Here is a 43,795-nt window from a genome sequence, read left to right as displayed (position 1 = left end):
CGCCGACGCCCGGTCCTGGCCGCCTCGCCGTGACCCTGCGGGCGGACGCGGTGGCGGCGGCGGAGGACACGCCGGTACCGGCCGGCGCCCCGGATCTGGGCGCGGGGGCGGGCGCCCCGGCCGTGGGTTCGGCGGGGAGAGGGGACGGACGGTGAGGTGGTGCGCCCGGCGACGGGACCGGAAGCAGGACCCGGGGGGTGATCAGGGGATGGCGACCGTGTGGGCGGTGGTGACCACGGCGACGCTGTGCGCTGTGTTCGCGGTGGTCCTGACGCTGGGGCAGCTGGTGGCAGCCCGGCACCGAGCGGGGGGCGCGGCCGACCTGGCAGCACTGGCGGCGGCCGACCGGGCCTTGCAGGGCGAGGCCGCGGCGTGCGCGGTGGCTGAGGAGGTGGCCGGCGCGCAAGGGGCGGAGCTGGTGCGGTGCGCGGTTGTGGGGGAGGTCGCCGATGTGACGGCCGGTGCGCGGTTCGGGCTGTACGTGCCGGAGGTCAGGTCTCGGGCGGGGCCTGCGTCGGTGGCTCCTCCGCCGCCGTCGGCCTCGTCTCCCCCGCCGCCGAGCCCGGGCCCGGCTCGTCCGGTGCGCAGCGGAGGAGTTCCGTGAGCAGGCGGACGGCGCCTCGCTTGTGCAGGGGGTCGTTGCCGTTGCCGCACTTGGGTGACTGGATGCACGACGGGCACCCCGCGTCGCACTCGCAGGACGCGATGGCCTCCCGCGTGGCGGAGAGCCACTGGCGGGCGGTGTGGAACGCGCGCTCGGCGAACCCGGCGCCGCCCGGATGCCCGTCGTACACGAAGACGGTCGGCAGCAGGGTGTCCGGGTGCAGCGGGATGGACACACCGCCGATGTCCCAGCGGTCGCAGGTGGCGAAGAGCGGAAGCATGCCGATCGAGGCGTGCTCGGCGGCGTGGAGCGCACCGCCGAGGATCTCCGGGTTGATGCGGGCGGCGTCGAGCTGGTCCTCGGTGACCGTCCACCACACGGCGCGGGTACGCAGGGTGCGGGGCGGCAGGTCCAGCTTGCTCTCGCCGAGCACCTCGCCGGTGATCAGCTTGCGGCGGAGGAAGGAGACGACCTGGTTGGTGACCTCGACGGACCCGTAGCAGAGGCGCCCGTCCCCCCAGGGGATCGAGGTGTCGGTGTCCAGGACGGCGATGGAGGTGGTGTCGCGGGCGGTGGTCGAGTACGGCGGGTCGGCCTGCTCGACGAGGGCCACGGAGTCCTCCAGGTCCAGCTTCCGGACCAGGTAGGAGCGGCCCTGGTGGAGGTGGACGGCGCCTTCGTGGACGGTGCTGTGGGCGGCGGACTCGTCCACGGTGCCCAGGAGCGTCCCGGTGCCCTCCTCGACGATCTGGACGGGTCGGCCGCCCTCGCCCCGGATGTCGGTGAGGTCGGCGGCCCGCTCGCGCCGGGTCCAGTGCCATCCGGAGGTCCGCTTGCGGAGCAGCCGGGCCGTCTCGAGCTGGGGCAGCAGGCCGGCCGCAGCCGGTCCGAACAGCCGGAGGTCGCTGTCGGTGAGGGGCAGCTCGGCGGCAGCCGCACAGAGGTGGGGAGCGAGGACGTACGGGTTGTCCGGGTCCAGGACGGTCGACTCCACGGGCTGCTGGAACAGCGCCTCCGGGTGGTGGACCAGAAAGGTGTCCAGCGGGTCGTCGCGGGCGACCAGGATGGCGAGGGCGCCCTGGCCGGCCCGCCCGGCCCGGCCCGCCTGCTGCCAGAGGGAAGCTCTGGTGCCCGGATACCCGGATATGACGACGGCGTCCAGGCCGGACACGTCGATGCCGAGTTCGAGGGCGGTGGTGGCGGCGAGGCCCAGGAGCCGGCCGGAGTGGAGGGCGCGTTCCAGGGCGCGGCGCTCCTCGGGGAGGTACCCGCCCCGGTAGGCGGCGATCCGGGGCGGCAGGGAGCGGTCGATCTCGGCGAGGCGCTCCTTGGCGATGACGGAGATCAGTTCGGCGCCGCGCCGGGAGCGTACGAAGGCGACCGAACGCACGCCCTGGAGGGTGAGGTCGGTGAGCAGGTCGGCGGTCTCGGCCGTGGCGGTGCGGCGTACCGGGGCGCCCTTCTCGCCGTGCAGCTCGGTCAGCGGGGGCTCCCACAGGGCGAAGACCAGTTCGCCGCGCGGGGAGGCGTCGTCGGCCACCTCGGTGACGGGGAGGCCGGTGAGGCGGCCCGCCGCGAGGGCGGGCTCGGCGGAGGTAGCGGAGGCGAGGAGGAAGACGGGGTCGGAGCCGTAACGGGCGCAGAGACGGCGCAGCCGGCGCACCACCTGGGCGACGTGGGAGCCGAAGACACCCCGGTAGGTGTGGCACTCGTCGATGACGACGTAGCGCAGGGAGCGGAGGAAGGAGGACCAGCGGGGGTGGGACGGGAGGACACCGCGGTGCAGCATGTCGGGATTGGTGAGGACGTAGTTGGCGTACTGCCGCACCCACTCGCGTTCCTCGAAGGGGGTGTCGCCGTCGAAGACGGCGGGCCGGATGCCGTTGCCCAGGGGAGCCGCGAGGGCGGCGACGGAACGGCGCTGGTCGGCCGCCAGGGCCTTCGTCGGCGCGAGGTAGAGCGCGGTGGCGCCGCGCCCGTTGGGGGCCTCGGAGCCGTCGAGGAGGGCACTGAGGACCGGGGCGAGGTAGGCCAGCGACTTGCCGGAGGCCGTACCGGTGGCGATCACGACGGACGTGCCGTCCAAGGCGTGCTCGGCGGCGGCCGCCTGATGGGCCCAGGGGTGCTCGATGCCGGCCTGCTGGATCGCGGCGATCACTTCCGGACGGATGCGATCGGGCCAGACGGCATGGGTTCCCGCGCGCGGGGGCAAGTGCTCCGTATGAGTGATGCGCGCGGACCGGCCCGCCCCGGCGGCGAGCCGGTCGAGGACCATGTCCGGAGAAGGGCGGGAGCCCCCACTCTCCGGGGGTCGACTGGGGCAATGATTCTTGGCCATCGGCACCGAGTGTGTCACTGGCAGGGCGGACAATGGTCCCAAGGCGTCGTGCATGGCTGCCGGTAAGTGATTGAATGCCATCGCGGCTGGCGATCCGTCCCCCGGCTCCGTCGGGGAGACCGAGGGGCGACCGCTCGATAGCAAGGTGCTGGAGGATCCGTGGACCTGTCCTTGTCGACTCGCAATGTGTCCGGCCCTGGTGGCGACCGTACGGTCGTCGAGGTCGGTGGCGAGATTGATGTGTATACCGCGCCCAAGCTGCGCGAGCAGTTGGTCGAGTTGGTGAATGACGGCAGCTACCACCTGGTTGTCGACATGGAAGGCGTCGACTTCCTCGACTCCACCGGCCTCGGCGTGCTCGTGGGCGGCCTGAAGCGGGTGCGGGCCCATGAGGGCTCGCTGCGCCTGGTGTGCAACCAGGAGCGCATTCTCAAGATTTTCCGGATCACCGGGCTGACCAAGGTCTTCCCGATCCACACCACGGTCGACGAGGCCGTCGCGGCCACCGACTGACGTCCGGCCCGGCGCCGGCCCGGTCATGTGCCGGTCCGGCGCCGGTGTTCGCGGGCCGTCGGGTCACCCGGTCGGTGGCTCGTGGCCGATTTATTCGCCGGTTCTCCACTTCGCCCGGCAGAGCCCGCCCCGTCGGAGAGTGCCAGGGGCTCGTCAGACAGAGCCAGGGGCCCCTGGGTCATGGGGCCCGACCCTGGCATGCACATTCGTACGTTCGAGGGGGATCGCATGGCCACCGTTGAACTCCGCTTCAGCGCCCAGCCCGAACACGTCAGGACCGCCCGACTCGTGGCGGCGGCCGTGGCGCGCAGGGCCGGGGTGGACGAGGCCGTGCTCGACGAGGTCAGGCTCGCCGTGGGTGAGGCGTGCAGCCGCGCGGTCGGTCTGCACCGCAGCCATGGCATCACGGCTCCTGTCGCGGTCTTCCTGATCGAGGAGGAGAAGACCTTCGCCATTGAGGTCGGGGACGAGGTGCCGGGCCCCGGCGCGGACGGCTCGGTTCCGGGCGGTGTCCCGGGGCGGCGTTCCTCGCACGGCGGCGGGCTCGACGACCCCGAGCCGGGGGCGGACGACGAGGACGAGATGGGCCTCGCGGTCATCAGCGGCCTTGTGGACGACGTGGAGGTCAGGTCCGGTGCGGACGGCGGCGTGATCCGCATGAGCTGGCCCAAGGCGCCGGTCGCCGTTCTCCCCTGAGCGAGGCGCGTCCCTTCGGGGCCGTGCCTGTCTCTTCGGGGTGCCTGTCTCTTCGGGGTGCCTGTCGGGGTGGTGCGCGTCTCCCCTCGGCGGTGTACGTCCCTCTTCGGTGGTGCGCGCGACACGCCCGGGGAGTGACGGGATCTCAGCTGCCTTGCGGACTCGCGAGCTGATGCTGCGTGAGGCCGAGCGGGCGGGCATGGGTGCATGGACGAGGAACCTCTCCGTACGCGTGGGGAGTCGGTCATGTGTTCCCCTCGGTGTGGGCCGTCCGGGTGAGTTGCGTATGCCTCATTTCCCTTGGTGCAAATGGCTGCAAAAGCCCGTGCACCGGACGCCCGGCACCCGGATGGACGGCGCTCGACGTGTAAGTTCCGGGGCCGAGAGCCTTGGAAGGGACCAAACCGGTGAACAAGAAGCTTGCAGCCGCGCTGTCCGGCGGTGCGGTACTCGTACTGGCCCTGTCGGGCTGCAGTGACGACAGCGGCGACAAGGTGAACGACTGGGCCAAGGAGGTCTGCGACCAGGTCCAGCCCCAGCTGCAGAAGATCGCGAACGCCAACGCGGCGATCCAGCAGCAGGCCTCCGACAACAGCAAGCCCGCCGAGGTCCAGGAGACCGACTCGGCCGCCTTCCAGCAGATCTCGCAGGCGTACAAGGCGCTGGGCGCAGCCGTGAAATCGGCGGGTCCGCCGCCGGTCGACGACGGCGAGACCACGCAGAAGGAAGCGGTGAAGGAGCTCAACGCCTCCTCCGCGGCCTATGCGGAGCTGAAGGAGAAGGTGGAGGCCCTGGAGACGAAGGACCAGGGGAAGTTCTCGGACGGCCTCAGGGGCATCGCGGACGAGCTGAACAAGATCGGCGCCAGCGGCGACCAGGCACTGAAGAAGCTCCAGTCGGGCGAGGTCGGCGCCGCGATGGCCAAGCAGAAGGGCTGCCAGAAGCCGACTGCGTCGGCATCCCCCAAGAGCGGTTCCCCGGACGACTCCTCGGACGGCTCCTCGGACGGCTCCGAGCCCTCCACCGAGTCCTCGACCAAGCCGTCGAAGGAAGCGTCCCCGTCCGACAAGAAGGCGTGACCGGGCGGCCGGATCCACAGCCTGCGGACACGTCGGGTGAGCGGCCCGGCCCCTCCACGGATGCATCGGAGGGGCCGGGCCGCTGCCGTTGTCCGTGGCAGCCGTCACAATGGGGCACGTGAGTAAGACCAGCCTTTTCGCATCCGACCTTCCCTCGGCGGACCGCGCCCCCCGGCTCCGCGAGGCCCTGCTCGCGTCCGAGTTCACGGCCGACGGGCTCCTCGACCTGCTCGGCGCGTCCGCGTACGCCGCGCTGGCGCGCAGTGAGACGGTGCCGGCGCTGCGCGCGACGCGGGGCGACGCGCCGCTCGACACGCTGGTGCGCCTGTTCCTGCTCCAGCGGCCCGTGCCCGCCGCCCGGGCGGCGGCTGTGCTTCCGCTGGCGGAGTGCGTGGCGGACGGCTGGCTGACCGAGACGGACGGCGAGGTGCGGGCGACCGTCGATGTGCGTCCCTACGGCGGCCCGGACGGCGAGGACTGGTTCATCGTCTCCGACCTGGGCTGCGCGGTGGGCGGGGCGGGCGGCATCGGCTCGCGGGAGAAGGGCGTCGTCCTCGGCATCGGCGGCGCCTCCACCACCCTCGCTGGGATCACCGTGCGCAAGCCCGTCGGTTCCGCCCTCGACGTCGGTACGGGCTCCGGCATCCAGGCGCTGCACGCCGCGCAGCACGCCACCAGGGTCACCGCCACCGACCTCAACCCGCGCGCCCTCGCCTTCACCCGGCTCACCCTCGCCCTGTCCGGCGCCGCCCCCGCAGACCTGCGCGAGGGCTCGCTGTACGAACCGGTCGGCGCCGAGACGTTCGACCTCATCGTCTCCAACCCGCCGTTCGTCATCTCGCCCGGCGCCCGGCTCACCTACCGCGACGGCGGCATGGCCGGGGACGACCTGTGCCGGACGCTGGTCCAGCAGACCGGCGAACGGCTCAACGACGGCGGCTTCGCGCACTTCCTGGCCAACTGGGAGCACACCGAGGACGAGGAGTGGCAGGACCGGGTACGCGCCTGGGTGCCGGCGGGCTGCGACGCCTGGATCGTGCAGCGCGAGGTGCAGGACGTCACGCAGTACGCCGAGTTGTGGCTGCGCGACAGCGGCGACCACCGGACGGACCCGGCGGAGTACGAGGCGCGTTACGACGCATGGCTGGACGAGTTCGAGGCGCGGCGCACCAAGGGCGTCGGCTTCGGCTGGATCACTCTGCGGAAGTCCGCCGCGGCCGCCGCCGGGAAGCCCTCGGTCGTGATCGAGGAGTGGCTGCACGCCGTGGAACAGCCGCTCGGTCCCGCCGTCGAGGCGCACTTCGCCCGCCAGGACTACCTGCGAGAGCAGGACGACGCGGCGCTGCTGGCGGCCCACTTCACCCTGGCCGCCGAGGTGGTGCAGGAGCAGGTCGGGCTGCCCGGGGCTGAGGACCCCGAGCATGTGGTGCTCCGTCAGAACCGGGGCATGCGCCGGGCCACCAAGGTGGACGCGGTCGGTGCCGGGTTCGCCGGGGTGTGTGACGGCTCGCTGCCGGCCGGCCGCATCCTGGACGCCATCGCGCAGCTGATGAATGAGGACCCGGTGCTCCTGCGGGACCGCACTCCGCAGGCCATCCGGCTGTTGGTGGAGGAGGGCTTCCTGGAGCCGCTGCCGCCGGGCGGGCGCCCGGCCGGCTGATCCGGAGGCGTGGGGCCGGGGGCCCCGCGATCTGCGGCGTACCGTCACCGAGTTGCGCGTGGTCGGTACCACCAGCGTGCTGTTGACTCCGTATTACTCGGTGGAGGCCGACGAGCCGCGCGCAGGGCCCCCACCCCGGGACCGGTTCACGTCACGTGGGGGCTCCGCGTGGCGCACGTGGTGCATGAGGCGGTCTCGTTGACACAGATTCCGGTTCCGGTTCCGCATGCGGCCGCTGCCGACGGATCGTTTCCGCCACACGGCTCGTGGGGGTCGGGGGCGCCCTGTCCCGCCGGGTGTTCCTCAGCCGGGCGACACCCCGATGTCCAACCGTGCCCCGGCTCGCCGGAGCGCCGCCGCGACTCCTCCTCTTCGTCGTCCACGGCTGTCGGCCGTTCCTCGCCGACGGCCGGTCCCATCCGCTCGGCAGCGCGGTGACTGCGATATCCACAGCCTGTGGGTACAGGGCGCGACAGCCGTCGCCGACGTGCTCGCCGCCGCCCGTCCACCGCTCGGTCCGCTCATTCCGGTTGAGGCGCTGCGGGGCCCCGGCGCGGTACTGCACGTGGCGGTTGCCGGCTGCTTCGCCTTGGGGCTGCGGTTCCGCGACGCCGTCCCCGTATCGACGTGTCGAACGTGGCCGGTTCCGTACTCCCGCCGCAGGCCGTGTTCGAACAGCGGAGCCGGCCGCGGACGGCGTTCGACGCTCCGCGTGAGGTGACGGGGCTGCTGTTCACCCCGTGTTGGCGTCCGCGACGTTCTGCGATGGGAGCCTCCCTGCGTTGTCCCAGGACGGTGGCAGGGGAAGAGGGAGGCGTACGGAATGGAGAGCGGGCCCGCTGTCTTCGCCGGAACGACGTTCGCGCTGTTCGGTGCGGCGCTGCTGCTGTGGACGGGGGCGCGCGTGATGCACCGCGCGCCGGTCGCGTACCGGGTGAGCCCCGCCGTCTCCACCGCACTCGCGACTGTGTTCGGCGTACTTTTCCTCGTCCTCGGGGTCTGGTGCCTCGGTCGCGTCTGAGTGCGCCTGCGCATCACACGTACGAGTCCGGTCGCTGCCGGTTGGCACGGCGCGGCGTGGGGAACACGCCCGGACCGTCCGCCGCCCGCGCCCGGTCCCCGGAAGGCGGTCGGGGCCCCGGTGGAACGCGCGGGCGGGGACCGCGCCCGGAGCGGACCGAGCGGGCCGGGCGGCAGGAATGACGGAAGTCGGGTTACCGTTCGAGTGGCCGTTGCGGGCTTTTGCCGTTTGACACGGGGGCGGGTTGTACCGTCACACTCCGCAGCGACAGCACTGTCGGCAGCGCCCTCGCGCTGCCCCGGATGCCCACCGAGCGTCGACCGGAGAGAAGAGCGAAGTTGTCCCCGACCAGCGAGACCGCACAGGGCGGCCGCCGACTCGTCATCGTCGAGTCGCCTGCCAAGGCGAAGACGATCAAGGGCTACCTGGGCCCCGGATACGTCGTCGAGGCGAGCGTCGGGCACATCCGCGACCTCCCGAACGGCGCCGCCGAGGTACCGGACGAGTACACCGGCGAGGTGCGCCGGCTCGGCGTGGACGTCGAACACGACTTCCAGCCGATCTATGTCGTCAACGCCGACAAGAAGGCCCAGGTCAGGAAGCTGAAGCAGCTGCTGGCCGAGTCCGACGAACTCTTCCTCGCCACCGATGAGGACCGCGAGGGCGAGGCCATCGCGTGGCACCTGCAGGAAGTGCTCAGGCCCAAGGTCCCGGTCCACCGGATGGTCTTCCACGAGATCACCAAGGACGCCATCCGGGCCGCGGTCGCCAACCCGCGCGAGCTGAACCAGCGCATGGTCGACGCCCAGGAGACCCGCCGCATCCTCGACCGTCTGTACGGCTACGAGGTGTCGCCGGTCCTGTGGAAGAAGGTCATGCCGAAGCTCTCGGCGGGCCGCGTCCAGTCCGTGGCCACCCGGCTCGTCGTCGAACGGGAGCGCGAGCGCATCGCCTTCCGCTCCGCCGAGTACTGGGACCTGACCGGCACCTTCGCCACCGGGCGCGGCGGCGACGCCTCCGACCCGTCCACGTTCACGGCCCGGCTCAGCGCCGTCGACGGGCGCCGCATCGCCCAGGGCCGTGACTTCGGTCCGGACGGCAGGCTCAAGTCCGCCTCCGGCCAGACGCTGCACCTGGACGAGGCGAACGCCCGCGCCCTGGCCGCCGCGCTCGCCGACTCCGCGTTCGCCGTACGGTCCGTCGAGTCGAAGCCGTACCGGCGCTCCCCGTACGCCCCCTTCCGGACGACGACCCTCCAGCAGGAGGCGAGCCGGAAGCTGGGCCTGGGTGCCAAGGCCACCATGCAGGTCGCGCAGAAGCTGTACGAGAACGGCTTCATCACCTACATGCGTACGGACTCCACGACCCTTTCGGACACCGCTGTCGCCGCGGCCCGTGCGCAGGTCACGCAGTTGTACGGGGCCGACTACCTGCCCGAGAAGCCGCGCACGTACGCCGGGAAGGTCAAGAACGCGCAGGAGGCGCACGAGGCGATCCGCCCCTCGGGCGACCGCTTCCGCACCCCGGCCGAGACGGGTCTCACCGGCGACCAGTTCCGGCTCTACGAGCTGATCTGGAAGCGGACCGTCGCCTCCCAGATGAAGGACGCGACCGGTAACTCCGTCACCGTCAAGATCGGCGGCCGGGCGAGCGACGGCCGGGACGCCGAGTTCTCCGCGTCCGGCAAGACGATCACCTTCCACGGCTTCATGAAGGCGTACGTCGAGGGCGCCGACGACCCGAACGCCGAGCTGGACGATCGCGAGCGGCGGCTGCCGCAGGTCACCGAGGGCGACGCGCTGTCCGCCGACGAGATCACGGCGGACGGGCACGCGACGAAGCCGCCGGCCCGCTACACCGAGGCGTCGCTGGTCAAGGAGCTGGAAGAGCGCGAGATCGGCCGCCCGTCGACGTACGCGTCGATCATCGGGACGATTCTCGACCGCGGCTACGTGTTCAAGAAGGGCACGGCCCTCGTGCCGTCGTTCCTGTCGTTCGCCGTGGTCAACCTGCTGGAGAAGCACTTCGGCCGGCTCGTCGACTACGACTTCACGGCCCGCATGGAGGACGACCTCGACCGCATCGCACGCGGCGAGGCCCAGTCCGTGCCGTGGCTGAAGCGGTTCTACTTCGGTACGCAGGCGGGCGACGCGGCCGGTGCGGGCGCGGCCTCCGACGCGGGCAACGGCGACGGCGACCACCTCGGCGGCCTCAAGGAACTCGTCACCGACCTCGGCGCGATCGACGCGCGGGAGATCTCGTCGTTCCCCGTCGGCAACGACATCAAACTGCGCGTCGGGAAGTACGGGCCGTACATCGAGCGGGGCGAGAAGGACGCGGAGGGCTACCAGAAGGGGGACATCCCCGACGACCTGGCGCCCGACGAGCTGACCGTCGAGTACGCGGAGGAGCTGCTCGCCAAGCCGAGCGGTGACTTCGAACTCGGCACGGACCCGGTGAGCGGGAACCAGATCGTCGCCAAGAACGGGCGGTACGGGCCGTACGTCACCGAGGTGCTGCCCGAGGGCACGCCGAAGACCGGCAAGAACGCGGTGAAGCCGCGGACGGCCTCGCTCTTCAAGTCGATGTCCCTCGACACGGTGACGCTGGCCGACGCGCTCAAGCTGATGTCGCTGCCCCGCGTGGTCGGCGAGGACGCCGAGGGCGTCGAGATCACCGCGCAGAACGGCCGCTACGGGCCGTACCTGAAGAAGGGCACGGACTCGCGGTCGCTGACCTCCGAGGACCAGATCTTCGACATCACGCTCGAAGAGGCGCTGGCGATCTACGCCCAGCCGAAGCAGCGCGGGCGGGCCGCCGCCAAGCCGCCGCTGAAGGAACTGGGCACGGACCCGGTGAGCGGGGCGCCGGTCGTCGTGAAGGACGGCCGCTTCGGTCCCTACGTCACGGACGGCGAGACGAACGCGACGCTGCGCACGGGCGACAGCGTCGAGGAGATCACGCCGGAGCGCGGCTACGAGCTGCTCGCCGAGAAGCGGGCCAAGGGCCCCGCGAAGAAGAAGACTGCGAAGAAGACCGCCGCGAAGAAGGCGCCCGCCAAGAAGACGGCGGCCAAGAAGACCGCCGCGAAGAAGACGACGGCCAAGAAGGCACCCGCGAAGAAGACCGCGGCAGCGGCTTCGACGGCGGCGAAGAAGGCCGCCGCTTCGGGGACCGAGGACTGAGCTTCGGGGACCGGGGACCGAGGGCCGCGGGGGAGGGACGGGGCACCGCCTGCGGCGGGCCTCTTCCCCTTCCCACCCCTCCCCGAAACCGGGGCCCTGCCTCGGATCTTCGCGCCTCGAACGGCGGCTTGGCCGCAGCGGGCCGGGCCGCTGTTCGACGGGTGGGGCCACGGGAGATCGTGGCGTCCCGTTAGGCTGGGCGGATGACGCGAGCCGAGCAGCCAACGGTCGTGAGCCCCACCTCCGACACACTTGCCGCAGACTCACGCGAGCGCGCCGTACGAGCCCTGTTGCGCATCCCCCCGCTCAAGCGGCTGTGGAGCGCCCAGCTCATCGGCAGTACCGGCGATGCACTCGCCCTTCTCGTGCTGGTGTTGCTGTCGCTGCAAGCAGCGGTCCTCGAGGGCTCATTCGGGTCCGGGTACCGGGGGGCGGCCTTCGCCGTCGCCGCGGTATTCGGGGCCCGCATCATCTCCACCCTGCTTTTCGGGGCCGTACTCCTGGGGCCGCTGACCGCCCTCACCGCGCCCGGCGGGCCGGTCGACCGGCGGTGGCTGATGATCGGGACGGACGGGCTGCGGCTCGCGCTGCTGGTCGTCGCCCCCCTGTGGATCGACTGGACACCCGCCCACGCGCTGACGACGCTCCTGGTCACCGTGTTCGTGGCCGGGGCGGCCGAACGGCTCTGGACGATCGCCAAGGAGAGCGCGGCCCCGGCGCTGCTGCCCCCGCCGCCGATCGAGGGCGCTGCTGTGCGCCCGCTGCCGGACCACCTCGACCCCCTGCGCAGGCTGTCCCTGCGTACGGACTTCGCCGCCGTTCCGCTGGCCGCGGCCGTTCTGCTGGTCGCCACGTTCGTGGGCAGGCTGCTGGGCTCCGGCCTCGACTGGTTCTCCTTCCACCAGGCGGCCCTCGGCTCGTACGTCGCGGCCGGGCTGTTCTCCGCCTCCATCTCCACCCTGTACTTCCTGACGCTGCCCGCCACGCAGACGCCCCGGCCGCGCTCGCCGCTGGAGGGGTTGCGCCGGCCGTCGAAGGGGAACGGGCCCGAGAAGGGCCGTACCGGCGCCATCCCGCTGGTCGTCGCCACCTGCGCGGCGGTCGCCGGAGCCATCGCCACGGCGGCCGCCGTCGCCGTGCTGCACGGCAGTGACCTGGCCGGCGGCCCGGTCACCCTCGCCCTGCTGATCCTGGCGCTCACAGGCGGTACGGGTGTGGGCATCCGTACGGCGGAGAAGGTGCTGCCCACGCTGTCGCGGCGGCGGATGCTCTCCCTCGCCACCGCCGTCACCGGCCTCGCCCTGCTGGCCATGGGCCTCGTACCGGACACCACCACCGTCGTCCTGCTCGCCGTACTCGCCGGGTACGCGGCCGGGGTCGCCGCCAACACCGGTCACATCCTCATCGACCAGGAGACCGAGGAATCCCGCCGGACCAGGATGGCCGAGCACCTCCAGGCCGTCGTCCGGGTCCTCATCGCGCTCGGCGCGGTCGGCGGCCCCCTGGTCGCCGCCGCCATCGGCACCCACCGGCTGACCGTCGGCGACTCCGTCTTCGCCCACGGCGGCGCCGCGTTCACGCTGATGCTGGTCGGCGCGCTGCTGCTGCCCGTCGCCGTCATCGTCCTCGCGAAGACGGACGACCGCTCCGGCGTCCCGCTGCGGCGCGACCTGCGCGAGGCGCTGCGCGGCGGCGACCCGGCCGTCGCCCCCGCCGCGAGCGGATTCTTCATCGCTCTGGAGGGCGGCGACGGAGCCGGCAAGTCCACCCAGGTCGACGCGCTCGCCTCGTGGATCCGGGCCAAGGGCCACGAGGTCGTCGTCACCCGTGAGCCGGGGGCGACCCCCATCGGCAAGCGGCTGCGTTCCATCCTGCTCGACGTGTCGTCGGCCGGGCTCTCCAACCGGGCCGAGGCCCTGCTGTACGCCGCCGACCGTGCCGAGCACGTCGACTCGGTGGTCCGCCCGGCGCTGGAGCGCGGCGCGGTCGTCATCTCCGACCGCTACATCGACTCGTCCGTCGCCTACCAGGGCGCGGGCCGCGATCTGGCGCCCACCGAGATCGCCCGCATCTCGCGCTGGGCGACGGGCGGACTCGTACCGCATCTGACCGTGCTCCTGGACGTCGCTCCGGAGACCGCGAGGGAACGGTTCACCGAGGCGCCCGACCGGCTGGAGTCCGAGCCGCCCGAGTTCCACGCCCGCGTGCGCGCCGGCTTCCTGACGCTGGCGGCCGCCGACCCGACGCGCTACCTCGTGGTGGACGCCGGCCAGGAGCCGGAAGCCGTCACCACCGTCGTACGCCACCGCCTCGACCAGGTCCTGCCCCTCTCCGAGGCCGAGATCAAGGCCCGCGAGGAGGCCCGCAAGGCCGCCGAGGAGGAGGCCAGGCGCCGCGCCGAGGAAGAGGCCGCGCGCAAGGCGGAGGAGGAGCGCCTGGAGCGGGAGCGCCAGGAACAGCTCGCCAAGCTGCGCGCCGAGGAGGAGGAGCGCAAGCGCCGCGAGGAGGAGGAAGCACGCCGCCGCGAGGCCGAGCGCCAGGCCGAGGAGGCCAGGCAGCGCGCCGAGGAGGAAGCCCGGAAGCGCGCGGAGGAAGAGCGCAAGCGTGCCGAGGAGGAGCGGCAGCGTGCCGAGGAGGCCCGCCGCGTCGCCGAGGCCGAGCGGGCCCGCCGTGAGGCAGAGGAAGCCGCCTACGAAGCCGAGCAGGCCCGGCTGCGCCGTCAGGCGGAGGAAGAGGCCCGGCAGCGCAAGGAGGCCGAGGCGCAGCGGCTGGAGAAGCAGCGCAAGGCCGAGGAGGCACTGCTGAGGGCCGAGGCCGCCCGTCGCAAGGCGGAAGCGGAGGCCCAGGCGCAGGCCGAGGCGGAGGCGCGTGCGCGGGCCGCGCGCGAGGAGGAGGCCCGTGCGCGGGCCGCGCGGGAGCAGGAGAGCGGGCTGCGGCAGGAGGCCGACGACCGCCGGGGCGGGGCGTCCTCGCCGGGTGGGTCCGGGGCGACCGGGGCCACTGGTGCGGCTGGTGCGTCCGGGGCTGCGGGTGCGTCCGGCGCCTCCGGGACCGGTAGCGGGGCGTCCTCTTCCGGTTCCTCCCGTGCCTCCGGGTCCTCACCTGCCTCCGGGTCCTCCCGTTCGGCGAAGCCGTCCTCGCCCTCCTGGGCGCGCGACGAGCCCACCGGGCCGGACAACGAGCTGACGGTGCCCACCCCGATCGTCGACCCGAACGAGATCACCCAGCCGGTTCCCGCGCCCGTGGATCCGGAGGACTCCGGGTCGCGCGGCGGATCGTCGCGGTGGTCGTCCGACGACGAGACGACCGTGATCCCGAAGATCTCGGACGCGCCCGAGCCCCCCGGCGCGGCGGACGAGACGACGGTGCTGCCCGCGGTGCGCGACACCGGTCGCGACGCCGCACGGGAGCCCGACCCGGCGGACCGGGTGCCGCGCGGCATCTTCCGGGACGAGCGGCCGGCCGACAGCGACAACGAGCGGACCCGCGAGCTGCCGCAGATCACCGACCCGCACGCGGACCCGCGGCAGGCCGAGGACCGGCGCTCCCGGCGGCCCCGGTCCGACTGGGCGGAGGAGACCCCGCTGGACGACCTGCCGAGCCTGGCCGACGAGCTGCTGGGCGGCTACGACGACGAGGGCCCGGAATCCTCGGGCGGCCGGGGGCGCGGGCCGCGCCGCTGACCGGGTCGGACCCTTACGGGAGAACCACGAGAGAACGCCGATGGTCCCGCACCTTTCCCTGGTACGGGGCCATCGGCGTCCGCGTTGTCGTAGGCGTCCCCCACAATGGAGACCGGAGCGACGAGAGCCACGCGTCGTGCGAGGGGAAGGGGCGGTGACCCATGTCCGTATGGGACGACCTGGTCGGCCAGGACCGGGTGCAGGAGCAGCTGAGCGCCGCCGCTCGCGACGCCGACGCGCTGGTCACGGCCGACACGGCGGGGGAGCAGGTGCCCCCCGGCTCGAAGATGACCCACGCCTGGCTGTTCACCGGCCCGCCCGGTTCGGGCCGCTCCACCGCCGCCCGCGCCTTCGCCGCCGCCCTCCAGTGCACCAGTCCGGACCGCGCGCTGGGCGGGGCCCCGGGCTGCGGCTTCTGCGACGGCTGCCACACCAGCCTCATCGGTACGCACGCCGATGTCGACGTGATCCGCACCGACCTGCTCTCCATCGGCGTGAAGGAGACCCGTGAGCTGGTGCGCCGCGCCCAACTCTCGCCGGCGGTCGGCCGCTGGCAGGTCATCGTCATGGAGGACGCCGACCGCCTCACCGAGGGCGCGGGCAACGTCCTGCTGAAGGCCGTCGAGGAGCCCGCCCCGCGCACGGTGTGGCTGCTCTGCGCGCCCTCGCTGGAGGACGTGCTGCCGACGATCCGGTCGCGCTGCCGCCACCTCACCCTGCGTACGCCGCCGGTGGACGCGGTCGCCGACGTCCTGGTCCGCAGGGACGGCGTCGACCCGGAGCGCGCCGCGGCCGCCGCCCGGGCCACCCAGGGACACATAGGCCGGGCACGACGCCTCGCCACGGACGAGCGGGCAAGGGCACGCCGGGCCGCCGTGCTGAAGCTGCCGCTGCGCGTCGAGGACGTCGGGGGATGCCTCAAGGCGGCGCAGGAGCTGATCGACACGGCGACGGAGGACGCCAAGCAGGCGTCCGAGGAGATCGACGCCAAGGAGACGGAGGACATGAAGGCGGCGCTCGGGGCCGCCGCCGGAGGCCGCATGCCGCGAGGGACGGCCGGGGTGATGAAGGAGCTGGAGGACAAGCAGAAGCGCCGCAAGACCCGCACCCAGCGCGACAGCCTCGACCTCGCGCTCACCGAACTGACCGGCTTCTACCGCGATGTGCTCGCCCTGCAGTTCGGCTCGCGGATCGCGATAGCGAACACGGACGCGCAGGACGCCCTGGACCGCGTCGCCCGCGCCTCCACCCCGGAGCGCACGCTGCGCCGGATCGAGGCGGTGTCGGCCTGCCGCCGTGCCCTGGACCGCAACGTGGCCCCGCTGCTGGCGGTGGAGGCGATGACGATGGCGCTCCGCGCCGGCTGAGGCCGGGACGACGGGTGCCGCGGCCTCCCTGGCGCCGAATCACCCGAAAGAGCCGGGAAACGGGTGGACGGTGCGGGGGCGGTTACGCTCCGGGCATGGACACCAGGCGCCCGCTCCGCACTCTCGCCCTCGCGCTCGGCACTGCCGGCCTGCTCGTCTCCGGGTGCAGCGACGGCGGCTCGTCGTCCGGCGCGGCGTCCTCCGCCGAGGCCGCGTCCGCCTCGCCCTCGCCCGTACCGGCCGCCCTCAAGCGGTACTACTCCCAGGACCTCAGCTGGCGGGACTGCGGGGTCAGCGGCTTCCAGTGCACGACGATGAAGGCGCCGCTCGACTACGCCGAACCGGACGGCGGCGAGATCGAGCTGGCCGTCTCCCGGAAGAAGGCGACCGGGCCCGGCAAGCGGATCGGCTCCCTCCTGGTGAATCCGGGCGGCCCAGGCGGTTCGGCCATCGACTACCTCCAGGCCTATGCCGGGATCGGCTACCCCGCGCAGGTGCGTGCCCGCTACGACATGGTGGCGATCGACCCGCGCGGGGTGGCGCGCAGCGAGCCCGTCGAGTGCCTGACGGGGGCGCAGATGGACGCGTACACCCAGGTCGACCAGACCCCGGACGACAAGGCCGAGGTCACGGAGCTGGGCGCGGCCTTCAAAAAGTTCGCGGCCGGCTGCGAGAAGCGCTCCGGCGAGATCCTGCCGCACGTCTCGACGGTGGAGACGGCCCGCGACATGGACATGCTGCGCGCGCTGCTCCGCGACGAGCGCCTGAACTATGTGGGGGCGTCGTACGGGACGTTCCTGGGGGCCACGTACGCGGAGCTGTTCCCCGGCCGGACCGGCCGCCTGGTCCTGGACGGGGCGATGGACCCCTCGCTCTCGTCCGAGGAGGCGAACCGGGACCAGACGGCGGGGTTCGAGACGGCGTTCCGGGCCTTCGCCGAGGACTGCGTGCAGCAGGCGGACTGCCCGCTCGGCACCACGTCCGCCTCCGACGCGGCGGACCGCCTCAAGCGGCTGTTCGCGCGGCTGGACGCGAAGCCGGTCCCCACGGGCGAGTCCCGCGAACTCGGGGAGTCGCTCGCCACGACGGGCGTGATCGCCGCCATGTACGACGAGTCGGCCTGGCCCCAGCTCCGGAGCGCGCTGTCCGCCGCCGACTCCGGGGACGGCGCCGGCCTGCTCGCCCTCGCCGACAGCTACTACGAGCGCGAGCCGGACGGGAAGTACGCGAACCTGATGTTCGCCAACGCCGCGGTGAACTGCGTCGACCTCCCGCCCGCCTTCGCCGGTCCCGAGGCCGTGGAGAAGGCCCTGCCCTCCTTCGAGAAGGCGTCCCCGGTCTTCGGCAGGGGCTTCGCCTGGGCGGCCCTGAACTGCGCCCACTGGCCCGTCCCGCCCACCGGCACCGCCCACCGCATCGAGGCCGAGGGCGCCGCCCCCATCGTCGTGGTCGGCACCACCCGCGACCCGGCCACCCCGTACACCTGGGCCGAGTCCCTCGCCGACCAGCTCTCCTCCGGCACCCTCCTCACCTACGAGGGCGACGGCCACACCGCGTACGGCCGCGGCAGCGACTGCGTCGACACGGCGATCAACGCGTACCTCCTGGAGGGCACGCCGCCGCCCGCCGACAAGAAGTGCACCTGACCCCGCCCGCCGTACCTCCCCGCTGACCTGCGGATACGGCCCCGCCGCCGGGCGGTTCGGAGCACCCCCGGAAACTGTGTAGACTTGGCGTCGCCGCTGATCGCATCATGGTGCGACAGGGCGGTGCCGCCTTAGCTCAGATGGCCAGAGCAACGCACTCGTAATGCGTAGGTCTCGGGTTCGAATCCCGAAGGCGGCTCCATGAGAACCCCAGGTTGATTTATTCAACCTGGGGTTCTTTTTGTTTCGTGGGGTCAGTGGCAGCCGATTCAGGTCGGTGCGGGAAAGTTGACAGATGTCTGACATTTGGTTGATGTCGGGACGTGCGGGGAGGGCAGGCCCCTAGTGTGGCGGCACCGGAGCAAAGCCACGGGAAGGGGATTCAATGAATGCGCAGAGCCGCGTCCGCGTCGACCTCACCGTTGTCCACGAGGGCGGCAGGCGAATGGATTCGGCGCCGGACGGCGTCAGTATCGGTGTCACGCAACTGCGTCGCTGGCAGGTGGATCGCATCGATGCCCCCATGGATATGTTCGATGGGTGCGAGGCGTATCTCGTCAAGATCAATTATGACCTCGAAATCAATCCGGACTCGCCTCCGATGCCTTGGTTCGAGGTTGCTTTTGATTTTCTCGCCGCCGAATCGGGGCGTCAGGTGGCTATTGTGGATGCCCTTCCTCGCTTCAGTACGTCTCCCGAGGTCGCTCGGCCCTATGTGCTCAATCGCTTCTTGAACTTTGTTCCGAGTGAGAGCGATGCATCTGCGCAAGTTCTTCTTCCGGCAAGTACGGACAGGGTCGATATGTTCGGTGCCGGCGGAAGCAGCGTGCGGTGGAGGCATGTGTCGCTCGACGGGACCGGTGTACGCCCCGGTTCGTACGCTGCTTGGGTCGTCCTGCTCATCCCCGCTGGGCAGGTTGAGCAACGGGTGGAGTTCTCCGCCCAATACGGCCTGGCGGTCCCTTCGGGTGTCGAGTACCGGCCTACTCAGCGCCCGGCTGCGTTCGTGCTGACTCTGGGAACTTCTGGGGAGGGTTCGGCAGGCGTGCGGCCTTCGCTTTCGGCCCCTGCCGAGGACACGAGCCGGGAGTACCAGCTCTCGGTCTTCATCTGTTACGCGCACGAATCCCTGAAGCACAAGGAGGCTGTTCGCGAATTTGGTGATCTCCTTTCTCGGCACGGGATCTTTGTGCACATGGATCAGAAGGCGGAAGGGCGGCGCATGGACTGGGCGACCTGGGCGTTGAAGACCAGCGGTGAGGTCGACTTCGTGATCGTCATCGCCTCGCCCCTGTGTCGCAAGGCATTCGACGGTGGTCTTTGCGGGACCGGGAATCCGGGGATTCGGAGCGAGGCACGGATCATCGGCGAGCGGCTTCACGCGAAACGCGACGAGTGGACCGCCAAAGTATTGCCCGTTGTCCTGCCTCATGAGTTCGTGGACAACATCCCTGAGATGCTGCAGCCATGGACGTCGGACCACTACGACATCAGAGAGCTCACCTCGGAGGGCATCCAAGGGCTGCTGCGGGCGATGAAGGGGGCATCCGAACCCTCCCGTCCGCTGCTCGGGTAGCTGCCGCTCGAGGGAGCAAGCCCTCAGTTTTCCTCACTCCACGAGGCTCGGTATTCGGGGTGATCGTCGTCGATCACGGTCGCCAGGTGGAGCGGGACGGGCATCTGCGTCCGGTCGTCCCAGGAGACGGCCTGTTCACAGAGGCTGGCCGTCAGAGCCGCCAACTGCTCGGGCGCCCATGACCCCGCGCTCACCACCACGATCTCCTTGCTCGTGTACGAGTGCCAAGGGACGGAGAGCTGAGAGGTCAGCCCGTCCGGCACGGTCCAACGTGTGTAGGACGCGCCCGTGGCGCCGCCCTTGGCCTTGAGCGTCACGGATCGGCCGGCGAAGAGCCAGTAGCGCCCGTCCGAGCCCGGCAACCGGTACACCTTGCGATCCGGTGCGGCGGGCTTGGCCGGGTCGCTCGGCATGTTCGCCTTCTCCCTTCGGGTGACAGGACGCCCGATCTCGCTGATCTTGGTGTTCAGGCGGACGACGGCGATATCGGCGCCGCCCGCTCTCACCGTGTCGCCAGGAAGCGGCCCGGCGTTCAACCGCACATTCTGAAGCCCCGGCCAGATGGTTCGGGTCGCTGCGGTATCCACGAAGATCACTACGGGAGTGCCGTCCGGGACCAGAGCGACCAGTTCACCGAGTGCGGCCTCGACCGCGTCCCGTGTCAGCGGAGCCTTCTCTTCGGTTCGCCCGAAGCGGGTGGTCCCGATGGGCCCGGAGTGAAAGTCCGCTACACCTTCGGCACCTCGCACCCACGCATGCTGCCGGTCGCTGTGGATCAGCACCTGGCAGTTCGCCAGGTCATCGGGGTCCACATACAACGCCACCATGGTCAGAACTAGCGGCTTGTGGTACCCGCCAGTGTGCTGCCTGCGGGCATGGATGCCGACCAGCAGGGTGTCTCTGCTCAGCCCATGAGGCCTTCCGCCCGCGATCACGGAGTCCAGTAGCCGCCGGTCCAGGACCCCTGCCGCACGAAGCAGGTCACGCAGAGCGGCCCTTGCGGAGTGCTTCTTGGTCTCGGCCCCAGCAGGGGTGGATTTCGGTGGCAGAACGGTGGGCTCGGTCGAAAGAAACTGGGTCGGTATACCCAAGTGCCCCAGTAGCCGCCGCAGATGAGGTTTCGCATCGATCTCGGGTCGCGGTGCGTCGGGATGGAACTCGGTTTCCAGCAAGGCGGCGACGAGGTGGTGGTCACCGGACGGGAGATTCAGCGAATCGAGGAGGGCGGCGCGATTCACGGTGTCGTGGGAGAGCAGCTCCGGGCAGCAGCGGATGACCACATCCATGCGTGCGTTGATACGGACGGGTCGCTCTCCGGGTCTCCTCTTTATGCGATGCCCGGTCAACTCCTCGACCTCGGCCAGCATGCGGTCACGCCCTTCGGGCGTGGCGTGGAGGCAGGCCAGCGTGACCTTTTGGAAACCGCTCGGCCCGACGGCGTCCGCCGGGAGGCCGTCGACCGGGTACTTCGTGGTGCGAGGCGCGAGCCTGATCCGCTTGTCCACCTCGTACGACAGCGGTACGAGCAAAGGCAGGGCTGACACGATGTGCTCGTGCAGGCGCAACATGAACCGGGGGCCGGGGCCGTTTCCCAGAGCATGGAAGCGGGTGCTCGACAGCTGGGGCCTGATCGCCCCCGGCACGAGCGGTAGCTCGTCAGGGATCTCCAGAGCGGACAACTGACATGCCTCGATGATCTTGGTGATGGCGGGATCGAGGTGGCTCCGCCACTCACCCGTCTGCTTGTCCAGGTGACGCCGCAGCGGAAGTCTGAGGATGGGAGCACCGACCTCGTTCCGGTCGATCCAGACGTTCTTCGCCCAGTCGCCCTGCGGGGAGATCCGGGAGAGGTGAGCGTCGAAGCAGAGGACGGGGTCCTCGACGCCGGCGCGGGTGGTCAGCCGTGCGGTCACCCTGTGCATACTGAATGCCGAACCGGCCCCCTTGACGAGAAGATCGCCGGGCTCCCAGGCCAACAGAGACCCGTCGGTGTCCATGGACAGGCGAACGGGCGTGCGTCCGTCGATCCGCAGCGGAGCCTCGGCCAGGCGTCGCATCACCTGCCACTCGGCCGTACGGAACATCCAACCGGGCATGACCGGAACCCGGCCCGGGCGGAACTTTACGAAGTCCACGAAGGAACGGGCCCGCTCCGGAGCGGGCAACAGCCCGGGGAGGATGAGTGCCCCCTTCCCGTCACGGACATGCCGTTCCCAGGCCCGTACAGAGACCCGGAGTCTGTCATCGAGGGCCGCGTCGGTGGTGACGAGCAGCATACGGCTGCCCGCGGAGTGCTCCTCCTCCGCCAGATCGTGTTCTCCGAACAGCCGGACGGGTTGCCCCGTAGCGGCGACCAGCCCGGTGGCCAGTGCGGAGTAGCGCGGTTGGCGCTGGTTTCCCCACCCGGGCAGGTTCTCCCATGCCTTCGCAAAGTCGGAGGTGAGCGGGTAGGCGGTGATGGAGCCCAGCAGGGAGTCCATGTCCTGTCGCGGGACGCGGTAGGCCAGGGTGATCAGCACGGGAAGTCTCCGTCGGTGGGGTGTTCCGCGTATGTCAGGAAGGCGTCGAGGGTGGTGCCGTAGTACTGCCGCATCGCGGCCAGGGAACCCTCATCACGCCATTTGTTCCGTAACTTGAGAATCAGGGTGGCCAGATCCGTGCCGCCCTCGGGGTCGAGCATGGCCCCATCCACCAGATGCAATGTCGTATCGGTGCCGCCGCGCCGTGCCCGGCCGATGAGCTGCACGGCCCCATTGATGATTTCCGCCATCACGCCGAGCTTGACGTCGAGCGGCTGGGCCTGGAAATAAGGAGGACGGCGGATGATTTTGTCGAGGTACTTGCCGGCTACCTTGCGGCGCAGTGCGAGCAGAGCCCGCGGGTCGCTGGAGGGGCCGCGGTGCTTGCTCAGGGCTCGTGCCTGAATATGGGCGACGAGTTCCGCAGGTTCGTCGATCAAGGGGATCGGGCGGACGATCAGCCACACCGAGCCCAGTGCGGACTTGTCGTCCTCCCCGATGATGTTCACGCCCCGTTGCACCCTCGCGAGGGGAGCGATCAGGATGTCGGCGCCCTCGACGGCGGGGAAGGATTCCAGCCGGTCGGCCGGCAGCTCCCTCCACCGGCCGAGGTCCACACCCGCCTCCCGCCCCCCGGCATAGGTACCTGGCCGGACTGCCAGACAGACGCGTGTGGAGTCGACGCCGGCGGTGAACAGTCCCTCCGCGACGTGCCGCGCCGCCTCGTAGGACGTGGTGGCGAGAAGGACGCGGGCACGCTCCCGCGTGCGGTCGTCGGCCCTGAGCCGTTCCAGCTCGCACCGAAGGTGCTTGTTCCACAGCGCCGTGGCGACGTTCTGGGTCGCCACGGCGCGTTCGGCTCCTTGCCGGCCCGAGATCCGGCGTGGTCGTCCTTCCTCGTCGTCGATCCGTGCCGGAAGGACGCGCACGGCGTTTTGCTGGTCGTCCGCCACCCACCACTTCGGGGTGGTGTGGACATGGTGATGTGGTGCGCGGGGGAAGTAGGAAGTGGCGGACATGCCCAGCACGATGCGGCGGACTCCGGCATGGCCCAGGGCGGTGATGTCACCGAGACCGACGGTGTAGGTGTGCGGGTCACCTCCGAACGCGGCCGTCGAGAGGCGTGCCGGCTGGCCTCCGGTGTCGTCGTAGTACTCGGTGAAGGCGAAGACGAGCCTCCCCAGCGGTCCGGTGGGGGTGACGCGCCAGCGGCCGTAGGTGCCCAGGGCGTCCGCGATGTCCTGCGCCGACTCCACTCCGATATCCACCAGTTGGGCGTTGCTCGCCATGAGCCGGTGCAGGAAGATCCGGATGCGTTCGAGAATGGCACGGCGGAGAATCCGGTTGACGACCTTGGTCCGCTGTTCCTCGGGCAGGTGCTTGACGAGCCGTTCCAGGGCGTCGCGTGCCGCGGGCAGGGACAGTCCGCCGGACCCGCCAGTGACCACCGATGCCAGGTGCTGCCGTGCCGCCGCGAAGGATTTGGGCTCATCGTGGTGGGGCTCCATCTCCTCCAGGAAGAGCGAACGGAACATCTTCACCTGCTTCCGGCTGACCTTCTCGGCGTCGAGGTCGAACAGCCGGGCGGTCAGCCAGTTGTCCCACCGTCTCGGCACCATCCAGTAGCGCCCCGGCCCCCGGGGGCGTCGTCCCTTGGGAGGGGCGGTGGCGCCGAGGCGTTCGTAGGTCAGGTGGCTCACGTAGTTCTCGGACAGGTAGCGCAGGGTCAGGTAGGAGTCCCGGACACTGGCGTCGACTTCGTCTCTGAGCCGTCCCGATGTGGCAGCGAAGTCCTGGTCGAACTTGCGCAGGGGCGTGTTCACCCGTCCGGCGTGGTCGAGGACGAGCTGTCGGCCGGCGTGATCGATGGCCGTGCTCTGGAAACTGTCCACCTCATCAATGACGATGATCTGGCAGCGCCGCATCAGCAGTTCCTCCACGGGCAGACGGTCGTCACCGCCGTATCCGTCCTCCACCGGAGCCTGGAGCACTCCGAGCAACAGGTTGGCGTGTGAGGTGACGATGATGTCCGCGGTGCATGCCTGACGCACGGCCCGAAAGCGTCCGCAGGTGGTCCGCCAGGGGCAGGAGACGGTGGTGGCTTTGCCGCGGGAGGGCTTGCGCAGTTTGGCGCACGGTTCACTGCCCGGCTGCCAGCGGTCGATGGACTCGTCGGACCCGGCCAGAGCCGCGAGCGCGCAGCCGTATCCGAAGCGCTCCCAGATCCAGTCCGCGTCCGGGCCGTCGTCCCCGGTGGCGCGGGCGGCTGCGGTCTCCGCCACTTTGATGAGCGACCGGGGCGAGACGAGCGGGACGACGCCACCGCTCGACTCCACCCCACACATCCGCATGGCCGTTTCGATGTCGTGGGCGGTCCGTACGACGTCGGCGTTGGTCGGCAGTACGAAGGCCACGGAGATTCCGTGGTCGGCGGCCCAGCAGGCGAAGGTCTCGATGAGTACGACCGACTTGCCGAAGCCCGTGTAGGCAAGGAGTTCGTTGAGGTTGCCTGCCGTCAGGTCCAGCCCGCCGACTCTCTCGTTCCGGTGGGAGCGGATCTGTTGGATGAAGCGGTCCACCGCCTTCTCGCGGTAGGCGCTTCGGCCGCGGTGCAAGGCCTGCTGATCGATGCGCCGTGCGATCTCCTTCAACTCGTCGAAGGGGACCAGACGATCGTTGAGGGGCGGGGCGTCCCGGACGACGGGGATCGGTGGCCTGGGGTCGAGGTGATGGGGACGGATCTCGTAATGGAGATCGACGAATGTCTGCTGCCGGCCGTCCGGAGCGGTGACGCCGGTCGTGGTCATGTGGGTGCCGGTCTGGGCGGAGGCCGTCACGTGGTTCTTCGCCGCGTACAACTCGTCGAGTTCCCGCAGGAACCCGTCGACGTAGGCGGGAAGGGCCATGCCGGGGTCCACGACGATCTGTCCCTCGCCTTCCTGTCCGTCGTCCAGGCTGCAACCGGGTATGCGGCTGCTGCCGAGCAGGCTGTCCAGGATCGGTCCGGCGGCCTCCGCGTTGGCCATCTGGTTGGGGCGTCGGCGCAGCAGTCTGGCGAAGCGGCGTGCGTCGGCATCGGGGAGGTCGCGCCAGCCGGACCAGTCCGAGATGTGGCCGTCCAGCACGTAGAGCACGTCGTCCCGGGTGGTGGTCCGCCTGAATCCGCTGCCCTCCTCGATGGGGAAGAAGCCGGCGGCCAGTCCGATCGCGGCGCCCATGAGGCGTGGAAACACCTTTTCCGCATGAGGCGTGTTGATGTTCATGAGGTCCTCAGTGCTCGTCTGATCTCGGTGCAGAACTTCGTCTCGGTGGTGACGTTCAGCGAAGGCAAGGCGGCCCGCAACGTCTCCCACTGGTACTCGTGCGTCTGTGGCAGGAGAATGCGGGCGCTGGGGGCCTTCGCCCGGAGGTCGGCGATCAGCCGGTGAGGTGACCGGTACTCCTTGACGTCGACCCGGAACTCGGCCTTCCCGGCCGTGACACGCAGGTCGTACCGGTCGAGTTCGGGCCAGAGCGCGACGGATGCACCGAGCTTTTCAAGGCGTTGCGCGATGCGGAGCTCACTTGCTCCAGGAACGACGACGAATCGCCAGACGCCGTGGTCCACGCACTGTGCTCCGGCGCCCGGCCGGGGAGCGGGCGTGGTGGATCGTGGGCGTCCTTCGTCGACCCTGCTCAGGGACGGGCGGGACCTGGGCGTCCTGGCTTCCGCAAGCCGGTAGACGTTGGCGTGGGGGATGTACCGGCAGCGTACGGTTGTTCCGGTCACTGCCATGGGCCAGCGGCATACGGGGCAGGGCCACCACCAGGTCTCGCCGCCGGCCGATCGGTGGAGGTGGTCGGCGGGGATAGCGGTGTATCCGCCCGGCGGGGGTCTTACTCCGGACTCGCTGACGAGTTCGCGCAACGATTCCCCGGAATCGGCTGGGTGTTCGATGAGGAATCGCCGGGACGTGATGTAACCCTCCTGGCTGTTGTCCTGGAACAACGATTGGAAGGTTTCGCCGCGAATCCGGTCGGATTGCATTCTTGTCCAGGTGGGCATCCACTCCAAGGCTGTCGGATTGCCCACCGGAAGCGCATACTCGCAGGCCAGGTCGTATGCGGCGGAGGTGAGCCGGTCCTCGTCGTCGAGCAGCACCGTACGAGCGATCTCCCCGTCGGCGCTTTCGGCGAGTGCCGGTAACAGTCCGAGGCGGCGGCGTAGACAATCGACGAGCTCCAGGGGCGTCGTGGGGCCGAGTCCGGGTCCGTGCGCTTCCATGACGACTCCGGTCATTCGCGCGACCTCACGCATGGCATCACTCTGTCGGCCCCGGGCCGTCCATGCGTACGCGGCTCGCAGAGCTGCTGCCACTACGCGGTGTGCGCGCTCCGCGGGATCGTCCCGTGGACCGGTCATCCAGTGGCTCATGCGCTTCTCCCCGAAGCCGCGTCGGGGCACCAGCGTGTGAAGGGACAGTCCTCGCATGCCTTGCCTGCTCTGGCGGGGTATCGGATGTCGGCGTGCCAAGGGGCCACGTACGGGGTCAGGGCGGCCCTCGCCCGAGCGATGATGTCGGGGGCCGCGGCATCGATACTGGTGACGACCGGGCCGCCGGCCGTCAGCCGTTCCAGCTCCACCGCGCAGTGCCTCTTGCCGGGCAGCGCTTCGGTCCCGGCGAGCAATACGGCCAGAGCCAGTTGAGGGTACTGGTCCAGCAGATCCCCCTGATCGAGGAACCTGCTGGTCTTCGTCTCGCGCAGGGTCCACCGATCGCCCGCCCGGTAGATCAGGTCGGGTTTGCCGATGACGACGACCTCGGCATCGGCGTCGTAGGCGACAACTGTCCGCTCCGGCTGGACCTCCATGTCCTCGGGCTGTTCCCGCAGCGGACAGGTGAGGGCATGATCACCGATCATCTGGATACCGAGCCGGGCCTGGAGTCCGGTCAACGACCACTGCCGGTACTGCCACGCTTCGGACGGGCCGGGTACGTCGTCGGGTTCACAGGGACGCGGCGGTGTACGGCGGTGCCGGTCCTCGATCCATGCGTGTACGGCGTTGCCGCGCGCTATCGCTTCGGTGTCCTCGGCCGGGGTGTCCCTCGGCAGGAACAGGGACTGCAGGTAGGAACGGGCCGGGCACCGGTGATGGGTGCGTCCCGTCGTCATCGACCATGCGCGGCGAGGGCGGTCCGAACTGCCTGGACCCAGGAGGCCGGGTGTGGACGGGACCGCGGGGCAGGAGGCGACGGCGTCGCACCTGCCGCAGTCCGATCCGGGTCGGTACGAGCCGCCCGCGATCATCTGCTCGATGCGTGCTTCCACGCCCTCGTCGTAGCGTGCGTACGCCGCCTCGCGACTGCCTTCGAAGAGGATGCGGTGGGAGGCGTCGGTGCAGCCGATCTCCACGAGGCGTACCAGTCGTGCCGGTTCGAAGGTCCCGAGCCTGAGCGGCTCCCCGCCCCAGTGGTTGGACAGCACCGGACGGCCGCTGGCCAGGACACCCACCGCCACGGCGATCTCCGCCTCGTCCCGCGGCCGGCCCTCCACGGGTTCCTTGCACAGGATGCGCAGTTCACGGACCCCGTGGCCGGCGTAGCGCCGTTCCATGACCATCTCCTCGTGCACGTCGGGAGCACCTGGCTTGAGCGGCCCTCGCTGCCGGGCCCATAGGCGCGACACCGGTTCGAGCACTTCGCCGGGGAGCGACCCGGCGGGGGCCGGCAGAGCGGCGACGGCGGCGAGGTATCCGTGGACGGCGTGTTCGGTCCATTGGGCGAGCGCGGGATGAAGAGAAGTGTGATCGGCCCGCCAGGTTGCCAGGGCGTCTTCCGGAGCCAGCCGCTTGAACTCGATGAGGTCCAGTACGCGGTGCAGCGGTCCCAATGCCCACCAGGTAGGGAGACGGGCGGTGGCGAACCTGCGTGGGCGAGGTGCGAAAGGACGTATTTCAGTCGCGAGTCGCTGAGGGCACCTTTTCTCAAAAAATCGAACATTGGCGGGTTTAATTCGAACGAGACGGTCGGATGTAAGTGATCCCCTGGATTCGGGTGAAACGATCATGGCTAATTCCTCTCGAGAGATTTCGCAATGGTTCTGGTTTCTGTGGATTCTCTCTCCTGGCCGACATGGCGTATCGTACGCTTCTGCCGGCGTCATCCCCGAAGGTTACGCGAATGCGGCGGCGGGGTCTGATTTTTCGAAGGGGTGGGATGAAGTTCTACGGGCTCTTCGTCGGTATCGACCACTACGAGTCGGGCTTACGGAGTCTGCGATTCGCGGGGAGCGATGCCACCGCGCTCCATGCGCTTTTCGGTGACAATCTTGAGGGGAAAGCGACTCTGCTCGTCGATGGTGGGGCCACCAGGGAGAGGGTCGTGGCGGAGCTGGGGTCTCTGGCCGAGGTCAGTACCGATGAGGACTTGGTCGTGATCACCTTCTCCGGGCACGGAGTAGCCGGTGGAGCGCTGGCCACCTACGACACCGCGTCGGGCCAACCGGGCAAGGGGTCTCTCCAGCTGGACGAGCTGGCCGTACTGATCCGCCGGATCTCGGCACGTGCCTTGCTCCTGGTGCTGGACTGTTGCTTCTCGGGTCACGCTGCGGACAAGGTTCTCTGCATCGGGCGGGACGACTTCGCGAGCCGCGACGGCTCCGAATCGGCGACTAAAAGACTCGAAGAGTTGAGCAGGGACGGATACTTCGTCATTGCCGCATCAGGGCCGAAGGAGCGGGCTTTCGAGGACCCCACCCTTCGGCACGGGGTACTCAGTTATTACTTGCTCAAGGGACTCCTCGGTGATCCAGGCGCCGTCGAGGACGGTAAGCTCTTTGTCTTCAAATTGGCTCATTTTGTTTCCAAGAGTGTGCGTTCGCATGGCCATGGGTCGCCGCAGTTGACTCAGACTCCGGTCATAGGGGTCAGGTCTTCGAACTTCACTCTGCCCGTCTTCGTGCCGGGGGAGCGCTTTCGTTCCACCGCTGACGCGAAAAGGCCACCGGTCGCCACCGCAGATTTTGTGTCGCTCGACCCCTATGGGATTCCGCACTCGGTTCTGAACATGTGGGCCGAGGACTTGGGAAAGCTCAACCGGATGCAGGTCGACGCCATCAATGAGGGTGCGCTGCTGGAAGGCATGAATGTGCTCGTCAGCGCACCTACGGCGATGGGTAAGACCATGGTGGGCGAGCTGGCCGCCATGAGGGCGGTTGCCGACGGGCGCAAGGCGTTCTTCCTCGCTCCCACCCGTGCCTTGGTCGGCGAGCAGTTCGGGTTGTTCCGGCAGCGCTATGAGCCTCTCGGCTTCAGGGTGATCCGGGCCACCGGCGAGTTGAGTGACCAGATGCCGCGATTGGCCAGGGGCGCTTTCGACCTCGCGGTGCTCACCTACGAGAAGTTCATCGGAATGCTGCCGAGGCGACCGGATCTGTTGAATGCGGGTGTCCTGGTCATCGACGAGATCCAGTCCCTCGGACTGCCCGAGAGGGGGCCACTGCTGGAGACCTTGCTCACCTGGCTGCGGTTGAGGGACGGACCAAGGATCATCCCCCAGATCGTCGGCCTGTCCGCGGTCCTGGGCGAACCACATCAGCTTGCCCAGTGGCTCCGCGCGAATCCCGTGACGATCACCCATCGGGGCACCCCGCTGTTCGAGGGCGTGATGGGACCGGACGGCCAGTACCGGTATCGAGACCGACAGAATGCGGATTCGACCGAGCCGATGCTCGAACCGGTGGACGGCACGGATACCACTGCGGAGAGTCGGCTCGTGGCCCGGCTGGTGGCGGAGGGCCGGCAGGTCATCGTATTCCGGGCGACCCGTGGAGGGGCCCGGGGCCTTGCGCTGCAACTCGCTCGCACACTCGGCCTGCCTCCGGCCCACGCCTCCCTCGCAAGGCTGACCGGCGGGGACGGCGGGCGGACGACGGACCTCTTGCGTACCTGTCTGGAAGGCGGCGTTGCCTTCCACATCGCGGACTTGGCCACGGAGGAGCGGCAGTTGCTGGAGGAGTCCTTCCGTCATCCGAAGAGCGAGGTACGGGTGCTCGTGGCCACGTCGACGCTGGCCCAAGGGGTAAACATGTCGGCGGACGTGGTGGTCATCGGTGACCTGGAGCACCCCTCGGGAGAAGGGCGGCCGTATTCCGTCGCCGAGTACAAGAACATGGCCGGCCGGGCCGGCCGGACCGCCCGGCGGCCGGGGCACGCCATCATCGTGGCGCGGGGTACCGCCGATGTCGAGCAGAAGTGGCAGCGCTACGTCCTGGGTGAACCGGAGACCGTGCGCTCGGCGCTGCTCGATCCGGCCACCGATGTGCGTGGTGTGCTTCTCGCGGCGCTCGCGGAACCAGTCTCCTCCAGCCGCCGCTGGGGGCCGGACATCGAAGGCTTCCTGGCGGCCACCTTCGCCGCCCACCAGTCCCGAGCGGCCAACCTGCCGGACCCCTTTCCGAAGACGGAGGTCCTGCGCATGGTGGACGAACTCGTCACCGGCGGGTTCCTCAAGGGAACACCGTCCGGGACAGGCGAGCTGCCGAACGGACTCGTTCTCACCGACCTGGGCGAACTGGCCATGCGGAGCGGCCTCGGTGTCGATTCCGTTGCTTCCGTGGCCGAGGCGCTGAGAGCAGTGCCTGCGGAGCGTATCAACGCCTCCACACTGATCTGCGCTGCTCAGCTCACCCCCGAGCTGCGTGACACCCGGTTCGATCGGCGCCCACGCTCTCCGTACAAGGAACATCTCCGGCTCGCCGCATGGCTGAGAAGGCACGAGGTCGCCGAGTCGGTGCACTCCCGTCTCATCGGCCGGCCCACCAGGAGCGGAGGCGATATCGGTCGAGCAAGGCAGGCCATCGCCTGCCTGATGTGGGCAGAAGGGATCAGCATCGCCGGCATCGAGCGCGTGATCGCCGACCGGGAGACGCTTACGCGCCCGGAGCTCCCCGGCCCGGTTCAGTACGCGGCGCAGCGGGCCGCCGATGTCATCGCGACGGTGATCGAGATCGCGCTGTACGTGCATTCGACCGCCGACCTGGGCGATCTGCCGGACACTCTGCCCACACGGCTCCAGCAGGGCATCACCGGGGACCTGGTGCCCATCGCCTGGAACACGGAGATCCCGCTCGGCCGGTCCGTCTATCTCGCCCTGGCGCGCGCGGGGCTGACCTCGCCCGCAAGCATTGTCGCGGCCGCTCCCGAACTTCTCCTCGACTGCGTCGGTGGGGATCCCGTGCGGCACAGCGTGCTGAGGAACGCCGCCATGGTCGTGTCGGCAGGCCGTGGGGGAGAAGAGAACGGGGAAGGCGATCAGGAGTAGTCCGCCCCCCTGCTCGATTGATCGCGGACGGGGGGCGCTTTGCGAGGCAGTGGGGGTGGAGGCCACTGTCTCCGCGAGACGCTCCAGCAGTTCGTCGAGGCGCCTGCGCGCGGTGCGCGGGTCACGGTCGAGGAGGTCGGCGATTCGCTGCAGCCTCTGTCCGAAGCGTTCGTCGGCGGCTCCGTCCAGAGCGAGCGCCGTCCTGCACAGTCTCGCCGACCGCGAGGGCAATGTGTCGGTCAGTTCGCACAAGTACCGTCTGAGCCGGGACCGCCCCTCTGCGGCTCCCTGACCCTCGGTGATGCCTGCTGCTCGACGGAGAGCGTGGCCCGCGCGGCTCAGGGCGTGGGGATCGTCGATGCCGAACCCCTTGCGGAGCGCCTTGAGTCCTGCCAGCACCTTGGTTTGGGCCGGCTGTTCCCACGGGTCACGAGGCGAGTCGGACACGGGCTTCTCCCAGCATGACCGACGGCAGGCCGCCACACAGGGCATCAGCACGTTCCCACAGATCGGTGGCCGCTTGCCGGTGGCCGTTCGCCCAGCGGATGTTGCCGAGGCCGGTCAGCGCTCGTGCCTGCTCATGGCTGCTCGCGCAGCTCTCGGCCAGCGTCAGCGCCTCTTCGTAACGGGCGGCCGCCGATCGGTGGTCGCCCGAGCAGAAGTACGCCCATGCGGCGCAGTTCACCGACATGACGGCATCCAGCTCCAGCCCCAGGGCGTGGAACTCGGCCCGAGCCTGCCCCGCGTGCTCGACGGCAGCGGAGCACCTGTCGAGCTCGGCCTCCAGCAGGGCGATTCCGCGGAGTGTGATGGCCGCGTTGCGCCGGTTCTCCGTCCGTCGGTAGTACTTCAGCGCCGTATGCAGGCCGACCATGGAAGCCTTGTACTCGCCCAGGTAGAGCTCTGCCCAGGCCAGATTGGAGACGGAAGTCACCACACCGGCGTCGTCCTCCAGCTCCTGGTAGAGGGCCAGTGCTTGCCGGAAGCAGTCGACGGCCATCGTGAGGTCGCCCCGGTCGGAGTGTGCGACGCCCAGGTTGCTCAGGCTGATGGCCAGCCATGTACGAGCGCCTGCGGCGCGCGCCGCTTCGACCGCTTTCATGTGGGTTTCGATCCATGAGCCCCACCGTTTGGTGAGGAAGAAGAAGTCGCGCAACACGAAAGCCAGTTGCCAGCACATGGAGCTGAGACCCAAGTCGGCGGAGGTTCGGCACAGGGCGACGAGACTCTCCCACTCCGATTCGAGCCAGAGGACACCTTCCGCTCTGTCGCTGAACTTCCATGCGCTCTTGGGAAAGTGATCCTGGACGACCGGGGGACGAAAGCGTTGAGGCGTAAGCAACGAGTCAGCCGCGACAGCGAGCTGGAGGCTGTGTTCCATGAGTCGCCGCAGGGCCGCCCGCTGTTCCTCCACCGCCACTGCGGGAAGGAGGGAGGTCCGAACGAATTGCCGTACGAGACTGTGCATGGTCACGCGGTGGGACGGCTCACAAGTCACCAAGTAGGCATCCGCAAGCGTTTCGACGAGTGTCAGTGCCCGATGCGGGGTGATGCCGGCCAGGACGGCCACACCGTCGATTCCGATACTCGGTCCGGGGTGCAGCGCCAGCAGGGCGAGAAGGCGGCGCTGTTCCGGGCGCAGGTCGTGGCACGAGACGCCGAGCGCGGCGCTCACGCTGCGGTCACCGTCGTCGAGCAGGTCCAACCTGTGTGCCTCGCGCGACAGCCTCCTCTCGAGTTCGGCCACACTCAGCGTCGAACCGCTGCGGAGTCGTCCGGCGACGATGCGGACCGCGAGTGGCAGCCGGCCGCAGTGCTCGACGATGGCACGGGCCTCGGCCTGTGTGGCGCCTGCTGCCCCCTTTCCCCCGACCACACGGAACAGCACCTCGGCCTCCGTCCTCTGCGGCACCCCCACCGACACGTGCGTAGCGTCATCGAGAGAGCTGAGGCGCCGCCGGCTGGTGACGATCACCTTGCAGCTCGGCCCGGCAGGCAGCAGCGGGGCGATGTCTTGCCCACTGCGCACGTTGTCCAGCACGAGCAACAGCCGTTTGTCCCGAATGCTGCTGCGCCAGAGGTTGCCCAGGGCGTCGGGCTGAGAAGGAAGCTGTGCCTCGGCGAACCCGATCAAACCGAGCAAGCAGCTGAGCATTCCCTGGACGCCGTGAGGGGATGGACCGCCGAGGTCGAGAAAGAGGCACCCATCCGGGAAGGAATCCGAGACTGCCCGGGCACCCTGAAGTGCCAGGGCTGTCTTTCCCGCGCCGGGCATGCCGCTGATCACGCACAGGCTGCCGCCGTCGTGGGAGCCTTCGAAGTGATCCGTAACCGCCCTCAACTCCTCACGACGCCCTACGAACGGAGAGGGCGGAGCCGGGAGGCCGAGAAGGGATTGGCCGGTGGCAGAGGGCGTGGACGGCTCCCCGTCGACGAGGAGCGCCAGCAATTCGCCGCGGGCATCCAGAACCCGGTCACAGTCGGCGGCCTGTTCCGGAGTTGCCCGTGCTGTCCCGTTCTCCACCCTGCTCAGTTGACTGCGACTGCAGAACACCTGGGCCGAGAGCGTGTCCAGGCTGATCTTCTTCTCGGTCCGCCTTCGACGTAGCTCCTTGCCGAAGCCGTATGTATCCCACGTCATGATGCACAGTCCTCCTGGTGCGCACGGTGGCACCATCGCTCGGAAGCGTGGTCGACCCCTTACGTGGAGTCAGCATCACACGGGTGCGGCACCGGAGTTGGGCGTTTCCTTTCCCGGGAAAATGGGAGGAAATCAGGGACGCGAGGGACTCAGGTGCGAGGGAACCTCGGAGCGAGCGGTGCGGGCCGGGGTTCCGGGGTGGGCCATGTGGGTCGTGCCCAGGTGGCCGCAGCGCGAGCGTGCGGAAGCGGGGCGGAACCCGCCGGAGGTCGCGGGCCGTCGCCGGGCGGCGCGCCCCGCCCCCGGCCGTCCCGGATCAGCGGGCGAAGCGGTTCAGGGAGCGGCGGTAGGTGCCCATGCCGATGAGGAGGGGGCGGGCGGGTTTCGAGGGCTTGCGGGGCTCGCCCGGCGACTCTCGTTCCGCGGGGGCGGCACCGGCTCGCCGTTCGCCGACGAAGACCGTGGCGGGGTGACCATTGACCAGGATCTCGTGCGTCGCGCGGACCGAGAGACCGGCGCCGGCGAACACCGCGTCGAACGCGGCCGCGCCCCGGCGGGCGCACAGCAGTACGAACCGGCCGTGCTCCGGGTGCAGAACACGGGCCAGTGACGCGCTCGTGGTCCGGGCGAACTCTTCGTACGGGACGGACAGTTCCTCATGCTCGCCCCACGGCGGATCGGTCACCACGACGTCCACCGAGCCGTCGTCCAAGGACGGCAGGGTCATGGCGTCCTCGTCCAGCAATCGCAGCCTCCGGTCGTGCAGCACCTCGTCCGGCAACTGCTCGCGGTGCTTCGTGAGGTCCAGGTCGGAGTAGACGACCTCGCGGGCCGGGAGGCCGAGGCGGCTCACCACCAAGGACCCACTGCCTGCGAAGGGGTCCAGGAAGGTGTCGTCGGGCTGCGGCTCGGACGCCAGGACGAGCATCGACGACAACTCGTGGGACAGGGCGCCGCGCGCCTTCGCGGGGCGGGCCTGCTTGGGCAGTCGGGCGCAGAACATCAGCTCGGCCATGTCCAGACGGCCGATGACCCAGTACTCCTGGCCTCGGCCGCTGGGCTCCAGCCGCATCCCCGTGCACGCGGAGACCGCGCGCTCGATCTCCCGCTTCTCGGCGCCGCCGACCGAGGCCAGTTCACCGTCCACATGGACCATGACCCGGAATCCCCGCGCGCGCTCACCCGGCAGCGACGGGAACCGCGACTTCTTGAGCGAGCCCGCCAGCTGTCCGATATTCCGGTCGATGTCATCGCGGCGTACCTCGCTGATCACCGAGAACGCGTTCTTCGCGAAGGGGATGGCAGCCACGCGTTCCATCGGAGACGTGGAGGAGAAGAGCATGGCGCTGTCGTCCTGGTACTCCGTTCGGAAGCCGTCGACGAAATGCGTCATGGCGTCGGCGACCAGCTCGCCGGCTCCGGCGGGGTACTGGATGAAATAGCGCATTCGGGAAGGCTACCCGGGCGGAGACGCGGTGGGTGCCGCCTCTCGCGGAGCGGCGCCCGCCGCCGCTACTTCTCCAGCGGTTCGTAGTCGAACCAGTCGAAGTGGACCGTGCCGTCCGCCGCGTAGAGGCCGATCACGCGGCCCGTGAAGCCGCCCGTCACCTCCGTGGAGAGGTAGCGGCCGTCCAGCGTGCCGAGTGCGGTGAAGGCGCCGGCCGGGTCCTCGTAGCCCAGGGTGATCGTGTCCGGGCCGGTGCACGGGGCGATGGGCGGCCGGGTGCGGCGTACGTCGAGGCCGAGGACGAGCGGGCCGGCGGGCGCCGGGTGGGCGGCGACCACCGTGCGCAGCGGGCCGATGCGGGCGACGAGGCGGACCTCGGTGCCGTCCGTCTCGACCGCGTAGTGGTGCGCCTCGTCCAGGCGGACCGCGAGGCCCCCGCGGCCGTCCGCCGCGTCCACGAGGGTCCGGGCGCGGCAGGAGAGATGCTGCTGCCGGCGGCCGGTGAACACGGCGTCCGGGTCGTCCAGGGTGCCGCCCCTGCCGTGCAGGGTCAGCCAGCCCGGGCGTTCTGTCGTCCCGGACCGGCCGGCCGTCGAGCGGCGGGGGGAGATCCAGTACGGGCGGAGCGCGGCCCCGTCGAAGCCGTCCCGGACCGGGGCGGCCGGTGCGGGCTCCAAGGGCCAGGGGGGCGCCGGGAGTTCGGTGGTGACCTCGCCGACGACGGGCCAGCCGTCCTGCCAGGTCACCGGGGCGAGGAAGGTCTCCCGGCCCAGCACGTGCCAGCCGGGGGTGCCGCCGCCCGGCCGGACGCCGAGCAGGACCAGCCACCAGGAGCCGTCCGGGCCCTGGACCAGGTCGCCGTGGCCGGTGTTCTGCACGGGGTGCTCGCGGCCCCGGTGAGTGAGGACCGGGTTGTCCGGGCAGGGCTCGAACGGGCCGGCGGGCGAGGGGCCGCGTGCGACGGAGACGGCGTGCCCGCGCTCGGTGCCGCCCTCCGCGATCACGAGGTACCAGTGGTCGCCGATCCGGTAGAGGTGCGGCGCCTCCGGGGCCTTCGCGCCGGGTGCCCCGGACCAGATCCGCCGGGGTTCGCCGAAGGTCTCGCCGGTGTACGGGTCGATGCGGACCTGGGAGACCCCGGCCACCGTGCACCAGCAGCTGCCGTCCTCGTCCCAGGCGAGGTCCGGGTCGATGCCCGGGACGCCGGGGAGCGGGACCGGGTCGGACCAGGGGCCGGCCGGGTCCGTGGCGGTGAACAGCAGGTTCCCCACCTCGACGTTGGTGACGATCAGCCAGAACCGGCCGTCGTGGTGCCGCAGGGTCGGCGCGTAGATGCCGCCGGAGGCGCGGGTGTCCGGGGTGAGGCGCAACTGCTCCGGGCGGTCCAGGACGTTGCCGAGCTGCGTCCAGTGGACCAGGTCGCGGCTGTGGAAGAGGGGGATGCCCGGGAAGTACTCGAAGCTGGAGCACGCCAGGTAGTAGTCGTCCCCGACGCGGCAGACGCTGGGGTCGGGGTGGAACCCGGGGATCACCGGGTTGCCGACGGTGGGGCCCGTCTGGTCTCGGACTGGCATGGCATCTGTCCCTGTACGTCGCACGCGTGGGCCACCCGTGGCGGTGGCGAGGCGCCCGTGTCGAAGCGCTTCGATAACGGGGTGATCCTCGCCACCGGCGCCGCGCGCGTCAAGGGGTCCGAGGGGTCTTCGGTGAACCCCTACGCGGCCCCGCCGTTGCTCTTGAGGAGCTGGCCGTTGACCCACTGGCCCTGCGGGGAGCAGAGGAAGTCGACCAGGTGGGCGGTGTCCTGCGGGGTGCCGAGCCGGCCCAGCGGGGTGCCCCGGCGCAGCTCCTCCGCGAGTTCCCCGGACATCCAGCCGGTGTCGATCGGGCCGGGGTTGACGACGTTGGCGGTGACCCCGAGGTGGGCCAGTTCGCGGGCGGCGGCCAGGGTGATGCGGTCCAGGGCGCCCTTGCTGGCTCCGTACGGCAGGTTGCCGACGGTGTGGTCGCTGGTGAGCGCGACGATCCGGCCGCTCCCGGCGGGGGCCCGGAAGCGCAGCCCGTACTCCCGGATGAGCAGCCAGGTGGCGCGGGCGTTCACCGCGAAGTGGCGGTCGAAGCTCGCCAGGGTGGTGTCCAGGAGGCCGGAGTCCACGGACTCGGCGTGGCTCAGCACGAGCGCGGTGACCGGTCCGACGCGGCTCTCGGCCTCGTCGAAGATCCGGGCCGGGGCGTCCGGGTCGATCAGGTCCGCCTCGATCGCGGCGGTGCGGGCGCCGTGCGCGGCGAGCGACGCCTCGATGGCCTCGGTGGCGCCGCGCTCCTCGCCCCAGTCCATGCGGCGGTCGTAGGGCGTCCAGTAGGTGAAGGCGATGTCCCAGCCGGAGGCGGCGAGTTGACGCGCGATCCCGGCGCCGATGCCGACGGTGCGCCCGACGCCGGTGATCAGGGCGAGCGGACGGGGCGCGGCGGGGGAGAAGGTGTCTGCGGTGGTCACGGGGTCCGATCCTGCTCGACGGGTTCCGTTCCCGGCAACGCAATTCGGCGCCGTACGGCGCCGCGCAGCCTCAGGAGGTTCGGCATCAGCGCGTAGACGACCGCCGGGACGACGATGCCGGTGATCACCAGGGTCCGCAGGAGCATCGGCAGCCCCTCGACGTAGGGGCCGATCAGCAGTTGTACGGCGGTCAGCGCGCCGAACACCGCGATCCAGGTGAGCAGGGCGCGTACGTGGACGGACGGCTGCGCGGCAGGCGGGGCGCAGGCGGTGGTGGTGCGGGCGGCGGTGGTGGTGCGGGCGGTGGCGGAGGTCATGGGAAACACCCTTCCAACCAACTGGTTGGTTGTCAACCATCCAGTTGGTTGGAATCGGGGGGCGGGCGCTCTACGCTGAGGGCATGGCCTCGGACACGACGCACACCAAGGAACGGCTCCTCGCTGCGGCCAGGGAGGAATTCGCGGCTCACGGCATCGCGGGAGCACGCGTCGACCGGATCGCGGAGCTGGCCGGCGTGAACAAGGAACGGATCTACGGCTACTTCGGCAACAAGCAGAAGCTGTTCGACGCCGTCGTGGGGCGCGCGCTCGACGAACTGGCGGCGGCCGTCCCGCTCAGGCCGGGCGACGACCCCGCCGAGTACGTCGGCCGGGTGTACGACTTCCACCGGGACAACCCGGTCCTCGTCCGGCTCCTCTCCTGGGAGGGCCTGCACTACCGCGACGGCGTCCTGCCCCACGAGGAAGCGCGCCGGGGCCACTACGAGGAGAAGACTGCGGCCCTCGCCGAGAGCTTCGGGACCGGGACCTCGCCGCGCGTCGCCGCCTGCCTGCTGAGCCTGATCGGGCTCGCCGCCTGGCCCCACGCGGTGCCGCAGCTCACCCGGCTGATCCTCGAGCCGGACGCGGCGGCCGGCGGTGGCCCGGACCTGCGCGCCCATGTCGTGGCCTTCGCCCGCCAGGCCCTCTCGGACCTCCCGCCCACGGAGGGCTCGGCGGGCTGAGCCCCTCCCGCTACGCGGCGCCGGTGACCGCGTGCCGCTCGGTCAGCGGCCGGCCAGCGTGGTGACCAGGGCCGCCGCCTCGCCGATCAGGGCCGTCTCGGCCGGGGACATCATCGGGTTCCGGGTGCGGCGGGCGGCCGCGTCCGCGAGGTGGCGGGCGGGGATGCCGTCGTCGGCGGCCAGCCGCGGCACCAGCGCGGTCACCAGCAGCCGGGCCCCGTCCGCCGCCGGGTGCCCGGGGTCCACGGCGACCTGGGCCAGGATCAGCGCGGACATCGCCCGGTCCACGGCGGGCGCCCCCTCCTCGGTGTTGCTCCAGTCGATCACGACGGGCCCGTCCGGCGTCAGCACCACGTTGTCCGGGTGCAGGTCCAGGTGCAGGACGCGGTCGTCCGGGTCGGGCGAGAGCCGGGCCGGGACGGTGTGCAGCTCGGCGAGGAGGCCGGCCAGCAGCTCGGCGCCCTCCTCTGCGCCCAGGTCGCCGGAGATCAGGGACTCCAGCATCGTCGGCCCGTACAGCCGCTGGAGGACCAGGTCGCCGGGCCCGGCCGACGGCGGCTGCGGGCCCAGGCGGGGCACCGGGTAGCCGGAGGCCGACAGGTAGGACATCACGGGAAGTTCACGGGCCGCGTCCATTCCGTCCCGGTAACGCCGCAGGACCCACGCCTCGTTCAGCTCGTACACGTCCGCGTTGCGTCCGCTGCCCAGCAGTTGGCCTATGCGCATGAGGGGAACCTACTCGGGCTCCGGACGGGAGGGGAGGCCGGGCCCGGCGGGCCGTCCGGGGCCGGTCCGAGGGCCCCCATAACGCGATGCGATGGGGCGGACGGGATCTCCTGAAGATGACGTGTACGCGGCTACCTTGGCGGCGAATTCCCCCGCACTGCTTCCCCCGAAGCGATCCCCAGAACAAGGAGAGTTCCGTGGAGAGATCCATGCTCCGCAGACGGGCCCTGGCCGCGTGTACCGCCACCGTGGCCGTCGGCGCGCTCGCGCTCGCCGGTCTGACCGGCACCGCTTCCGCCGACCCCGCCCCCCACACCCCCACCGCTTCGGCGGACTCCGCCCAGCTCTCACCGGGTCTGCTCAAGGCCATGCAGCGGGACCTCGGACTGACCGCGTCCGAGGCACGCAGCCGCGTGGCCAACGAGGCACGGGCCACCGCCGTCACCGCCGGACTGCGGTACTCCCTCGGCGACGACTTCGCCGGTGCCCGCGTCTCCGGGGACACGGCCCGCCTGACCGTCTCCACCACCGACGCGTCGGACGCCGCCCGCATCGCGAAGGCCGGCGCCCGCGCCGAGGTCGTCGACCACAGCCTGGCGGAGCTGGACACCGCCAAGGCCGCACTGGACCGGGTCGCACTCCGCAAGGCCCCCGAGGACGTCCCGTCCTGGTACGTGGACGTCAGCACCAACCGCGTCGTCGTCCAGGCAGGGAAGACCTCCGCCGCCGAGGCGTTCCTCGCCAGGGCCGGGGTGGACCGCGCCCTGGTGAAGATCGCGCACTCCACCGAGCAGCCCCGCACCTTCGCGGACCTGCGCGGCGGCGACGCGTACTACATGAACGGCTCGGGCCGCTGCTCCATCGGCTTCCCCGTCAAGCGCGGTACCCAGAGCGGCTTCGTCAGCGCCGGGCACTGCGGCCGCGCGGGCACCACCACGAGCGGCTACAACCAGCAGGCCCAGGGCTCCTTCCAGGGCTCGACGTTCCCGGGCCGCGACTACTCCTGGATCGCCACCAACGCCAACTGGACTCCGCGCCCGCTGGTGAACGGCTACGGCAACGCGGACATCACGGTCACCGGCTCCACCGAGGCGATCGAGGGCCAGTCCGTCTGCCGCTCCGGCTCCACGACCGGCTGGCACTGCGGCACCATCCAGCAGCGCAACAGCAGCGTCACCTATCAGGAGGGCACCGTCACCCCGGTGACCCGGACCAACGTGTGCGCCGAACCCGGTGACTCCGGCGGTTCGTTCATCTCCGGCAGCCAGGCGCAGGGCGTCACCTCCGGTGGCACCGGCAACTGCTCGCAGGGCGGTGTGACGTACTTCCAGCCCATCAACGCCGCGCTCCAGGCGTACGGCGTGACCCTGGTGACCAACGGCGGCGGCCCCACCACCCCGCCCGACCCGTCCGACCCGCCGAACCCCGGCGGCACCTGGGCGGTCGGCACCACCTACGCGGCCGGTGACGTCGTGACGTACGGCTCGGCGAGCTACCGCTGCCTTCAGGGCCACCTGGCGCAGCCCGGCTGGACCCCGCCGAACGTCCCGGCCCTCTGGCAGGCGCTGTAACACCCGCTCCGCACCACCCGCTCAGTGACGCGGGGCCACGACGAGGGCCCCGCGCCACGGACACCGCACCAACGGCCTCACGACCGGCCCACCCTCTCCGGATCGAGGAGCGGGGCCCGGGGCGACGACGCCCCGGGCCCCCCGCACCGCGCACGTGCCCTTCCCCACCGTCCCGAGGAGAACCGTCAGCCATGTCTCCCGTATCCCCCGAACCCAACGAGTCCAGCGAACCCGCCACCGCCGAAGCCGCAGGCGGACCGGCGATCACCCGGAAGTCCCTCCTCAAGGCCGCGCTCGTGGCCACCGCCGTGCCGCTGTTCGCGGGCGGCGGGGTCGCCCTCGCCCGCGACGCCGGCAAGAGCGGCGAACCGCTCGCCCCCACGCCGGAGTGCGACGACGGCGACGAGCCGACGCACGACCAGATGGAGGGCCCGTACTTCAAGCCCAACTCCCCCCTCCGCACCAGCCTGGTGACCTCCTCGACGCCCGGCGTCCCGCTGACCGTCAGCGGCTACGTCTTCGGCCGTGAGTGCCGTCCCATCCCCGGCGTGCTGCTCGACTTCTGGCAGGCCGACAACAACGGTGGCTACGACATGAGCGGGTACAACTTCCGCGGCCACCAGTTCACCGACCAGAGCGGCGCGTTCTCCCTCACCACGATCGTGCCGGGGCTCTACCCGGGCCGCACCCGCCACATCCACGTCAAGGTGCAGGCGCCGGGCTCCGGCATCCTCACCACCCAGCTGTACTTCCCGGGCGAGCCGCGCAACGGCACCGACATGCTGTACGACCCGGCGCTGCTCATGAACGTCCGGACGGCCGGCTCCGGCAAGCAGGGCAGTTTCGACTTCGTCCTCAACGTCGCCCAGCAGCCGACCGACCCGCCGGACCCGACCGACCCGCCGACCACCCCGGGCGGCACCTGGGCGGCCGGAACGGCGTACACCGCGGGCAACCGCGTCACATACGGCGGGGCCGCGTACCGCTGTCTGCAGGCTCACACCGCCATCGTCGGCTGGGAGCCGCCGAATGTCCCCGCGTTGTGGGAACGCGGGTAGACGAGCAGACAGGCCGAGCGGCCGTAACCGCCGCGCCCCCGCGCCTCCGGGCTCTCTCCCCGGAGGCGCGGCGGGCGCACGGCCCGGACCGGAGGGGGTTCGGTTCGGGCCGCCTTCGCCTTCCCCCGTACGCGTACCGTGCTCACTTCGCGTCCGAGTAGCGCTCCACCACCGCCGTGGTGAACGGGAACCGCACCGGGGTCTCGCCGAACGCCGTCCGTCCGGCCAGTTCGGCGGCCTCCCGGATCGCCGCCACCACCGCCCCGGCCTCCGCCTCCGGGCAGTGCACGATCACCTCGTCGTGCTGGAAGAACACCAGCTCCGCCCGGAGCCCGGCGGCCGCGATCGACTGCCGCAGGGCCGCCAGCAGCAGCAGCGCCCAGTCCGCCGCACTGCCCTGCACCACGAAGTTCCGCGTGAACCGGCCCCGCGCCCGCGCGTCCGACGAGGCGTAGCCCGGCAGGTAGCCGTGGCCCGGCCCGCCGTCCCGGTCCGGTGCGGATTCCGCCTCCTCCTGCGGGATGCCGGCCTCGCCGTCCTCCCCGCGCCCCGCCGCCGGCGGGCTCGTCCGGCCCAGCCAGGTGCGGACGAGACGGCCCTCCTCGCCCGCCTTCGCCGCGTCGTCCACATAGGCCACCGCACGCGGGAACCTGCGGCGCAGCGCCGCCAGGTTCTTCAGCCCGTCCCCGGACGTCTGCCCGTACACCGCGCCGAGCAGCGCGATCTTCGCGTGGTCCCGGTCGCCGTGGAAGGCGCGGTCGGACAGCGCCGTGTAGAGATCGCCCTCGTGACCGGCCACCTCCATCAGACCGGGGTCGCGGGAGATCGCCGCCAGCACGCGCGGCTCCATCTGCGCCGCGTCCGCGACGACCAGCCGCCACCCCTCGTCCGCCACGACGGCCCGCCGGATCACCTTCGGGATCTGGAGCGCCCCGCCGCCGTTGGTCGTCCACCGCCCGCTCACCGTGCCGCCCGGCTGGTACTCCGGGCGGAAGCGGCCGTCGCGCACCCAGTCCTGGAGCCAGCCCCAGCCGTGCGCCGTCCAGATCCGGTACAGCTTCTTGTACGCGAGCAGCGGCGCGACCGCCGGATGGTCCAGCGACTCGATCTCCCAGCGGCGCGTCGAGCGCACCCGGACCCCGGCCCGCGCGAACGCCCGCACCACGTCGGCCGGCAGGTCCGGCCGCACCCGGCGCCCGAACGCGGCGGACACCTCGTCGGCCAGCTCCGCCAGCCGGCGCGGCTCGCCCCCGCCCGCGTACCGCTCGCCCAGCAGCTCGTGCAGCACCTCGCGGTGGACGTCGGCCCGCCAGGGCAGGCCCGCCCGGTTCATCTCGGCGGCGACCAGCATCCCGGCCGACTCGGCGGCCGTCAGCAGCCGCATCCGGTCCGGCCGGTCCGTCGCGTCGTGGCGGGCGAGCTGGGCCGCGTACACCTCGGTCAGCTCCTCCAGCGGCGGCTCCGGGCCCGACGACGGCTCGAACAGGGAGGACTGGGAACGGGGCTCCGCGGACCGGGGCGGCGGATCGGGCGGCACCGGGCCGCCCCGCAGCCGCGCCAGGGCGGCCGCCGCCGAGCGGGGCTCGCCGAGCCGGCCCTCGTACCCCAGGAGCAGGGACTCCGCCGCCTCCACGTCGTAGGCGCGCTCCACCCGCACCCCGGC

27 protein-coding genes and 1 tRNA gene are annotated in these 43,795 nt (G+C 70.8%); 16 read left to right on the top strand and 12 right to left on the bottom strand.

Annotated elements, in window-relative coordinates:
- The first annotated feature begins 208 nt into the window (after positions 1-208).
- Entirely contained in the window at positions 209-604 is a 396-nt protein-coding gene (locus tag MHW47_RS06630; protein ID WP_239221695.1) for an Rv3654c family TadE-like protein, read from the top strand.
- Here the strand turns inward: MHW47_RS06630 and MHW47_RS06625 are convergent.
- Positions 492-3,023 (bottom strand): DEAD/DEAH box helicase, encoded by a 2,532-nt coding sequence (locus MHW47_RS06625; protein ID WP_239221694.1) that lies wholly within the window; start codon positions 3,021-3,023, stop codon positions 492-494. The two genes, MHW47_RS06630 and MHW47_RS06625, sit on opposite strands and share 113 nt — an antisense overlap.
- Before the next feature lie 78 nt (positions 3,024-3,101).
- Here MHW47_RS06625 and MHW47_RS06620 point away from each other — a divergent pair, with 78 nt between their 5' ends.
- The 11 genes from MHW47_RS06620 to MHW47_RS06570 all read left to right on the top strand — a co-directional run bounded on the left by MHW47_RS06620 (position 3,102) and on the right by MHW47_RS06570 (position 19,368).
- Positions 3,102-3,455, top strand: coding sequence for an STAS domain-containing protein (locus MHW47_RS06620; protein WP_003967428.1), 354 nt, complete (start codon positions 3,102-3,104; stop codon positions 3,453-3,455).
- Between the two features lie 228 nt (positions 3,456-3,683).
- Complete coding sequence (locus MHW47_RS06615) at positions 3,684-4,151, top strand: ATP-binding protein (RefSeq protein ID WP_239221693.1); 468 nt, start codon at positions 3,684-3,686, stop codon at positions 4,149-4,151.
- Positions 4,152-4,558: 407 nt separating this feature from the next.
- Entirely contained in the window at positions 4,559-5,230 is a 672-nt protein-coding gene (locus tag MHW47_RS06610; protein ID WP_239221692.1) for a small secreted protein, read from the top strand.
- Positions 5,231-5,339: 109 nt separating this feature from the next.
- A complete protein-coding gene (locus tag MHW47_RS06605) occupies positions 5,340-6,890 on the top strand; it encodes a class I SAM-dependent methyltransferase (RefSeq protein ID WP_239221697.1) in 1,551 nt (516 codons plus the stop codon).
- Between the two features lie 823 nt (positions 6,891-7,713).
- Entirely contained in the window at positions 7,714-7,911 is a 198-nt protein-coding gene (locus MHW47_RS06600; RefSeq protein WP_239221691.1) for a hypothetical protein, read from the top strand.
- A gap of 338 nt (positions 7,912-8,249) precedes the next feature.
- Positions 8,250-11,096: a type I DNA topoisomerase gene (gene topA, locus MHW47_RS06595; RefSeq protein WP_239221690.1), complete on the top strand. Its 2,847-nt coding sequence runs from the start codon at positions 8,250-8,252 to the stop codon at positions 11,094-11,096.
- Between the two features lie 203 nt (positions 11,097-11,299).
- Positions 11,300-14,779 (top strand): dTMP kinase, encoded by a 3,480-nt coding sequence (tmk, locus tag MHW47_RS06590; protein WP_239221689.1) that lies wholly within the window; start codon positions 11,300-11,302, stop codon positions 14,777-14,779.
- Between the two features lie 161 nt (positions 14,780-14,940).
- Positions 14,941-16,146, top strand: coding sequence for a DNA polymerase III subunit delta' (locus MHW47_RS06585; RefSeq protein WP_239221688.1), 1,206 nt, complete (start codon positions 14,941-14,943; stop codon positions 16,144-16,146).
- Between the two features lie 95 nt (positions 16,147-16,241).
- Positions 16,242-17,792 (top strand): alpha/beta hydrolase, encoded by a 1,551-nt coding sequence (locus MHW47_RS06580; RefSeq protein WP_239221687.1) that lies wholly within the window; start codon positions 16,242-16,244, stop codon positions 17,790-17,792.
- A gap of 125 nt (positions 17,793-17,917) precedes the next feature.
- Positions 17,918-17,994: transfer RNA gene (locus MHW47_RS06575), tRNA-Thr, on the top strand.
- 183 nt (positions 17,995-18,177) lie between these two features.
- The gene (locus MHW47_RS06570; protein WP_239221686.1) at positions 18,178-19,368 is read left to right on the top strand and encodes a toll/interleukin-1 receptor domain-containing protein; all 1,191 of its coding nucleotides are present in this window, start codon (positions 18,178-18,180) and stop codon (positions 19,366-19,368) included.
- A 23-nt stretch (positions 19,369-19,391) separates the two neighbouring features.
- On the opposite strand, the gene MHW47_RS06565 is transcribed toward MHW47_RS06570, so the two are convergent.
- Genes MHW47_RS06565 through MHW47_RS06550 form a run of 4 tightly spaced genes read right to left on the bottom strand, consistent with a single transcriptional unit; the run spans position 19,392 to position 27,758 of the window.
- Positions 19,392-21,887 carry an RNaseH domain-containing protein gene (locus MHW47_RS06565; protein ID WP_239221685.1) on the bottom strand — a complete coding sequence of 832 codons (2,496 nt, stop codon included), beginning with the start codon at positions 21,885-21,887 and terminating at the stop codon, positions 19,392-19,394.
- The gene (locus MHW47_RS06560) at positions 21,881-25,105 is read right to left on the bottom strand and encodes a hypothetical protein (protein ID WP_239221684.1); all 3,225 of its coding nucleotides are present in this window, start codon (positions 25,103-25,105) and stop codon (positions 21,881-21,883) included. Before MHW47_RS06560 ends, MHW47_RS06565 begins: the two co-directional genes overlap by 7 nt.
- Before the next feature lie 41 nt (positions 25,106-25,146).
- On the bottom strand, positions 25,147-26,289 hold the full coding sequence (locus MHW47_RS06555) for a hypothetical protein (RefSeq protein ID WP_239221696.1): 1,143 nt from the start codon (positions 26,287-26,289) through the stop codon (positions 25,147-25,149).
- A gap of 8 nt (positions 26,290-26,297) precedes the next feature.
- The gene (locus MHW47_RS06550; protein ID WP_239221683.1) at positions 26,298-27,758 is read right to left on the bottom strand and encodes a PD-(D/E)XK nuclease family protein; all 1,461 of its coding nucleotides are present in this window, start codon (positions 27,756-27,758) and stop codon (positions 26,298-26,300) included.
- 326 nt (positions 27,759-28,084) lie between these two features.
- Here MHW47_RS06550 and MHW47_RS06545 point away from each other — a divergent pair, with 326 nt between their 5' ends.
- Positions 28,085-31,189, top strand: a complete 3,105-nt coding sequence (locus MHW47_RS06545; protein ID WP_239221682.1) for a DEAD/DEAH box helicase — start codon at positions 28,085-28,087, stop codon at positions 31,187-31,189.
- 427 nt (positions 31,190-31,616) lie between these two features.
- Here MHW47_RS06545 and MHW47_RS06540 read toward each other — a convergent pair whose 3' ends face one another.
- From MHW47_RS06540 to MHW47_RS06520, 5 genes are all read right to left on the bottom strand, one after another.
- Positions 31,617-33,830: a tetratricopeptide repeat protein gene (locus MHW47_RS06540; RefSeq protein WP_239221681.1), complete on the bottom strand. Its 2,214-nt coding sequence runs from the start codon at positions 33,828-33,830 to the stop codon at positions 31,617-31,619.
- A gap of 316 nt (positions 33,831-34,146) precedes the next feature.
- Entirely contained in the window at positions 34,147-35,277 is a 1,131-nt protein-coding gene (locus MHW47_RS06535) for a TRM11 family methyltransferase (RefSeq protein WP_239221680.1), read from the bottom strand.
- A 65-nt stretch (positions 35,278-35,342) separates the two neighbouring features.
- Positions 35,343-36,851 carry a glycoside hydrolase family 43 protein gene (locus MHW47_RS06530; RefSeq protein ID WP_239221679.1) on the bottom strand — a complete coding sequence of 503 codons (1,509 nt, stop codon included), beginning with the start codon at positions 36,849-36,851 and terminating at the stop codon, positions 35,343-35,345.
- Positions 36,852-36,991: 140 nt separating this feature from the next.
- On the bottom strand, positions 36,992-37,774 hold the full coding sequence (locus MHW47_RS06525) for an SDR family oxidoreductase (RefSeq protein ID WP_239221678.1): 783 nt from the start codon (positions 37,772-37,774) through the stop codon (positions 36,992-36,994).
- Positions 37,771-38,091, bottom strand: a complete 321-nt coding sequence (locus MHW47_RS06520; RefSeq protein WP_239221677.1) for a hypothetical protein — start codon at positions 38,089-38,091, stop codon at positions 37,771-37,773. Before MHW47_RS06520 ends, MHW47_RS06525 begins: the two co-directional genes overlap by 4 nt.
- Before the next feature lie 83 nt (positions 38,092-38,174).
- Between MHW47_RS06520 and MHW47_RS06515 the strand changes: the two genes are divergently transcribed.
- Positions 38,175-38,777: a TetR family transcriptional regulator gene (locus tag MHW47_RS06515; RefSeq protein WP_239221676.1), complete on the top strand. Its 603-nt coding sequence runs from the start codon at positions 38,175-38,177 to the stop codon at positions 38,775-38,777.
- A 42-nt stretch (positions 38,778-38,819) separates the two neighbouring features.
- Here MHW47_RS06515 and MHW47_RS06510 read toward each other — a convergent pair whose 3' ends face one another.
- Positions 38,820-39,503: a phosphotransferase gene (locus tag MHW47_RS06510; protein ID WP_239221675.1), complete on the bottom strand. Its 684-nt coding sequence runs from the start codon at positions 39,501-39,503 to the stop codon at positions 38,820-38,822.
- A 197-nt stretch (positions 39,504-39,700) separates the two neighbouring features.
- Here MHW47_RS06510 and MHW47_RS06505 point away from each other — a divergent pair, with 197 nt between their 5' ends.
- A complete protein-coding gene (locus MHW47_RS06505; RefSeq protein WP_239221674.1) occupies positions 39,701-41,074 on the top strand; it encodes an alpha-lytic protease prodomain-containing protein in 1,374 nt (457 codons plus the stop codon).
- A gap of 191 nt (positions 41,075-41,265) precedes the next feature.
- Positions 41,266-42,132, top strand: a complete 867-nt coding sequence (locus tag MHW47_RS06500) for a carbohydrate-binding protein (protein WP_239221673.1) — start codon at positions 41,266-41,268, stop codon at positions 42,130-42,132.
- A gap of 142 nt (positions 42,133-42,274) precedes the next feature.
- On the opposite strand, the gene MHW47_RS06495 is transcribed toward MHW47_RS06500, so the two are convergent.
- Positions 42,275-43,795: bifunctional 3'-5' exonuclease/DNA polymerase (locus MHW47_RS06495; RefSeq protein WP_239221672.1), on the bottom strand; the 1,521-nt coding region annotated here is incomplete at its 5' end.

This window comes from Streptomyces sp. OfavH-34-F (assembly GCF_022347745.1).
In the GTDB taxonomy this organism is placed as follows: Bacteria; Actinomycetota; Actinomycetes; order Streptomycetales; family Streptomycetaceae; genus Streptomyces.
Note: the sequence above shows the minus strand (reverse complement) of the source record. Positions and strands in the feature narration are given on the sequence as shown.

Bases quoted from the DNA above. Each gene is read 5' to 3' on its own strand.
- MHW47_RS06630 (WP_239221695.1), top strand. From the start codon at position 209: ATGGCGACCGTGTGGGCGGTGGTGACCACGGCGACGCTGTGCGCTGTG.
- MHW47_RS06625 (WP_239221694.1), bottom strand. From the start codon at position 3,023: ATGGCATTCAATCACTTACCGGCAGCCATGCACGACGCCTTGGGACCA.
- MHW47_RS06615 (WP_239221693.1), top strand. From the start codon at position 3,684: ATGGCCACCGTTGAACTCCGCTTCAGCGCCCAGCCCGAACACGTCAGG.
- MHW47_RS06605 (WP_239221697.1), top strand. From the start codon at position 5,340: ATGGGGCACGTGAGTAAGACCAGCCTTTTCGCATCCGACCTTCCCTCG.
- MHW47_RS06600 (WP_239221691.1), top strand. From the start codon at position 7,714: ATGGAGAGCGGGCCCGCTGTCTTCGCCGGAACGACGTTCGCGCTGTTC.
- tmk (WP_239221689.1), top strand. From the start codon at position 11,300: ATGACGCGAGCCGAGCAGCCAACGGTCGTGAGCCCCACCTCCGACACA.
- MHW47_RS06585 (WP_239221688.1), top strand. From the start codon at position 14,941: ATGTCCGTATGGGACGACCTGGTCGGCCAGGACCGGGTGCAGGAGCAG.
- MHW47_RS06580 (WP_239221687.1), top strand. From the start codon at position 16,242: ATGGACACCAGGCGCCCGCTCCGCACTCTCGCCCTCGCGCTCGGCACT.
- MHW47_RS06570 (WP_239221686.1), top strand. From the start codon at position 18,178: ATGAATGCGCAGAGCCGCGTCCGCGTCGACCTCACCGTTGTCCACGAG.
- MHW47_RS06560 (WP_239221684.1), bottom strand. From the start codon at position 25,105: ATGGGCGCCGCGATCGGACTGGCCGCCGGCTTCTTCCCCATCGAGGAG.
- MHW47_RS06555 (WP_239221696.1), bottom strand. From the start codon at position 26,289: ATGACCGGTCCACGGGACGATCCCGCGGAGCGCGCACACCGCGTAGTG.
- MHW47_RS06545 (WP_239221682.1), top strand. From the start codon at position 28,085: ATGAAGTTCTACGGGCTCTTCGTCGGTATCGACCACTACGAGTCGGGC.
- MHW47_RS06540 (WP_239221681.1), bottom strand. From the start codon at position 33,830: ATGACGTGGGATACATACGGCTTCGGCAAGGAGCTACGTCGAAGGCGG.
- MHW47_RS06535 (WP_239221680.1), bottom strand. From the start codon at position 35,277: ATGCGCTATTTCATCCAGTACCCCGCCGGAGCCGGCGAGCTGGTCGCC.
- MHW47_RS06530 (WP_239221679.1), bottom strand. From the start codon at position 36,851: ATGCCAGTCCGAGACCAGACGGGCCCCACCGTCGGCAACCCGGTGATC.
- MHW47_RS06520 (WP_239221677.1), bottom strand. From the start codon at position 38,091: ATGACCTCCGCCACCGCCCGCACCACCACCGCCGCCCGCACCACCACC.
- MHW47_RS06515 (WP_239221676.1), top strand. From the start codon at position 38,175: ATGGCCTCGGACACGACGCACACCAAGGAACGGCTCCTCGCTGCGGCC.
- MHW47_RS06510 (WP_239221675.1), bottom strand. From the start codon at position 39,503: ATGCGCATAGGCCAACTGCTGGGCAGCGGACGCAACGCGGACGTGTAC.
- MHW47_RS06500 (WP_239221673.1), top strand. From the start codon at position 41,266: ATGTCTCCCGTATCCCCCGAACCCAACGAGTCCAGCGAACCCGCCACC.